General features: G+C 33.2%; 50 protein-coding genes and 1 pseudogene (1 of these 51 running past the window's edge). 14 read left to right on the top strand and 37 right to left on the bottom strand.

The window, feature by feature from the left end:
• Nucleotides 1-205, top strand: partial view of a YfcC family protein gene (locus HMPREF2576_RS01245; RefSeq protein ID WP_002456769.1) — the final stretch only. 1,361 nt of this gene lie to the left of the window's left edge; the window shows 205 of its 1,566 coding nt (coding positions 1,362-1,566); its start codon lies off the left edge, out of view; the stop codon is at nucleotides 203-205.
• Between the two features lie 269 nt (nucleotides 206-474).
• Here HMPREF2576_RS01245 and HMPREF2576_RS01240 read toward each other — a convergent pair whose 3' ends face one another.
• From HMPREF2576_RS01240 to brnQ, 10 genes are all read right to left on the bottom strand, one after another.
• Nucleotides 475-1,242, bottom strand: coding sequence for an alpha/beta hydrolase (locus HMPREF2576_RS01240; RefSeq protein WP_002470523.1), 768 nt, complete (start codon nucleotides 1,240-1,242; stop codon nucleotides 475-477).
• A 40-nt stretch (nucleotides 1,243-1,282) separates the two neighbouring features.
• A complete protein-coding gene (locus tag HMPREF2576_RS01235; protein ID WP_001830555.1) occupies nucleotides 1,283-1,930 on the bottom strand; it encodes an ABC transporter permease in 648 nt (215 codons plus the stop codon).
• Nucleotides 1,931-1,932: 2 nt separating this feature from the next.
• Entirely contained in the window at nucleotides 1,933-2,892 is a 960-nt protein-coding gene (locus tag HMPREF2576_RS01230) for an osmoprotectant ABC transporter substrate-binding protein (RefSeq protein WP_001830497.1), read from the bottom strand.
• Between the two features lie 18 nt (nucleotides 2,893-2,910).
• Nucleotides 2,911-3,546 (bottom strand): ABC transporter permease, encoded by a 636-nt coding sequence (locus HMPREF2576_RS01225; RefSeq protein ID WP_001830452.1) that lies wholly within the window; start codon nucleotides 3,544-3,546, stop codon nucleotides 2,911-2,913.
• On the bottom strand, nucleotides 3,543-4,730 hold the full coding sequence (locus HMPREF2576_RS01220) for a betaine/proline/choline family ABC transporter ATP-binding protein (RefSeq protein WP_002446867.1): 1,188 nt from the start codon (nucleotides 4,728-4,730) through the stop codon (nucleotides 3,543-3,545). Before HMPREF2576_RS01220 ends, HMPREF2576_RS01225 begins: the two co-directional genes overlap by 4 nt.
• Nucleotides 4,731-4,864: 134 nt before the next feature.
• The gene (locus HMPREF2576_RS01215; RefSeq protein ID WP_002500343.1) at nucleotides 4,865-5,353 is read right to left on the bottom strand and encodes a thioesterase family protein; all 489 of its coding nucleotides are present in this window, start codon (nucleotides 5,351-5,353) and stop codon (nucleotides 4,865-4,867) included.
• Entirely contained in the window at nucleotides 5,350-6,315 is a 966-nt protein-coding gene (locus HMPREF2576_RS01210; RefSeq protein ID WP_001830516.1) for a 3-hydroxyacyl-CoA dehydrogenase NAD-binding domain-containing protein, read from the bottom strand. The genes HMPREF2576_RS01215 and HMPREF2576_RS01210 overlap by 4 nt, the downstream gene beginning before the upstream one ends.
• Nucleotides 6,315-7,208 carry a beta-keto acid cleavage family enzyme gene (locus HMPREF2576_RS01205; protein ID WP_002494032.1) on the bottom strand — a complete coding sequence of 298 codons (894 nt, stop codon included), beginning with the start codon at nucleotides 7,206-7,208 and terminating at the stop codon, nucleotides 6,315-6,317. The genes HMPREF2576_RS01210 and HMPREF2576_RS01205 overlap by 1 nt, the downstream gene beginning before the upstream one ends.
• Before the next feature lie 138 nt (nucleotides 7,209-7,346).
• Nucleotides 7,347-7,886 (bottom strand): TetR/AcrR family transcriptional regulator, encoded by a 540-nt coding sequence (locus tag HMPREF2576_RS01200; RefSeq protein WP_002437759.1) that lies wholly within the window; start codon nucleotides 7,884-7,886, stop codon nucleotides 7,347-7,349.
• Nucleotides 7,887-8,351: 465 nt separating this feature from the next.
• Nucleotides 8,352-9,713, bottom strand: a complete 1,362-nt coding sequence (gene brnQ, locus HMPREF2576_RS01195; protein WP_002437758.1) for a branched-chain amino acid transport system II carrier protein — start codon at nucleotides 9,711-9,713, stop codon at nucleotides 8,352-8,354.
• Nucleotides 9,714-10,063: 350 nt separating this feature from the next.
• On the opposite strand from brnQ, the gene HMPREF2576_RS01190 reads away from it, so the two are divergent.
• Nucleotides 10,064-11,281, top strand: a complete 1,218-nt coding sequence (locus HMPREF2576_RS01190; RefSeq protein WP_002485521.1) for an ArgE/DapE family deacylase — start codon at nucleotides 10,064-10,066, stop codon at nucleotides 11,279-11,281.
• Nucleotides 11,282-11,419: 138 nt separating this feature from the next.
• Here the strand turns inward: HMPREF2576_RS01190 and pflA are convergent, their stop codons facing one another.
• The 11 genes from pflA to cntK all read right to left on the bottom strand — a co-directional run bounded on the left by pflA (nucleotide 11,420) and on the right by cntK (nucleotide 24,338).
• The gene (pflA, locus tag HMPREF2576_RS01185; protein ID WP_001830511.1) at nucleotides 11,420-12,175 is read right to left on the bottom strand and encodes a pyruvate formate-lyase-activating protein; all 756 of its coding nucleotides are present in this window, start codon (nucleotides 12,173-12,175) and stop codon (nucleotides 11,420-11,422) included.
• Between the two features lie 21 nt (nucleotides 12,176-12,196).
• On the bottom strand, nucleotides 12,197-14,443 hold the full coding sequence (pflB, locus tag HMPREF2576_RS01180) for a formate C-acetyltransferase (protein WP_001830559.1): 2,247 nt from the start codon (nucleotides 14,441-14,443) through the stop codon (nucleotides 12,197-12,199).
• Nucleotides 14,444-15,183: 740 nt separating this feature from the next.
• Nucleotides 15,184-16,374, bottom strand: coding sequence for a staphylopine family metallophore export MFS transporter CntE (locus tag HMPREF2576_RS01175; RefSeq protein WP_001830562.1), 1,191 nt, complete (start codon nucleotides 16,372-16,374; stop codon nucleotides 15,184-15,186).
• Nucleotides 16,375-16,385: 11 nt separating this feature from the next.
• Nucleotides 16,386-17,135, bottom strand: a complete 750-nt coding sequence (locus HMPREF2576_RS01170; RefSeq protein ID WP_070856364.1) for an ABC transporter ATP-binding protein — start codon at nucleotides 17,133-17,135, stop codon at nucleotides 16,386-16,388.
• Entirely contained in the window at nucleotides 17,128-17,943 is an 816-nt protein-coding gene (locus HMPREF2576_RS01165) for a staphylopine uptake ABC transporter ATP-binding protein CntD (protein WP_001830532.1), read from the bottom strand. The genes HMPREF2576_RS01170 and HMPREF2576_RS01165 overlap by 8 nt, the downstream gene beginning before the upstream one ends.
• Nucleotides 17,930-18,808 (bottom strand): staphylopine uptake ABC transporter permease subunit CntC, encoded by an 879-nt coding sequence (opp1C, locus tag HMPREF2576_RS01160; protein WP_002437750.1) that lies wholly within the window; start codon nucleotides 18,806-18,808, stop codon nucleotides 17,930-17,932. The genes HMPREF2576_RS01165 and opp1C overlap by 14 nt, the downstream gene beginning before the upstream one ends.
• On the bottom strand, nucleotides 18,805-19,740 hold the full coding sequence (opp1B, locus tag HMPREF2576_RS01155) for a nickel/cobalt ABC transporter permease (RefSeq protein WP_002487807.1): 936 nt from the start codon (nucleotides 19,738-19,740) through the stop codon (nucleotides 18,805-18,807). The genes opp1C and opp1B overlap by 4 nt, the downstream gene beginning before the upstream one ends.
• A 12-nt stretch (nucleotides 19,741-19,752) precedes the next feature.
• Nucleotides 19,753-21,351, bottom strand: coding sequence for a staphylopine-dependent metal ABC transporter substrate-binding lipoprotein CntA (gene cntA, locus HMPREF2576_RS01150; RefSeq protein WP_002487799.1), 1,599 nt, complete (start codon nucleotides 21,349-21,351; stop codon nucleotides 19,753-19,755).
• A gap of 50 nt (nucleotides 21,352-21,401) precedes the next feature.
• On the bottom strand, nucleotides 21,402-22,694 hold the full coding sequence (gene cntM, locus HMPREF2576_RS01145) for a staphylopine biosynthesis dehydrogenase (protein ID WP_002501888.1): 1,293 nt from the start codon (nucleotides 22,692-22,694) through the stop codon (nucleotides 21,402-21,404).
• Complete coding sequence (cntL, locus tag HMPREF2576_RS01140; RefSeq protein ID WP_001830574.1) at nucleotides 22,687-23,502, bottom strand: staphylopine biosynthesis enzyme CntL; 816 nt, start codon at nucleotides 23,500-23,502, stop codon at nucleotides 22,687-22,689. The genes cntM and cntL overlap by 8 nt, the downstream gene beginning before the upstream one ends.
• The gene (cntK, locus tag HMPREF2576_RS01135) at nucleotides 23,499-24,338 is read right to left on the bottom strand and encodes a histidine racemase CntK (protein WP_002469282.1); all 840 of its coding nucleotides are present in this window, start codon (nucleotides 24,336-24,338) and stop codon (nucleotides 23,499-23,501) included. Before cntK ends, cntL begins: the two co-directional genes overlap by 4 nt.
• 187 nt (nucleotides 24,339-24,525) lie before the next feature.
• On the opposite strand from cntK, the gene HMPREF2576_RS01130 reads away from it, so the two are divergent.
• Both HMPREF2576_RS01130 and HMPREF2576_RS01125 read left to right on the top strand, forming a co-directional pair.
• A complete protein-coding gene (locus HMPREF2576_RS01130) occupies nucleotides 24,526-24,972 on the top strand; it encodes a hypothetical protein (protein WP_001832584.1) in 447 nt (148 codons plus the stop codon).
• Nucleotides 24,973-24,986: 14 nt separating this feature from the next.
• Entirely contained in the window at nucleotides 24,987-25,676 is a 690-nt protein-coding gene (locus HMPREF2576_RS01125; RefSeq protein ID WP_002469275.1) for an ABC transporter ATP-binding protein, read from the top strand.
• A 127-nt stretch (nucleotides 25,677-25,803) separates the two neighbouring features.
• On the opposite strand, the gene HMPREF2576_RS01120 is transcribed toward HMPREF2576_RS01125, so the two are convergent.
• The 5 genes from HMPREF2576_RS01120 to HMPREF2576_RS01100 all read right to left on the bottom strand — a co-directional run bounded on the left by HMPREF2576_RS01120 (nucleotide 25,804) and on the right by HMPREF2576_RS01100 (nucleotide 33,565).
• Nucleotides 25,804-26,577, bottom strand: coding sequence for an acetoin reductase (locus HMPREF2576_RS01120; RefSeq protein WP_002469273.1), 774 nt, complete (start codon nucleotides 26,575-26,577; stop codon nucleotides 25,804-25,806).
• 168 nt (nucleotides 26,578-26,745) lie between these two features.
• On the bottom strand, nucleotides 26,746-28,122 hold the full coding sequence (locus tag HMPREF2576_RS01115; RefSeq protein ID WP_070856367.1) for an MFS transporter: 1,377 nt from the start codon (nucleotides 28,120-28,122) through the stop codon (nucleotides 26,746-26,748).
• 28 nt (nucleotides 28,123-28,150) lie between these two features.
• Complete coding sequence (locus tag HMPREF2576_RS01110; protein WP_002470547.1) at nucleotides 28,151-31,168, bottom strand: NADH-dependent flavin oxidoreductase; 3,018 nt, start codon at nucleotides 31,166-31,168, stop codon at nucleotides 28,151-28,153.
• Between the two features lie 82 nt (nucleotides 31,169-31,250).
• Complete coding sequence (locus HMPREF2576_RS01105) at nucleotides 31,251-32,156, bottom strand: FAD:protein FMN transferase (RefSeq protein ID WP_002456311.1); 906 nt, start codon at nucleotides 32,154-32,156, stop codon at nucleotides 31,251-31,253.
• Nucleotides 32,157-32,569: 413 nt separating this feature from the next.
• Entirely contained in the window at nucleotides 32,570-33,565 is a 996-nt protein-coding gene (locus HMPREF2576_RS01100) for a metal ABC transporter solute-binding protein, Zn/Mn family (protein WP_002437720.1), read from the bottom strand.
• A gap of 256 nt (nucleotides 33,566-33,821) precedes the next feature.
• Here HMPREF2576_RS01100 and HMPREF2576_RS01095 point away from each other — a divergent pair, with 256 nt between their 5' ends.
• From HMPREF2576_RS01095 to HMPREF2576_RS01085, 3 genes are read left to right on the top strand one after another with little or no spacing between them, the layout of a single operon-like run.
• Nucleotides 33,822-34,928 (top strand): NAD(P)/FAD-dependent oxidoreductase, encoded by a 1,107-nt coding sequence (locus HMPREF2576_RS01095; RefSeq protein ID WP_038398934.1) that lies wholly within the window; start codon nucleotides 33,822-33,824, stop codon nucleotides 34,926-34,928.
• Complete coding sequence (locus tag HMPREF2576_RS01090; protein ID WP_002500541.1) at nucleotides 34,922-36,304, top strand: nucleoside recognition domain-containing protein; 1,383 nt, start codon at nucleotides 34,922-34,924, stop codon at nucleotides 36,302-36,304. Before HMPREF2576_RS01095 ends, HMPREF2576_RS01090 begins: the two co-directional genes overlap by 7 nt.
• The gene (locus tag HMPREF2576_RS01085; RefSeq protein WP_002437714.1) at nucleotides 36,274-37,155 is read left to right on the top strand and encodes a CobW family GTP-binding protein; all 882 of its coding nucleotides are present in this window, start codon (nucleotides 36,274-36,276) and stop codon (nucleotides 37,153-37,155) included. The genes HMPREF2576_RS01090 and HMPREF2576_RS01085 overlap by 31 nt, the downstream gene beginning before the upstream one ends.
• Nucleotides 37,156-37,299: 144 nt before the next feature.
• Here the strand turns inward: HMPREF2576_RS01085 and HMPREF2576_RS01080 are convergent, their stop codons facing one another.
• Both HMPREF2576_RS01080 and gehD read right to left on the bottom strand, forming a co-directional pair.
• Nucleotides 37,300-38,085, bottom strand: a complete 786-nt coding sequence (locus HMPREF2576_RS01080; RefSeq protein WP_049371655.1) for a tandem-type lipoprotein — start codon at nucleotides 38,083-38,085, stop codon at nucleotides 37,300-37,302.
• Between the two features lie 213 nt (nucleotides 38,086-38,298).
• A complete protein-coding gene (gehD, locus tag HMPREF2576_RS01075) occupies nucleotides 38,299-40,230 on the bottom strand; it encodes a YSIRK domain-containing triacylglycerol lipase GehD (protein WP_070856369.1) in 1,932 nt (643 codons plus the stop codon).
• Between the two features lie 491 nt (nucleotides 40,231-40,721).
• Between gehD and HMPREF2576_RS01070 the strand changes: the two genes are divergently transcribed.
• The gene (locus HMPREF2576_RS01070; protein ID WP_002437704.1) at nucleotides 40,722-41,909 is read left to right on the top strand and encodes a cysteine protease staphopain; all 1,188 of its coding nucleotides are present in this window, start codon (nucleotides 40,722-40,724) and stop codon (nucleotides 41,907-41,909) included.
• Between the two features lie 17 nt (nucleotides 41,910-41,926).
• A complete protein-coding gene (locus tag HMPREF2576_RS01065; protein WP_002469284.1) occupies nucleotides 41,927-42,244 on the top strand; it encodes a staphostatin A in 318 nt (105 codons plus the stop codon).
• Between the two features lie 107 nt (nucleotides 42,245-42,351).
• Here the strand turns inward: HMPREF2576_RS01065 and HMPREF2576_RS01060 are convergent, their stop codons facing one another.
• The 5 genes from HMPREF2576_RS01060 to HMPREF2576_RS01040 form a co-directional block, all read right to left on the bottom strand.
• Entirely contained in the window at nucleotides 42,352-43,038 is a 687-nt protein-coding gene (locus HMPREF2576_RS01060; RefSeq protein WP_002469256.1) for a 6-carboxyhexanoate--CoA ligase, read from the bottom strand.
• Nucleotides 43,031-44,164 carry an aminotransferase class I/II-fold pyridoxal phosphate-dependent enzyme gene (locus tag HMPREF2576_RS01055; protein ID WP_070856371.1) on the bottom strand — a complete coding sequence of 378 codons (1,134 nt, stop codon included), beginning with the start codon at nucleotides 44,162-44,164 and terminating at the stop codon, nucleotides 43,031-43,033. The genes HMPREF2576_RS01060 and HMPREF2576_RS01055 overlap by 8 nt, the downstream gene beginning before the upstream one ends.
• Nucleotides 44,165-44,174: 10 nt before the next feature.
• Nucleotides 44,175-45,530 carry an adenosylmethionine--8-amino-7-oxononanoate transaminase gene (gene bioA, locus HMPREF2576_RS01050; RefSeq protein WP_070856373.1) on the bottom strand — a complete coding sequence of 452 codons (1,356 nt, stop codon included), beginning with the start codon at nucleotides 45,528-45,530 and terminating at the stop codon, nucleotides 44,175-44,177.
• Nucleotides 45,523-46,194, bottom strand: coding sequence for a dethiobiotin synthase (gene bioD, locus HMPREF2576_RS01045; RefSeq protein ID WP_070856375.1), 672 nt, complete (start codon nucleotides 46,192-46,194; stop codon nucleotides 45,523-45,525). The genes bioA and bioD overlap by 8 nt, the downstream gene beginning before the upstream one ends.
• Before the next feature lie 377 nt (nucleotides 46,195-46,571).
• Entirely contained in the window at nucleotides 46,572-47,423 is an 852-nt protein-coding gene (locus HMPREF2576_RS01040; RefSeq protein WP_002469224.1) for a trypsin-like serine peptidase, read from the bottom strand.
• Between the two features lie 562 nt (nucleotides 47,424-47,985).
• Between HMPREF2576_RS01040 and HMPREF2576_RS01035 the strand changes: the two genes are divergently transcribed.
• The 4 genes and pseudogenes from HMPREF2576_RS01035 to HMPREF2576_RS01020 all read left to right on the top strand — a co-directional run bounded on the left by HMPREF2576_RS01035 (nucleotide 47,986) and on the right by HMPREF2576_RS01020 (nucleotide 51,786).
• Nucleotides 47,986-48,327 carry a hypothetical protein gene (locus HMPREF2576_RS01035; protein ID WP_070856381.1) on the top strand — a complete coding sequence of 114 codons (342 nt, stop codon included), beginning with the start codon at nucleotides 47,986-47,988 and terminating at the stop codon, nucleotides 48,325-48,327.
• A gap of 192 nt (nucleotides 48,328-48,519) precedes the next feature.
• Nucleotides 48,520-49,494 (top strand): extracellular solute-binding protein, encoded by a 975-nt coding sequence (locus HMPREF2576_RS01030; RefSeq protein WP_070856383.1) that lies wholly within the window; start codon nucleotides 48,520-48,522, stop codon nucleotides 49,492-49,494.
• Nucleotides 49,491-51,038: pseudogene (locus HMPREF2576_RS01025) on the top strand (sensor histidine kinase). Before HMPREF2576_RS01030 ends, HMPREF2576_RS01025 begins: the two are co-directional and overlap by 4 nt.
• Complete coding sequence (locus HMPREF2576_RS01020) at nucleotides 51,031-51,786, top strand: response regulator transcription factor (RefSeq protein ID WP_070856384.1); 756 nt, start codon at nucleotides 51,031-51,033, stop codon at nucleotides 51,784-51,786. The pseudogene HMPREF2576_RS01025 and the gene HMPREF2576_RS01020 overlap by 8 nt, the downstream one beginning before the upstream one ends.
• 79 nt (nucleotides 51,787-51,865) lie before the next feature.
• On the opposite strand, the gene uhpT is transcribed toward HMPREF2576_RS01020, so the two are convergent.
• Complete coding sequence (gene uhpT / locus HMPREF2576_RS01015) at nucleotides 51,866-53,245, bottom strand: hexose-6-phosphate:phosphate antiporter (RefSeq protein ID WP_070856387.1); 1,380 nt, start codon at nucleotides 53,243-53,245, stop codon at nucleotides 51,866-51,868.
• A 237-nt stretch (nucleotides 53,246-53,482) separates the two neighbouring features.
• Here uhpT and HMPREF2576_RS01010 point away from each other — a divergent pair, with 237 nt between their 5' ends.
• Complete coding sequence (locus HMPREF2576_RS01010) at nucleotides 53,483-53,977, top strand: isoprenylcysteine carboxyl methyltransferase family protein (RefSeq protein WP_070856389.1); 495 nt, start codon at nucleotides 53,483-53,485, stop codon at nucleotides 53,975-53,977.
• A gap of 639 nt (nucleotides 53,978-54,616) precedes the next feature.
• Here HMPREF2576_RS01010 and gtfB read toward each other — a convergent pair.
• From gtfB to HMPREF2576_RS11355, 3 genes are all read right to left on the bottom strand, one after another.
• A complete protein-coding gene (gene gtfB / locus HMPREF2576_RS01005; RefSeq protein ID WP_070856391.1) occupies nucleotides 54,617-55,936 on the bottom strand; it encodes an accessory Sec system glycosylation chaperone GtfB in 1,320 nt (439 codons plus the stop codon).
• Entirely contained in the window at nucleotides 55,929-57,437 is a 1,509-nt protein-coding gene (gene gtfA, locus HMPREF2576_RS01000; protein ID WP_070856393.1) for an accessory Sec system glycosyltransferase GtfA, read from the bottom strand. Before gtfA ends, gtfB begins: the two co-directional genes overlap by 8 nt.
• 88 nt (nucleotides 57,438-57,525) lie before the next feature.
• The coding region (locus tag HMPREF2576_RS11355; protein WP_141758099.1) for an LPXTG cell wall anchor domain-containing protein at nucleotides 57,526-57,671 on the bottom strand (146 nt) is incomplete at its 5' end.

Raw genomic sequence — 57,671 nt, 5'->3', positions numbered from 1 at the left:
TATACCAAGATTTGTTATTGTTACAACATATCAATTCGGTCAGTATGCAATGTTGTTCTTAGCGCCTACTGGACTTGTAATGGCAACACTTCAAATGTTAAACATGCGTTACTCACACTGGTTACGTTTCGTATGGCCTGTTGTCGCGTTTGTTTTAATATTTGGTGGAGGCTTACTAATTACACAAGTTTTAATATACTCATAATCTTTTAAAAGTGGAAAAAGATTTACCTATTCATAGTTATATCTTTTAGAAATGACGAAAAAAGAACGCCTAGGACATTAATAGTCGTCCTAGGCGTTCTTAGCATATTAGCAGTCGATGCTTAAATAAAAAAGTTCTATATTCAAATTTTACATGCATGGGACGCTTCATTGTTGAAATAATCTAACTCATTCAATACGTACGCTCTCCCACTTCTTTATTAATCTTAACAAAAGCCGTACGAGTTTAACTATATTCTAACATTCTTTTTAAATATGTGATGATGTAAAACGGTCAATGACATCTTCTATTGCTTTATCCCAAAATGCATAATCGTGATTACCTGGCGCTTTTTTAAATTGATATGGAATACCTTTTTCATCTAAATAGTTCACAAAATCAATATTACCTTGATACAGTTCATCTTCAGTTCCACAAGTAATATATAGTTGTGGTAACGCTTGTCCATTGTCTATTGCTTGTTCAACTAAATAGTATGGATCAAAAGATGTCCCCGCGACATGTTGCGTATTACCTACAATCGCTTCTGGAGTAAAATCATACCATTGATATTGACCAAACATAGAAACATCATATGGCGCTGAAAGCATGGCGGCTTTTGAGAAACGATAACTTTGCGTTAATGCAAATTTGATTGCACCATAACCTCCCATAGAGTGACCTGCTATAAAATTATCTTCTCTCTTTTTAGACAATGGAAATATTTGATGAACATAATCATAAACTTCTAGTATATAGTCATAATAACTATGTCCATAAGCCATATTTGAATAGAAACTATGATCAGCATTAGGCATCACCACTGCTAGTTGATGGGTATTCGCATAGCGTTCTATACTCGTATATCTCATATAAGAGGAAGTATCACTTGATAAACCATGTAGCAATAACATAGTTTTTAATGGTTTCGCATTTTCATTTGTATCAAAGTAACTTTTATCTTCTGGAAGAATGACATTAATCATTTGATGCATTCCTAAAGTTTTAGATAAATAATTTAATGTAATATGAGCCATAATCTTGGCTCACTCCTCCCTGTATAAAAAATTAAATCACTTACGTAGCTGGATCTAGCTTTTTCTCTAATAAACGTAATAAAACATCTATAAGTATGACAATGATAACGATAGGTATTGCACCTGCTAGAATGAATAGTGTTCCATCAGTTGCATTTGTACCTCTAATCACAATATCACCTAATGTTGGCGCACCAATAAATGAACCTACAGCTACGACACCAATAGCTACAACAAGGGCAATCCGAATACCACCTATAATAACTGAAAGTGACAGAGGTAACTCAATCATAGTTAATACTTGGTTACGCGTCATACCCATCCCTTTTCCAGCATCTTTAATATTTGGGTCAACTTCATTAATTCCTGTATACGTATTTTTAATAATAGGAAGCAAGGCATATAAGAACACAGTAAAAATGACTGTATTCATACCGAGTCCCATACTAAGCATTAATATCGCTAACATAGCAATAACCGGAACAGTTTGAATAATATTCGCGATAGTAATAATCACACCTGATAATTTACCAAATCTTGCAATGATGATACCAAGAGGTATGCCCACTAAACATGCTAGTAAAACACCGTAAACAGACATTAACAAATGATTAACAAACAATTCCCATAGGTAGCCAAAGTTCATTTGGTAGTAGTGAACGAGTTGTTGTATTAAATTCCCTTCCATGTTTATTGACCACCTTTCTGTTTATCTTTTTTATTGTCATCGTCTTCAAAATAATGATGTTTTTTCAAGAAGTCCTCTGCAACTGTTGCAGGCTCTTTTCCTTTACCATCAGCTTGATAATTTAATTCTTGCATTTGTTCTGTTGATATCTTACCTTCTAATTTTTTAACAATCGGTTTGAGCTCTGGCTTCTCTTTTAACAATTGATCTGATGCAAGTGGACTGGCATCGTATGGTGGGAAGAATCGACGATCATCTTCCAACACTTTTAAATCGTATGCTGAAATACGCCCATCTGTAGAATAACCTACTGCTACGTCTAATTTGCCAGAACTAAGTGCATCGTAAACCAGGCCAATTTGCATGGGTCTCACAGTACCAAAGCTATAACCATATTCTTTTTTAAATGCTGGATAACCGTCACCTTTGCGGTCCATCCATGAACTATCCATACCTACTCTTAAATCTTTCGCATGTTTTTCCAAGTCTGAAACAGTTTCTAAATGATATTTTTTAGCTGTTTCTTTTGTCACTATCAATGCATACGTGTTTTCGAAACCATACGAATTGAAGAAGGTTTGATTGTATTTCTTTTTAAATCCTTCTTGTGTCGCTTTCATGGCCTTTTTAGGATCTTTAATCGGATCTTCTTTCAACGCCCCTGTTAAGTCAGTGCCTGTATAACGCGTACCTGACATATTAGCTTGGCCACTTGTGACAGCATTATGTTGAATCGTACTTGAACCTAAATTATTAATTAAGGTAGGTTTAATTTCACCTTTTGTATCATGTTCAATAAGTAATCTCAGCATGTGCGATATAATTTGTGATTCACTTGTTCCTAAACTTGTGATTCTAACATCGTCATCTGAATGACTATTTTTTAAACCGGGTAAGTTACATCCAGATAACACTGTTAGACATAATACTAAAACAATCAGATATTTTTTATAATTTTTCATATTATCCTCCTTCAATGATTATCTGGAAACTTTTAATCCTTTAGGTACAACCCATTTTTCAATCAGTGATAAAACATAATCTACAATAAGTGCAATAGCAGTGACAAGAATAGTTGCAGTAATAATCATACTCGGTTCAAATAGCGCTAATCCGTTAAAGATAAAATCACCTAAACCACCAGCACCAACATAACTTGCCAATGTTGCCCAACTAATGACATAGACCGAAGACAGTCTAATTCCACTAAGTATTAATGGTAATGCGAGTGGCAACTCAACATCTTTCATCAATTGAAAGTTAGTCATTCCCATACTACGTCCTGCTTCTCTAAGGTTGGAATCTATATTTTGAATGCCTATAATCGTATTATTTAAAATTGGTAATAATACATATAAAAATAACGCTATAATTGCAGGTGTTTTTCCTACGCCAAATAATGGAATCATTAAAGCTAATACCGCTAATGTAGGTATCGTTTGTAAAACGCCAGCTATCGTCAATGACACTTTCGAAAGCTTTTCTTTTTTAGATAATAAAATGCCTAAAGGAACCGCTACGATCATTGCAATAACCAATGCCACTATCGATATGTACAAATGTTCGAATGTCTTTGCAAATAACATACCACTATGTTCCGAAATAAACTTTATCATGGTGTCTCAACTCCTGTGGATTCGGGTTCAACAATCCCAGAATGATTATCATTGTTATCCGATTCTAACTCTCCCCAAATACTGTCATAAACAATGTCTACAAGGTTAGCTCGAGTGACAAGGCCTAATAATGTTTTATTATCACTGTCAACAACGGGTACATTACGTACATTACGTTTAAGAATTGTACGAACAGAATCTTGTAACTTACTATCAATACGTACTCTATAAATATCTCGTTGCATCGTATCTATAAGTTCTTTATGATGTCTTAATCCTTCGTTAATATCTTCAATATCTAAATAACCCAATAAATGCTCATCATTGCCGACAACAAATATCGTATCGACTCTTTTCTCTCTCATAATATTCACCGCATCATTAAGAGAACGGTCAACATGTACTGTCACGGGTTTAATCATCGCATCTTTAACTGTACGGATATTAGGTCTATCTTGAATTAAGCGATTCTGACCAATAAAGTCTCTAACGAAATCATTCGCTGGACTACGTAAAATATTATCTGGCGTGTCATATTGAACCACCTGTCCATTTGTCATAATACATATTTTATCTGCAAGTTTGATTGCTTCATCCATATCATGTGTAACAAAAATGAATGTCTTTCCTAATTGTTGTTGTAATTTTTTGACTAAGTCTTGTAATGTATCTCTTGTTATTGGATCGAGTGCACCAAACGGTTCATCCATTAAAATAATATCTTGTTCAGCTGCGAGTGCTCTTACAACACCAATACGTTGTTGTTGACCACCTGATAATTCTGAAGGATATCGATCTAAATATTCTTCTGGTAAATCTACTAAGCGTATAAGTTCTTTCGCTTTCTCATCCTTTTTCTCTTGTGACCATTTTAATAACTTTGGTACGAGAACAATATTCTCTTTCACTGTCATATGTGGCATTAAGCCGATTTGTTGTATGACATAACCGATACTGCGACGAAGCTCAACCGGATTAAGCTCTTTGATATTTTTACCGTCAATGGTAATTTCTCCCTCTGTAGATTCAATCATACGATTAATCATTCTAAGGGCAGTTGTTTTACCGCTACCACTTGTCCCAATAAATGCAATAAAGTCTCCTGATTCAATGTCTATGGTCATATTATCTACAGCTTTTTTACCACCTGCATAGACCTTTGATAAGTTTTTAATACTTAACATATGTCCATTCCTTTCTATAGGTAATTCAATTTGTTAAAAAATAAGGACTCATTGTGATGTTATACAAAGTAATCTAAGTAAGAACAAGGCACAAAAGAGTCCTTAAATCATATTCATCTAAATTCTAAGTTGTATTACTCTTTGCTTTTTGGCTTTTTCTTGATGCCAATACGATGACCTATATATTGAGATGTCATCTCCACATTCTCAATATTATAATAGTGTTCAATGTTATTCAAAATGTCGTTCGGAAAGGCTGAAGGTCTTCCTGAAGTCGTATCAATGCCCATCAGCATCACTTCATATGTTGCACATAAATCATCATCTGCATTAAACATTTCCATTAGGACATGTAATCGTTTGCTATCATAATCGTGAAGATGTACTTTAACAATGACATCTTCATTTTCTTTCATTTCATTAAGAAACATGACATGATTTTCTAAGGTGAATACGGTATATTGATAAGATTGAATGGCATTAATAGTTAAGCCTAAATGACCTAACCAATCATCTGTTGTATCACTGAAAATTCGGTTATACATTGCATCATTTAGGTGCCCGTTATGATCTACCCAATCACGAGGCACTTTTGTGTGAAACACATACTGTTGATTCATCATTGTAATTCCGCTCCGTTAGACTTTTTCATCGCTTTACTATCACTTGGCCAATATTGTTCTGCTAATTCTTTCACTTTAATTAGAAATTCGTTTCTTTTTTGATCAAGTTCAGACATTGTATATCCTTGAGAAGATGCTTCACTACCACTTACTACTTTATGATATAAGTCATCTGTCAGTTCAGGCGCGATGAGTTTTGTCCAAGGTTTTTTTAAAGCTGGCCCAAATTGTTTTAACATATGACGCATACCACCTTCACCACCTGCCAAGTGGAACGTCATAAATGGACCATATTGTGCATAACGTAAACCTGCTGCATGGGTAAACGCCTTATCAACTTCCTCTGTTGTTGCAATACCATCATTAACTATGTGCAATGATTCACGCCATAATGCTTCCATAAGACGATCTGCAATATGTCCTTCTATTTCATGACGCACATGTAAAACATCCATACCAATACTTTCATAAATCTGTTCGGCTTTAACTGTTGTTTCTTCAGATGTTTGCTTACCTGGCACAATTTCGACTAATGGCAAAATATATACCGGGTGAAATGGATGGGCAACAACTAATCGTTCAGGATGTGATAAGTTAGCTTGTAATTCTGAAGGCATAATTCCTGATGTACTTGAACCAATTGTTGCTTCAGGTTTCGCATAAAAATCAATCTCTTTTAATACAGCATCTTTAATTTCTTCTACTTCTGGTACATTTTCTTGAATATGATCCGCATCTTTGACCGCTTCTTCTAAATGTGGTGTAAATGTTAGGTTTTGAATTGATGCATTTTCAGCAAGGCCCATTTGCTCTGCGTAAGGCCAATTTTGTTTAACTTGTGTCAACATGCGTTCATATGCACCTTCACTTGGATCAGTAGCAATCACTTCATGACCATGCGCAAGCATTCTAGTAATCCATCCACTACCAATTACACCTGTTCCAACAACTGCGAATTTCATTATTTGTCTCCTTTACCATGAGGATTTCTAAGATTAAATTTTTCTCTTGCTTCAGCAGGTGTAAGTGGCTCAATATCTAGTTCTGCTAAAATTCTTTTTGCCTCTTCTACCAATGCTTCATTCGTTGCTTTTACACCTTTTCTTAAATAAATATTATCTTCCAATCCAACACGAACATTTCCTCCACGTTGCGCAACTTCTCTTACAGTTGGCAGTTGCATCTTACCAATGCCAAATGCTGACCAATGTGCATTTTCTGGTATACGTGATTTAAGATATTCTATTGTTTCAGGATCATTCTCTGCACCCCAAGGAATACCTAAACAAAATTGGAACATAGGGTCTCCATCAATTAATCCTTCTTCTATCATTTGTTTGGCAAAACTCACATGACCTGTATCAAAACATTCAAGCTCAGGTTTGACTCCTGCATCTTTAACCATTTGTGCTTGTTTACGTAACCACGATGCAGGGCTTAAGTATATTGCATCTCCCATGTTGACACTGCCACAATCTAATGTACACATTTCTGGTAATAAGTCACCAATAGGTTTAAAACGTTCTTCTGGTGTTTGAATCCAAGTTCCTTCTCCACCTGTCTCTGGATGTTCTAGACTTGGAATGAAATCTCCACCGCCACCAGATGTCACATTAATGACGATATCTTCATCAGCTTCTCTAATTAATCTAACTGTTTCAGCATACAGTTCTGGATCATGACTTACTCCTCCAGTTTCAGGATCTCTTACATGAATATGTGCGACAGTTGCTCCTGCTCGTGCACATTTAATTGCTGAATCTGCAAGTTCTTGTGGTGTAACTGGTACGTTCTCATTTTTTTGTATTGTATCTCCAGCGCCAGTAATAGCTGCTGTTAAAACAACTTTTTGCATCATTAACACCTCTAAAAGTTTTATTTTTTTATGACATTGATTACTATACCAACTAGTCGGTTTAGTTTCAACTGACTTTACACAAAAAAGAACAGAGCGATGTACGATACATCACCCTGCTCTATGGATATAGCTTATTTAATTTTTTTCTATTTGCATCTTTAAACGTTCAATAACTTTCTCTCTCATTTCTTCATCTATAGCACTAATTCCGAATATTTCCGACAACCATAAACCATCGACAGCTAAACGAATAATGGTTGCATCTACCTCATCTAACCCGTCGTGGGTAATTTGATATTGCCATTCTTGATATGAGGTCTTTAATGGTGATAATAAACTTCTATTAGTCCCTTGCGCCGCTAACATTCCAGAAGTAATAGGCGCATTATCCGTACGATGTGCTCTTGTCGCTTCTATAAATGCGTTGAGCCATTGCCCTTTTTTGTTCTTTTCATTACCGATGTGTTGGTTCACGTTATCTCTGTACAAATTATTGGCATAGTTAACCAGCTCTTTGATGAGTTCATCTTTACTTTTAAAATGATAAAATAAACCACCTTTACTTATTCCAGCCCTTTGAGCTACAGCATCCAACGTGAGATAATCAGCACCTTTTTCATTAATAATAGCTGCGGCCGATTCTAATATTAATTGTCTTTTGGAAATTCTAGGCATTTCGTCACCTTCTTTATCGAATTCTAAATAATATATAATTGTAATTATTTAACACTTTTTCAACACCCATACTTATCGAGTGTATTTATTTTATAAACAACTTTTCTTAAATTCAACTTTATTAACATGAATTGTATTTATTAATAACGATTTACTTATTACTATATGTCACAAACATATAAAAAGTAAACTTATCATATAATATATGTTCCTCTGTCAACGTCGGTTAACTATGAAAAAATATTAAGTAGCTCTATTCCGTGCTTAATAATTTTTTATTCACTTTTAAAAATCCAAGAAAAGAGAGAGCGAATTCGCCCTCTCTTTTTTGTGGAGTAGTACTATTAAATATTATCTCACTAACAATTAATATACTTATTAATAAAATGATGTATTTAAAAACTATAATAATCTTGAAATATAATAATTAAGAAATTCGCAGTTATATCATTTATTACCTCAACCTTATTGTACGTGGGACGATTTTTTAGCAGTCATAAAGTATACAATAATACCAATAATGAAACCAAAAAATGCTGGAACAATCCATCCCATACCAATGTTAAAGAATGGGAGATAATTTTCTCCAAATCCAATGATTGTTTGTGCAAATTTTGTATTAACAAAGAACTCTGGACTTGCTTTCACACCATCTACAAATGCCGCCACCATTGTAAATAATGTTGTAAATCGATAGACAATCTTAGAATGTTTAAATAATGGACTAAGTAACGCTAATAAAATTAAAGTAATCGCTAAAGGATAAATGAACATCAATACTGGTGTTGAATACATAATAATTTTTGTTAAACCTACATTAGCAAATATACAAGCTAATATACTCACCCCAGTAGCTAACCAAAGATAGTTAGATTTAGGGAATAACTCTGTAAATGTTTCCGAAAAGGCTGTGATCAATCCTATTGCTGTTTTCAGACATGCCACAATGATGATTAGTGACAAAATAATAATTCCATAATCCCCTAAATAATGTTGTGCAATCTGAGCAAGCGCAATACCACCATTTTCACTTACTTTAAAACGACCTAAACTCATCGTACCCATTAAAGCTAATAAAGTATAAATAACGCCCATAGCTATAATACTAATCGTACCTGATTTTAAAGTTTCTTTAGCGATTGTATTCGGATTAGTAATCCCCAACTTTTTAATTGTAGTAACAATGATAATACCAAATGCTAATGATGCCAAAGCGTCTAATGTATTATATCCATCGATAAACCCTTTGAGTAACACGCTATTGCTATAATCAGCACTTACTGGCGCATGACTAATTCCACCCATAGGACGGATAAATGCAAGCACAACAACAATTCCAAGCAAGATGAGAAAGACCGGATTTAGGAATTTTCCAATATAGTCTAATATTTTAGAAGGTTTACGCGAAAATAACCACGCTACTCCGAAGAATAAAATACTAAAAATAGGCAACAACGCTTGGGCCGTACCAGATGAAATAAATGGTGAAAATGCTATTTCAAATGACGTCGTCGCAAGTCTTGGCAACGCAAAAAACGGACCTATAACAAGATATAAGCCAATTGTGAACAAATAACCATATATTTTACTTATCCTTGAGGAAATTTCAAAGACCCCGTTTGTTTTAGATACACCTATCGCTATAATTCCTAAGAAAGGTAGTCCGATAGCCGTGATAAGAAATCCTAAATTGGCGGTCCATACATTTGACCCCGCAGTTTGACCTAAGTGAATTGGAAAAATGAGATTTCCAGCACCAAAAAATAGACCAAACAGCATTGAGCCGATAAATAGATTCTCTTTTAATGTTAGTTTATTTTTCATCATTAATTATGTATCTCCTAATAATATGTATTATTAGCTATTATACATGATTTTAACCGTCTGCGTGGCACGAAGTTATATTTATATATATGTTGTATTATTACATCTTAATCTCATCGCTTTTCATTTTATAACACGATTCAAACTATAAATAATGAAAAATTTTTAATATTGCTATACATTGTTGTTTTTTATAAGAAATGTTAAGTCAATATTTATTTTTTATTAAAAATTCATTTATTTTGGAATATAATTTTTAATAAATAAAAGTTTTTGATAATATTAAGTGTACAAGGATTTTTATTTTTTATTAAAAAGTGAAAATCATTACTAAAAATGAGGAGGACTGTGAAATGACTGTATTGAGTGAGCAAGACAAAATAAGATTATTAGCTGATATCGTCAAGATTCAAACTGAGAATGATCATGAAATTGAAGTATGTGAGTACTTAAAAGACCTGTTAAGTCAATATGATATTGATTCTAAGATTGTTAAAGTTAATGATTCACGCGCTAATTTAGTTGCTGAAATTGGTAGTGGCGCTCCAGTCTTAGCAATCAGTGGACACATGGATGTTGTAGATGCTGGTGACCATGATGATTGGACTTTTCCTCCATTTGAACTCACAGATAAGGATGGCAAGTTATTCGGCAGAGGTACCACTGACATGAAAGGTGGTCTTATGGCGATGGTCATCGCGATGATTGAATTGAAACAATCAAACGCATTAAAGCAAGGTACGATACGTTTATTAGCTACTACAGGAGAAGAGACGGAACAATATGGTGCACAATTACTTGCTGATGAAGGTTACTTAGATGATGTGAGTGGTTTAATTATTGGCGAACCAACTAGTAATATCGCTTACTATGCTCATAAAGGTTCTATGAGCTGTGTAGTCACAGCGAAAGGTAAGGCTGCACATAGTTCTATGCCACACCTAGGTACAAATGCTGTTGATATTTTAGTTGATTTTGTAAATGAAATGAAACAAGAATATAAAAATATTAAAGAGCATGATAAAGTACATGAGCTAGACGCTGTTCCAATGATTGAGAAGCATCTCCATAGAAAAATTGGTGAAGAAGAATCACATATCTACTCTGGATTTGTAATGTTAAACTCTGTTTTCAATGGTGGTAAACAAGTTAATTCTGTTCCTCATAAAGCGACAGCTAAATATAATGTAAGAACTGTTCCAGAGTATGACAGTACTTTCGTGAAGGATTTATTTGAAAAAGTCATTCGTCATGTGGGTGAAAATTATTTAACTGTAGATATACCTAGCAGTCATGATCCAGTGGCAAGTGATCGTGATAATCCTCTTATTCAAAATATTACACGTATTGCACCGAATTATGTACATGAAGACATTGTTGTGAGTGCATTGATTGGTACAACTGATGCATCTAGTTTCCTAGGAACAAATGAAAATAACGTAGATTTTGCTGTCTTTGGACCTGGTGAATCTATTATGGCGCATCAAGTTGATGAATTTATTAGAAAAGATATGTATTTAAGTTACATTGATGTTTATAAAGATGTATTTAAAGCATATCTAGAAAAATAAACTATTTAAACTTATGAATCATATTTTTATTAAATAAAGTTAATTGAGATATATTTTAAACTCAGTTTATCGACTGATTAAACGTAAAGAAGCCTGAGACAACGATTGATGTCTCAGGCTATTACTATATTTATCTTTCTATAATGTTACAGGTATTTTGCCATTAAAATTAACATAGCGATAAGCTTCTTTAACCGCTTCATCGTCAGGCGGTTCAACATTTTCGAGTTGATAAGGAATGCCTAAATTTTTCCACTTATGCACACCGAGTTGATGATATGGTAAGATTTCAAACTTTTCAACGTTATCTAAAGAATTAATAAATTCTCCTAGTTTTATCAAATCTTCTTTATCATCCGAAATACCAGGTACTAAAACATGTCTAATCCAAACAGGTTGTTTCATATCAGATAATTTACGTGCAAACTTTAAAATATGTGTGTTAGGTTTGCCTGTTAATTTGATGTGCTTATCATTATCAATATGTTTAATATCTAATAAGATTAAATCTGTATGCTTTTGCAACTCATCAAAATGACGATTAAATGCTGGTGTATCATTTACACAGCCCGCAGAAGTATCAATGCATGTGTGAACACCATTTGCTTTTAATTCTTTGAATAATTGCTCCAAGAAAGGCATTTGTAGTAATGGTTCGCCACCACTGACTGTTACCCCACCGCCTGAAGCTTCAAAGTAAGGTTGGTACGGCAAGATTTCATTTACCATTTCATCAACCGTCACTTCTCTTGATGGTTCGTTAATCTTCCAAGTGTCTGGATTATGACAATATAAACATCTTAACAAACAACCTTGAGTAAATAATATATATCTAAGTCCTGGCCCGTCGACAGTGCCCATACTTTCAACGGAGTGTAAGTGTCCTTTAAGCATTTTGCTCCCACCTTAAATTTATTACATAGATTCGTGGAATGTACGTGAAATAACATCTAATTGTTGTTCACGTGTTAATTTAATGAAGTTTACAGCGTATCCAGATACACGAATCGTTAATTGTGGATACTCTTCTGGGTGTTCCATTGCATCAATTAATGTTTCTCTATTAAACACGTTAATATTGAGGTGATGACCATGTTGCATTGCATAACCATCTAACATACTAGTTAAGTTTTTATTTTGATCTGCTTCTTCTTTACCTAGTGATTTCGGTACGATACTAAATGTATTTGAGATACCATCTTTACAGCAATCATAAGGTATTTTAGCTACAGAACTTAGTGAAGATAATGCACCTTTTTGGTCACGACCATGCATTGGGTTTGCACCAGGCGCAAATGGTTCGCCAGCTTTACGTCCATCTGGTGTGTTACCAGTTTTCTTACCATAAACAACGTTTGAAGTAATTGTTAATACACTCATTGTGTGTTCAGAATTACGGTATGTTTTATGGCTACGTAATTTAGTCATGAAACGTTCAACTAAATCTACTGCAATTTCATCAACACGACTGTCATTATTACCATATTTAGGGAAGTCGCCTTCGATTTCAAAGTCAGTTACAAGACCTTCTTCGTTACGGATAGGTTTAACTTGTGCATATTTAATCGCTGATAAAGAGTCAGCTGCCACAGACAATCCAGCGATACCAGTTGCCATTGTGCGAATAATTTCTGTATCATGTAAAGCCATTTCAAGACGTTCATAGCTGTATTTATCATGCATATAGTGAATGATATTTAATGAGTTGATGTATACGCCAGCTAACCAGTCCATCATTTTTTCATATCTTTCGAAAACTTCATCATAATCTAGTACGTCTGATTTAATACCTTCATAACTTGGTCCAACTTGTTTGCCAGATTTTTCATCTTTACCACCATTGATAGCGTAAAGTAATGCTTTAGCTAAGTTAGCACGTGCACCGAAGAATTGCATTTGTTTACCAATCTTCATGGCAGATACACAGCAAGCGATACCATAATCATCGCCATAGCTTTCACGCATTAAGTCATCATTTTCATATTGGATTGAGCTCGTTTTAATACTCATTTTAGCACAATAGATTTTGAAGTTTTCAGGTAAGCGTGTAGACCATAATACTGTTAAGTTTGGTTCTGGTGCTGGACCTAAATTATCTAATGAGTGTAAGAAACGGAATGAGTTTTTAGTTACCATTGGACGGCCGTCAATACCTACACCACCGATAGATTCAGTTACCCAAGTTGGATCTCCAGAGAATAATTCATTATATTCAGGCGTACGTGCGAATTTAACGATACGTAATTTCATAATGAAGTGGTCAATGATTTCTTGAACTTCTTGTTCAGTGATGTCACCATTTTGTAAATCACGTTCAGCATAAATATCTAAGAATGTTGAAGTACGTCCTAAACTCATTGCTGCACCATTTTGTTCTTTAATAGCAGCTAAATATGCTAAGTATAACCATTGCACAGCTTCTTTGAAGTTAGTAGCAGGACGGCTAATATCAAATCCATATTTTTGTCCTAATTCTTTTAAATCTTGAAGTGAGCGATATTGTTCTGATAATTCTTCACGTAAACGAATCACATCTTCAGACATTTCAGTGGACATTGTGTTAAAGTCTTTAAGTTTTTGTTCCATTAAGAAGTCTACACCGTATAAAGCAACACGACGATAGTCTCCGATAATACGTCCACGTCCGTAAGCATCTGGTAAACCAGTAATAATACCAGCTTTACGACAATTTAACATTTCTCTTGAATATGCATCGAATACACCTTGGTTATGTGTTTTACGATATTCAGTGAAGATTTTTTCTGTTTCTGGGTCTAATTCGTAACCATACGCTTCACATGCTGCTTTTGCCATACGAATACCACCGAATGGTTGCATAGAACGTTTGAATGGTTTTTCAGTTTGAACACCAACAACTTTTTCTAAATCTTTGTCTAAGTAACCAGCGTCATGAGAAGTGATTGTCGATGCCACTTTAGTATCCATATCCCACATGCCACCGCGCTCACGTTCTTCTTTTGATAATTGCATTACTTGATCCCATAAAGTTTCAGTTGCTTTTGTAGGACCTTCTAAAAATTCATCGTCACCTTCATATAATGAATAGTTCAATTGTATGAATTCTCTCACGTCTATATTTTTATTCCAACGACCTGTTTTAAATCCTTGCCAAGCATTAGTATGATTATTTGTTTCTAACATACTCTCCGCCTCCATTTCGTATTGTTAACGTTTTCAACGGTAGTATACCACGAAACATGTGATTAATTTCACATAATTTATGGCATATTTTCTACTAAAGTTTGTATAAATTACGAACCTGTGACAGAAGTTATAACAGTTTGTGAATAAATTATCCTGTTACATAACAGTTTTCTGAAAAATTTCTTCTATTATTAAACCTGATAGTATGAAAAATTCACTATATAATAATGACAAGTAAAACAAAACCTGAGACAACAATTGTCTCAGGCATAGTTTGTCTATCATTAAATTAGAAACTGGCTTAGTCTTTTTATCTCTGTTACTAATAAGGCTAAATTGAGAAACATATCCATATCATAGATATTATAAATGTGCGTTTGGGAGTCCTAACACATAAATTTTATAGACATTTCAACTTAGAGCTCATAAGCCATATGGGGATTATATTCAAAATAAATTCTACTCTATCTCATTTTCCACGCTCTTAATTTACCTCTTTATTATTAACTTCTTTCTTTTTAAAAAGCCATAAAACTAGAATTAAAAAGATATGAATGTAAAAGTTTCTTCTATTGTAATCAAAAAGCGTGAATATTCAATTGCAATAAAAGTTTGATACAATTTCATTTCTTTCGTTTTAACAAAGTAAATAAATCGATTTTTTACATGTGTGGGAGTGTAACCTCAGACAAACTGGAGGCTCCCTTAAAATTTATCATTATTTTTATGTAGTTTTGCTATGAGGCTTTTGAAACACTTTGTCTTTGTCTAATTTTACTTAGTGTCATTGCAATAGTAACCAATAAAGCGCATAAAATATACATCCATTTAAATCCTACCGTATCTGATATTGGCCCCATTAGCACACCTCCTAGTGAAATCCCTAAATCTGCACATGCTATAAACAATCCTAATAACATATTACGTCCTATCTTTGGTAAGACAAAACTTAAATACGTTGTCAATGTAGGATAAACGAGCGCTTGTGTTATTCCGATAAAGATTGCACTTATATATACAAATATACTCACTATATGTGGTCCAAAAGCTACAATGACTGAAGCAACCATCAGTAACGTTAAGACAATCATCATAAAACGGTGATGCCATAAACCATCAGATGGTACATACTTACGTAAATAAAATCTAGCTATCACTACTGTAATGGCTTGAATTGTGAGGAAAATACCTGCATTCGCGAAACCTTCCCTAACCGTATATAATGGTATAAAAGTACTCATCGCACCAAACACGATAGATGACAAGATCATAATCATACCACTGCAGAAGAGTGCTTTATTTTTAAAAAATTGGACATATACAGTCATTGCATTAAAAGGCAAGACTTCGTCTTTTGGTGATACCTCTTTTTGTGTATTTGCAAAAGTAGTTCTATAACCAAATAAGGTTGTTGTTACTGCAATAAAAATCATAACAATAGCAAATATGGACATATTTTCCACGTGCCAAATCCCAACTGCAATTAATGGTCCTAATAAATTGGGAATCGTTGAAAATAATGAATAGAGAGATACACCTTCTGAACGATATTTCTCAGGTAAAGCATCTATAATACCCAATTGTAAAGACATTGAGAAGAATGCCGTACACACACCTTGCATGATACGTGCAATCAAATAACCTTCAAGTCCTGTAAACCCATATAATACCAGTGCCATAGCATTAATCAATAATATAATACGCAATACTTTAATCGGACCAATACGTGCAATAATTTGACCAGCCCAGGGGCGAAATAGCATTGCCGTTAGCATATAAGCTCCCATTACAATTCCAATTACAGTATTCGTCGCCCCCAAGTCATGTCCTCTTAGAGGTATGAAAACATTGAGTATGGCATTCGCACTAAAAAACATCAATGTTAAAATATATAATCTTAAAAAAGGCCAAGACATGGCACCTTTCATATTGTCACTCCTTAGATTGATAGTTGTTTATCAATCAGTTCTCTTGTATAACCATTTTGTTGCCTATGCAATTCACTTATAGATGTCCTAGCTTCGATACAACCATTTTTAAAAATAAGCAAGTCATCACATATATATGTCGCAGCTTGTATATCATGAGTAATAAAGATATAACTCAGCTGGTGTGAGTGACGTAACCTTTTCAATAAATCTAATATTTGTGTTTGCATAGACATATCTAATGAACTAATCGCCTCATCAAATAATATATAATCTGGTTGCATACATATCGCACGTGCAATAGCTACACGCTGTGCTTCTCCACCTGAAAGCATATGTGGATAACAATACAAACAATCAGATTTTAACCCTACTTCACGTAGTAACACTGTTACATACTCTTCCATATTCTCCTTCGATGTACATCGACATTGATTCATTACTTCAAACAAAATATCTTTGACAGTATGAAAAGGATGCAAAGAAGAAGTATAGTCTTGAAAAACCGCAGCAATTCGATGACGTCTCACTTTTTTTAAATGAACAGGCTGACCGTCCAAAGTCACTTGTCCTTGATCTGGTTTTTCTAGTCCTAAAATCATACGACTCAACGTAGACTTTCCACTTCCACTTTCACCAATAATTGCTACTGATGCACCAGTGGGACAATCAAATGACACGCCTTTAACTACAAGAATACGTTTATCACGAAACATTGATTTTTTTCCATAAAATTTAATAACATTTTGAACCTTAAGCATTGAAATCACCCCTCAGCACAAACTGAAAATAATCATAAATTGTCTTTTTAGTTGATAATAAATAAGCTGTATAGTGATGACGAGGTTGTTGTAATACCATATTTGTTCGACCTTCTTCTATCACACGACCTTCTCTCATAACTACAACACGGTCTGCAATTTTATTAATCACTGTGAGGTCATGAGATATAAAAATCATGGCGCAATCAAAATGATGTTTTATATCTTTAAAAGCATTGATAACTTCATATTGTGTGATGGTATCTAATGCTGTGGTCGGCTCATCAGCAATGATCAATTTAGGTTTCAATGCTAATGCTAGTGCAATCATCATACGTTGAAGCATCCCACCTGACAACATGTAGGGATATGCTTTTAATAATGACTGAGGATCTTTCAACTTCATATACGTCATATAATGAATAAGTTCTTGTTTTATTTGTTGCTTTGATAATGTCGTATGTGCACGCAAAGTTTCAATCATTTGCTTTCCCACTTTAGTTGAAGGATCAAATGCCCGTGTTCCTTGTTGCATAATCATCGCAATATCTTTACCACGAATTTTGCGTAGTTGCTTTTCAGTTATTGTATTTAAATTTTGATGTTCAAAAAAGATATCTCCGCTTACAGATAAACGTTGAGCGTTTAAACCTATTAATGCCTTACAAGTAATCGATTTTCCGCTTCCACTTTCTCCAATAATACCTAATGTTTCTCCACATTGAACTGTGAAATTCACGTTATCAACGAGCGTCTCATCTGACCATGTGTCCTTAATTCCTAAATGTGCTACTTTAAGCAGTGTCACGTGCTTTCACACCTTTCTTCAGAGCCAGTCGTTTTTCTTTAGCGGACATACGAGGATCAATCGCCATTTGTAAAGCATCTGATAAAAAGTTAAACGCCATCACAATTATGACGATAGCCACACCTGTTGTCATCATCATTCCAGGATGTGTGAACATTACTTTTCGTGCTTCATTAAGCATCATCCCCCATTCGGCTGTAGGTGCCTTAACACCTAATCCAAGGAATGAGAATCCTGACATTTGTAATATCATTGAACACATCGAACTACTAGCAATAATCGCTATGTCAGTAAAGGTTAGTGGCAAAATATGTTTGCGAATGATTGTTAAATCATTCATACCAATTACTTTGGCAAATTTTACATGATCAGCTTCAATATATTGCATTACACTGGTTCGAATCACGCGACAAAACCACGCCCATCGAGTCAATATAAATGCAATAATAATATTTTCTACACCCATGCCAAACAACGTAATCAATGCCAATGTGACCACATAGCTTGGAAAAGCTAACATCACATCGCATATACGCATAATTATTGCATCGATATAACCTGGGAAATAACCTGAAATAAACCCAAGTATCGCTCCTATCACAACGGAAATAATCAATGCGACAAATACATATAACAAACTAGGTCTTATGGCGTATATTATCCGTGTTAATACATCTCGACCTAAATGGTCTGTTCCCAACCAGTGAGACCAACTTATACCAGCAAATTTATTTGCTGTATCAATGTGATTCGGTTCATAGAATGTAATTAAAGGAGCTAAAACTCCAAGCACTACGTAGATTGTAATAATAGCTATAGCAAATATGGCACCTCTATCTTGAAATAGACGACGTAACACAATCATTTCATTGCCTCCCTTAAACGCGGATTTAATATTGCATTAATGATGTCTGCAAGTGTATTAAAAAGAATAAACAACACCGCGACAATGAGCACGTATGCTTGAATTACTGGAAAATCATGTTCAGTAATCGCTTTAATACTTAATGGTCCTAAACCCGGCCACGCAAATACATTTTCAATAACGACTAGACCTCCCATAATCATTGGTATCGACATACAAAAAATAGATATGGCTACCTGTAATGCATTACGTAATACATGCAGCAACATTGTCAGACGAGGTACACCACTAGCTTTTAAATACAAAACATAATCTTCATTTAATTGTTCAAGCATAGATCGTCGGACATTTCTAAAATAAATTCCTGCATAGGTAATCGTAATAACAAAGACTGGAAGAATATAACTTTCTGGACCAGTGAGTCCTGAGGTTGGTAATAAATTGAGTTTTACAGATACATAAATAATTAATATTGAAGCTACCCAATATGAGGGTAGAGCTGTTAGTAGAAAAGCTATTGAACGTATAGCACGATCTGGAAATCTACCACTAGTCAAAGCACTCACTATGCCTAGTACAACAGACGTTATCATCACCACAACACTGGAAATCAAAGTGAGTTTTAATGTATTCATAAACGCTGGCCCCATACGCTCAGATACTGGATCCCCTGTGATATAACTCGTTCCAAATTTAAACTGCAAGGCATCAACAAGCCAATTTTTATATTGCGTGAATATCGGTTGATTTAATCCATATTTTTCTTTAGTTTCAGCTATTAAATCTTGCGTTATATTAGGCGTTCCTTGGGCATGTAAAATTGTTACGGCTGGATCTTCGTTCGTGAGATAGGTCATCATGAAAGTCATAAAAGTCACTACAATCAATAATGGAATCATGAGCGTAAGACGTTTCATAATAAATTTAACCATGACGACGCTCCTTTATTTATATTGCATTTCATTAAATGGAAGCTCATATTGTGATTGTGTAAAGGATAATTTTTGTAAATCTTTAGGTGCAACAACAGTCATTCTCCCGTGAGTAATTGGAATAAAGACACCTTCATCGTCAACTTGTTTCAAAATTTGCTGATACGCTTTTGAACGTGCCTTTGCATCTTGAATTTTGAACGCCTCATCAATATCTTTGTACAGTTGTGACTTATTCTTAATACCTAATGTTGCACTTTCATATCCCGTTTTCGTCTTAAATGCTGCTAATGTACTCTGAGGATCATATAATAGCCCCCATGTTTGATTAAACATTAGATCGTAATCACCAGAACTACGACGTTCAGCTACTTTATCTGACGTTTCTCCGTTTATATCTAGTTGTACACCTAACTTCTTAAATTCTGCCTCTAAGAATTCAGCTTGTTCTTTTTGACTGGAAGAGCCTTTGTCATAATACAACTTAAGATTCAAATCTTTGCCCTCTTTTTGACGAACTTGTCGATCTTTTGAAAGCACCCATCCGGCCTTATCTAATAACGCTTGTGCTTTTTTCTTATCATATGTTCTTGTTGGTAAATTAAAGTTTATATCTGTCACATTTTTAGCAAATAGTTGTGTGGCTGGCTTTTCTTGCTTGTTTAAAATATCTTGAGCTATTTTATCTCTATTTACCATGTGACCTAATGCTTGTCTGACTGCTTTATCACTGACTGCACTATCTTTCTTACCAGAATTAACAACAAGCATTTTTGTATTCATGGCTTGGCTACGTTTTACTTGATAGCTTCCGGTTTCTTTTAATTGTTTTAAACTATCTTTATCTAAGCTGTCTGTACCTCTATCATCTGTATAAGCAAAGTTGGTTTCTCCTTTTTTCATTGATAAAAATGCTGTTTCTCCAGCAGGTTTAACTTTTGCTTCTACTTTATTTAACTTTGCCTTTTCTCCCCAATATTGATTATTTTTATTAAATTCTGCAGATATATCTTTTTTGTGTTCACCCATTTTAAATGGTCCTGTACCGTCAAATGATTTCACACCATCTTTGGTTGTACCGTGTTTAAAATCTTTAGGCGATACAAAAACGTATGGTCGTGGCATAGCTAGTTCTGCTAACGCAGGTTGATAAGCTTCCTTCAAATGTAGTTGTACCGTATACTTATCCTTAACTTTGACATCATCAATCAGTGTTGAAAGTTTTAACCATGAATGTAGTTTCTTATTTTGTTGTACTGCATCGATGTTTTTCTTCACTGCGTCTGCATCAAATTTCGTACCATCATGAAAAGATACATCGTCCCTTAAATAAAACGTATATGTTTTACCATCAGGTGAAATGTCCCATTTTTTCGCTAATAATGGCTTAATACCATCCTTGGTATTGCGAACTAACGGCTCATAAATCATACTCTCTGCGGACATTGAACCTCCATAAACATGGGGATTCATATCTCCAATATCTTTGACAGTTGTATATGATAATACTTTATTCTCTTTTTTCTCTGTTAGTTCTTTGTTACTTCCACAACCGGCTAAAATAATCCCAGATACAAAAATGACTGTACTTAGTTTTGTGAGTTTATTCATTGTTTTCCTCTTTCTTTTCGAAAATATGTAAACTTATATTATTACGTTTTTTATTTATAAAAAGTTAAGTAGTTCGTCACTAACGCTAAATCCTGTTTAAAATGATGTAATTCGAATTGCTTTGATAGTTGTTGATGTAAATGTGTATCACAGTATTGTTTAACGGTAGTTTCATAACGTAATAACAATGTGTCAATCATCGGTGTTGCAACGTTTAATGCTCTTCCAATTGCTTGAATCATCAAAGTACGATAATAATCTTCACTCGGCATGCGTGGTATATGTATAACTCCTTGTTCATCAGTATCAACATGTTTGTATGGTACGGCAGAAAAATCAAAATATGCACCTTGATCGTCCGGATTAGAAAATGGATCGATTAAAATTGCTGTATATCGCACATAAAGTAGATACTCTTGATGAATAGCTGATAAATTTTCAAAGCTTTCAATATCAACTTCGCGCATGGTCTCATCACGTATAGGGTAATTTTCTTTCACCATAAACTTCAGGAGATTGACCGAGGGTACCTTTAATTTTTTTAATATCATCATCATTTCTTGCCACATTAATCGCATTTCATGTATTAAGGTCATTGTAATTGGACCCTCTGGAAATAGCTTATATACGTATACTGGCACTTTCGTTCCTTCAAATACCGCCTTTAATGAAAATTGATTCATAAACAATGGTGGGTGTACATAAAGTGAACTATTATGTATCTCCGCATGTAGCGGTGTGTCCATCGTTGTTAATTCTATATTCAAATAGTCGAATAAAGACTTAAGCTTATACAACGTAATAGACTGAGAATGAGTCGAACCTACGAATAATTTTGATTTAACTCGTGTAGTTAGGACACAATGCGGTTGTGCTTTATCAAATATTCGGGTATCGCCTAGATAAGTGGAAAACGAAATCACTTCACCTTCACAATGAACATCTGATAGTATTTGCTTAACAAGCATATGTGATCCTAATGTTGGCGAGACCAAGATAATTTGTTTAATACGTTTTAATGTGGACTTAGATAATTGCTGTAATATCGGTCGATACGCATCAGCAGTACATGCTAAAATCACCATGTCATAATATTGCGTAATATCTTTAACATCTTTAAAAAAATGTCTAACCGTAAACTTACCTGAAAAACACCGATGTGCATCATTTTGAGTCATTACTGAAAAAAAGCCGTCACGATGATACGCATCAAAGACTCTCTTAGATTTGGTTGATGCATGAACGCGACTCACCATATCAACCATATGTTCCCCATGTAAGTTACATAGTCGAGCAAGTTGAATAGCGACCGGTCCACTACCAACCATTAATATTTTAGACATGTTCAACACCAACTTTTGATGCCACTTTACGATAAAGTGCAATATCAAAAATCTGCTTCGGTCGTGTTTGTAGTTCTTCACATCGCCATTGTGTTTCGTCAGTTGCTTGAGATGGATAATTAAACAATGCTTTCATATCATCACCGTATCGCATAGCTACAACAACTTCATCATTCGTCAATGTGTAAAGTTCATTCAAAATGTCATATTTGATAGGTATCGTCGAACTGAAAATAATATGAGTCACAGATTGGATGTCTTCTAATTGATCAACTGTTTGATTACTAATAACGATATCTTCATTTGGAGCTAGTACATTGACGACACGTTGCCCTAAATCAACTGCTTCCGAATCTATATCTATACCAATGACCGCAGCGCCAGTTTCTTTAGCAACTTGAATTAATGTCATAGGATATGCACCCGACCCAATCAGTAACAACTTGTCATTTTGTCCAATTTGCCATCTTCCGAATTCTTCATTAATACAATGCTCTATATTTTCGAAATAACCTGACGTGGAGGCCCTACCATTCAACAAACGTTGTGCGCGAATGACTTCTACCTGTTTCACACACTTTGCTGATACCTCTTGAAGCTTCTTGGTAAAGCTTATTTTTGTTTCTAAATCATTCCATGTTAAATAATGATGCTCTGCCAAAGGTTGAAGTATCCATTGACTGTATTCATCAATCAAATTTTCTAAATCAACAATATGCCGACTATCTTCCAAAACGAGTTGATGTAAGTACGTAAATTGTTCTAAATAATATTGTAATTGGTTCTCTATTTTTGTATGCTCATTCATATTTGCGTCATTGTCTCCTGTTCTATATATGCTTGTCCTGTTGCGACAGTTGAAACTTGACCCTTAATCGTTGTTTGATATTCATTTTGTCCAGACTTTCTGGATGAGACAATAATACTGCCTCCGGGTTGGTTAACTAGGTAATCTTGAATATCATGATCTGTTAGATAATTAACCAACACACCGATAGAAGCCGCTCCTGAACCACAGCTATTTTCCCAGATTAAGCTATCTATTGCAGGTATATGTATCAGTGGATATATGAATTGTTTATCTTGTTGAAAAAGCATGACACCAATTGTTTTAAATTGTCGATGCCATGTTTGCGCACTGACAAAATCTTCCACGCACTGTTTTATTGCCAAATCTACATCATCACACATCATCACATAGTGAATGTATGTATCATAGCTAATTTCAAATGCTTTAAACTGCTGTTCCCCTAATTTCACAAATCTTTCCTTAACTTGATGTACTTTTGGCATAGTCACTTCATAATGTTGCGAATGAACTTTACACTCTACAGGATGAGAACATCCCGAAACTCTTAATTGAAATTGTTGATGCTGTATCAATAAACGTTCTTTTAAATAGTGAATGTAAGACATAGTCGCATTACCACAAAATTCATTTCCACTCATTACCAAGTGATAGTTATCCCCATTTTCATAGTTTACTGATTCAATAAACCCTACTTGTTCACAACACACGTGTGTTGTCGCCATCAACTGATGTGCAATCGCAGCATATTCGCTCGGTTGATGCTTTGAATGAACAAGAATTGTCATATTCCCAGATGGATTATATTTTGAAAATTCGACCACTTGACGTTGCATAAAACACTCCTTTTTAATGTGAATTTTTAAATTAAATTGTTAATAAAAATGATTAACCTCATAAAAATCAATAACTTAAAACAATTGTATAAAACAAATCGTAATTGTTACGATTTGAAAATTATATTAAACGAGGCACATGCAGTTGTCAATATAAATGATAATTATTTTCAATTAATAGAATAAAGTGAAACAATCTTATTATTCGCATACACCTCAATCTAAAATAAAAAGTGTAGCTATCAATAAACATGCTCATCAATCCATTTCAATTGGCATTGTATTTGTTGTCGTCATCTTTGTAAGTGTTATCCAAATCCTATTACATCAACGTCTTAAACAGAACGCACCTCTCGAAAGATTATATTTGGTACCTTATAGTCAACTTAAACTATACTTGACTTATATCAGTGTACATGTGGTCATACTGATGCTCATGCTATTGATGATTAGCCTTTTAATGCATCAACCATTAAGCATTCTTTTCTACTTAAAAACACTGATTATAGTTTTATTTTATGAGGCAGGTATTGCTTTATTACTTTTTAAAATTAATGTTCTTAGTCACCGTATATTCATGGCTATTATTTATACGGTAGCGATAGGTATTATATATTTATGGATTCAATTATAAAGGAGTCATATTCAATGATAGATATTCAAAATGTTTCCAAAAGCTATAAAAAGAAGCATATTTTCGATTCCCTAGATATGCAATTTCAAAATCATAAAATTACTATTTTATTAGGTGAAAATGGTGCTGGAAAATCTACATTATTGCGTTTAATTGCAGGTATTGAGAATGCAGACGAAGGACGTATTCAATACTTCAATCAATATTTGTCAAGACGTCGAATACGTCATATTGTAGGCTATGTCCCTCAAGACATCGCACTATTCGAGCATATGACTGTCATGGAGAACATTGAGTTTTTCAAGTCACTTTGTGAAAATCCTATTTCAGATGAAACACTTCATTCTTATTTATCACAATTAAACTTTACTGATACAAAAGTGAAAGTATCTAACCTTTCTGGGGGAAATAAACGTAAAGTCAATATTATGATAGGTCTACTTAGTCGGCCTAAAATACTTATTCTAGATGAGCCAACAGAAGGCATTGATTTAGAATCAAGATATGATATTCACAACTTATTACAACAAATGACCGATCAATGTTTAATCATCATGACGACACATCATTTAGACGAAGTTGAAGCACTAGCAGATGATATTAAAGTTATAGGTCAAAATCCTTTTTATCATGATATTTTAGAAAATAAAGGTTGGTCTTTTAAAAAATATGCAAATGCCTTAGCTGATAATACGAAATCTTAAGCTGTACTTTCACTCCATCACTTCATCAATATTTAACATCAAAAAGGCTTGCCCTTTCGTCGTATATTTCTCGATTGAAAAGGCAAGCCTTAATAAATTTTATACACATTTATTTATCGTGTCTAACTTATCTGTACACTAATCCACCATCAGTTAAAATGGATTGGCCTGTAATATAATCAGAATCATTTGAAGCTAAGAATGATACTAAGTTCGCAACATCTGATGGCTCTTGATATCTTCCAAGTTTGATTTCTGAAGAAAATGCTTCAAACGCGTCTCCTATTTCTAGACTATCATCAAGTTTCACCATTTCTTCATCAATACGATCCCACATTTCAGTTTTGGCAACTCCTGGGCAATAAGCGTTTACGGTAATGCCTTTGTCTGCTAATTCTTTAGCAGCTGTTTGAGTGAAGGAACGTACAGAGTGTTTTGTAGCTGAGTAAGTGCCGAGTACTTCATAAGATTCATGTCCTGCAATACTACATGCGTTGATAATTTTACCTTTACTTTTTTGTTTAATAAATTGGTTAGCAGCTGCTTGAATTCCAAACAATGTACCAAATACGTTAATATTAAATAACTTAGATAATTCCTCTTCACCAATTTCTAAAATTGGCGTCACTGCATCAACACCTGCGTTATTCACCATGACATCTAATTGACCAAATTCTGTAACTGCGAACTGAACTAATTCTTCCTGTTCTTTCTTTTTAGATACATCACTCTTGTATGCGACAGCTTGATAACCTTTTTCTTTGAATTCTTTCTCAGTTTCTAATAGAAGTGCTTCATTAATATCTTGTAGTACTATATTAAACCCATCGTTAGCAAGACGTTCTGCAATACCTTTACCTAATCCACCTGCTGCACCTGTTATAATTGCTGTTTTACTCATATCTATCTTCCTCCTTATTTATCATCTACCCTTTAAACATGGTGGTAGTAATAAGATTGGGAAATGTCAAATGTTGTTTATATATTTGTCGAAAAGTTGTTGTTTTTATGCATTATTAAATACAACTTCAAATTACTAACACTGCTTTTTACTGCAACAATATACCTTTTAAATATCTACATTCTTTTTAGGAATTAAACAATACGCCGCAATAAATGCGATAAACACTAAACCTGCACCCACGATAAATGCGATGGTAGCTGCTAAATATGGCGGGTGATTTACAAATAATGCCGTATATATTGTTGTCACAACAGCGATACCAAATGCTGCACCTAGTGTAGAAGTCATTTTGATAATTCCTGATGCAGTACCTGCTTTTTCAGCTGGAACATTAGATACAGCAGTAGATAGCGCGGGAGTAGCAAAAAATCCTAATCCTAGACCTATAAAGATAAAGCCAATACATGCCACAATATAATAAATCATATTAGGCAAAGAAGTGAATGCTAAAAGTATAATACCAACAGTAATTGATACCGGACCTAACATCAATGGCAATTGCGGTCCTCTTTTTTGCATAAAACGTTCACCAACACGAATCATTAACAAACTACACAGCATATATGGAATTGTAATTAAACCGGCTTGTGCAGCTGATAGATGTTTATCGTCTTGAACATAAATATTAAATAATGCTAATGAACCAATATCCATGTTCACCATCAAGTTGGCTAATGTTGTTCCAATATAAACATTATTTGAAAATAAACTTAAATCTATAAAAGGTTCATCTTGACGTTTTTCAAATATATAAAATGCAATTAATGTCACAATGAATATAGCAATTAATATCAATATAAGAGGATTTAACCATCCAATTCTATCTCCTTGCGTAATCACTACGTTAATGCTTAACATCATGACAACAAAAATAATGATTCCAACGATATCAAATTTTTTATTATATGCAGACTCATCTTTAGATTCTGGTATACCTCTAAGCAATATTAAGGCGATAATTGAAAAGATGATTGACAACACGAAAATCCATCGCCATCCAATAAATGTAGCTATAATTCCAGCAAATAGGGATGCTAACCCTGTTCCACCATAGGATCCGAATGACCAATAACTAAGCACCTTTTGTCTTTCTTCACCTTGGAAGAAAGAATTAATTAACGCGATGGTTGCTGGAAGTAAGCATGCAGCAGATAAGCCCTGTAAAACACGCCCTAATAATAATAAAATTGGTGCATGCGAGATAATCAATGCAATAGAGCCAAGTATACTTAATATTAGACCTGCATTTGTGATTTTAACTCGACCTATTTTATCAGATAATCCCCCTGCTACGACTATAAATACACCTGTTAAGAGTGATGTCAGACTGACCGCAATATTAACAATACTCATATCTACATGATAAAAACGTTGAACATGTGGTGCGATATTCAAAAAAGACTGTGCAAATAACCAGTATGTGAGAATCCCTAATATAATCGCTACAATTAGTTGTTTCCCTTTATTAAACTGTTCGCTCATCGTAAGTGGCCTCCTACTCTTCCGTCATTTATTTCGTTACAGCACTTTGACCGGCAATGCGACCAAAAGTAAAAATATCTGCCAGTGCATTTCCGCCTAAACGGTTACCAGCATGAATACCACCGGCAACTTCACCAGCCGCATATAAACCTTCAATGATATGACCTTCAACATCTATAACTTGTGCATGCGTGTTTATTTTTAAACCACCCATAGTATGATGTATTGCAGGTTTACGTGGTGTCGCATAGAATGGTGCTTTTTCAATTTTTAAATCAAATGCATTTTTATTGAAATCCTCATCTTGTCCTTGTTCTACGAAGGTATTATATCTTTCAATCGTGTTCACAAAAGTAGTTGTATCAATGTTTAATTTTTGGGCTAATGCTTCTAAGGTATCTGCTTTTACTAAAGTGCCGTCTTCTAATTCTTGATTAATTTTGTCCTCAGTTGTATTCATAGCTAGTGCTTTAATATTTGCATCTGCAATAATATAGAAGATACCGTCTTTTTGTTCTAATGCTGCCTTAGATAATACATCTCTACTTTCAAATTCGTTAACAAAACGTTGTCCTTCCTTATTAACGAAGACAAAGTTTGAAGGTGTTACAATTAATCCAGTAAATAATGCACCTGTCTTCGGATCAGAAATCGGCATCATTTGAGAGAATCCCATACCTACGATGTCAGCGCCTGCCTGCACACCTAAACGGATACCATCACCTGTAATTGCAGGAGAATTCGTTGTCTTAATGTCATCAGGAATATTATCCCAATACGTATTATATTGTTGTAGCATTTTTGTATTCGCTCCAAAGCCACCAGTAGCCAACACTACACCATGACGTGTATGAATCTTCACTTTAGCACCATTTGCTTTACGTGCTTCAATACCAACAACTTGATTACCTTCTTTGATTAACTTTTCTGCAGTAGTTTCTGTAAAAATACGACCATGATTATGTTTAACGTAGTCTCCTAAATTTTCAATGTACTCTAAACCTTGTGCTTTCATTGGTTTATGACCACGACGCCATAAAGCACCCACAGGCATATCTACAAACGAACGATCAAAATGTACACCTTTGTCTTTCAACCAGTATACAGATTCCAAAACGTTATCTGTGAGTGTTTTAACTAAATCATAATCACCTGATATTTCGACATTATTACGATCTTTACGTTTACCACCTAAATATGTTTGAATACGATGTAATTCGACAGAATCAAAAAGATATTCATCTTCATTACTGCTATTTTCAAGATAGTCTTTAATTTGACGTTTTAAAGTATTGAAATCTTCAATGTAAGCTTCATCTATATCATTTTCATCATGATTTAATAACTGTATGAGTGTCTCTTTTTCACCAGCAAGTGCCGGGAATGCATTTTGCCATTTAGGCTCAGCAGCGTTGACTTGACCACCTGTACGGATAGTATTGCCACCTATAGCCGCAAATTTCTCAAGCATGATGACTTCTTTTCCTTCATCTAATACCGTAGCAGCTGCACTGAGTCCGGCACCTCCTGTACCGATCACAACGACGTCAGTCGTCTCTTCAACGACCTCATCAGACCACTGAACAACTGGTTTAGGACGCGCCCGTAAAATATCTGGGTCTTCTCCTGCTTGTTCAATTGCATCTGCAATACCTTGCACGATGCCTTCACTTGTTACTGTCGCACCTGAAATGACATCTACATTCAGTGTTTGCCCATTGATAATATCTTGAGGTAAACGTTCAAACACTGGGTTCGCTATGCCTTCAGACTCTCCGCTATCATCTACCTCGATACTTACAATCTTATCTTCTGATAATTGGACTTTCATAGGTAAGTTGCCATTATGACCTTTTGCATAGACATGATACGTACCTTTGTTAAATTTAACTTTTTTATTTTGAAGTGCTTTTAATTTTTCATATTTACGATGCTCTTCTTCTTTATCTAAAATCATAAAGTCCATTACTTTCCATAAAGGGGATGGTATGTGAAGTACTTTCTGATCATGTATATCGACAAATTGTTCTACTTCTTCGTTTTGTGAAATTTTATCTGTCCATTGTGGTTCCACTAAATAGGCTTTCCCAACACTTAAAAGATCATATCCTAGTTCAAGGGCATGTTCTGCATCTTGTCGTTGGGCAATACTACCTACACCAATTAATGGAATTTTTGCCAACTGTGCACTTTGCATTTTGATGTACTTATTAATTAAAGGTTCTGTATCTTCTTGATTCACAATAGATGTACGTTGATAACTGTTTGCTGATATATGGAAGTAATCAGGTTCATATTCTGCTAATGTATTTAGTAAAAACATAGTATCTTCAAAACGTATGCCTGGTTCTTCAATTTCTTCAGGTGAGAATCGATATCCTATAATAAAATGAGAAGCCTCTTTTTCAGCAACGACGTGTTGAACCTTTGTTAAAACTTCGATTGGAAATCGTGTACGTTTTTCACGACTGCCTCCCCATGAATCTTGTCTCCGATTAGAATGTGGAGAGAAAAATTGTTGTAATAAGTATGTGTTGGCGCCATGAATTTCGACACCATCAAACCCCGCTTCTATAGCGCGACGTGTAGCCTCTCCAAAGTCATCAATCATCTGATTGATTTGAGCATGTGTCATTTCTCTAGGTGGTACAGCATCAGGTCTTAATGCTGCAATGGGGCTCGCAGATATCGGCTGCTCTCCTTCATTAAATTTAGGATTTGCCATTCTTCCGGCATGATAAAGTTGCAAAATCGCTTTTGATCCCTTAGCTTGAATCGCTTCTGCTAAACGTTTGAGTCCAGGTATTTTGTCATCATTATCAATACCTATAGCTCCCGGAAATCCTCGTCCGTGATTTTCAACAAAACAACTTTCAACAATGATTGCTGAAGCATCACCAGCTCTAAATTGATAATAATCAATCATTTCTGATGTAACACTTCCATCAAAATACCCAGCTTGGATAGTCATGGGTGCCATTAATACTCTATTTTTTAATTCGGCACCACATTTAAATTTAAAAGTATCGAATATTTCCTTACTCATAGCAAATCCTCCTAGTTTTTTGTGAATATTTTCACATTATTACTTAAAAATAAAATACTCTTCATGAGTATTCTTTAAATTTTTATAAATACTTTTGCATTTTCGAAGTCATTAAAACGCTTCCATCTCTTGTCACAATAATGCCTTCAATACCGTCAATGAGATTTAATAATTCAATATTTTTTTGTGACTGACCAAAACTACAAATTGTACTCCATACCTCGCCATCAATCCCATGATCAGATATGATTGTCACGCTAGCGATATCATTATCTACAGGATAACCTGTTGTTGAATCCAATATATGATGAAATAATTGATTTTCCTGTATGAAGTAGCGTTCGTAGATACCTGATGTGACAACTGATTGATGCGCTACGCTTAATGTAACGAGTGGTAGTGCATCCTTATGAAATGGATTACGTACACCTACATGCCATTTTTCTAATGTTTCGGGTTGTCTACCAATTGTTAAAACATTACCACCTAAATCGATAATGGCAGAAGATACACCATGAGATAAAAAGTATTGCTGTAATTGATCAGCAAAATAACCTTTAACTATGGCTCCTAAATCAATCTCCATTCCTGATTGTGTAAGAAATACTTCATGTGTTTTTGAATTTAGAACAAGATTTTCAGGATTCATACACAATAAAGCACGTTGTATATCCACTTCTTTAGGTTTCAATGCATCTTTAAAACCAATTTTCCATAATTTGACTAGTGGCCCTATCAAAATGTTCATCTTAAAATTAGAAGATAATGTAGTTTCATAACCATAACGTATCATGTTAAAGATTTCAGAACTAACCTTGACTGGTGCGATACCTGCATGTTGATTCACATTCATCAAATCTGATTTCGGATCATTAGCACTAAATTGTGATTCCCAAGCACGAATTTTTATTTCAGCTTCTTGAAGTAATGTATCCGGATGTTGATGTTCAATCGATAAACGTATCACCGTCCCCATTGCTTTAATCATTAGCGTTTTCACCTTTTGACTCCCCCTTTCCACCTATTCCACAACGCTAATATGTATATAAAAATTAAAATCTACTTTTAAATAAAAATGATTACTTTAATATCTACATTTACATTAACATAATTTCAAATATTTGGTTTTTGCTTATTTAAATGTTCACAATTATATCAAATATTAATCAAAGAATAAATTTTACTCTTTTAAATTATGCTTCTTTGAATCTTTTTAATAAAAAAAGAGTGGAACAGAATCCATACAGAATTCTTTATTCCACTCTCACAAAACTAACTAGAGTTGACAGCCTTTAACATTCCCAAGTAATCAACTCAGTCAAACGAAAATACTTCCACATCTGAACATATCATTTCTGTCAATGTTTCTTTGATGTCGTCTTTTTTATATTTTAAATAGATTTATTCATTTTGTAGGGCTTTTTCAATAGCTTTAATATTTTCTTTCATAAATGATTGGTAAGTATTGTTGTCATCATCTTGTTGTTTTGTATGTGATCCCATATTGTAAAATTTAATTGTTTTAGCATTTGTCTCTTTTCTTACCGTATCTGCTACTTTATGAGATACATTTTCTTCTATTAAAATATTTTTCACTTTATCTTCTTTAATTTGCTTAACAATATTTGTTAAATCTTTTTGGCTTGGTTCTTCCGCATTCATATTTTCAATGCCTTCTTGTTCAAAATGATAGCGTTCAGCTAGATAACCTATAGAGTCGTGTGAAATATAAACAGTTTTATCTTCATTACCTTTCACAGCATGTTTCATATCTTTATCTAAGTCTTTTAACTCTTTAACTAGTTGGTTGTAATTCTTTTCATAATAAGATTTATGTTTGCTATCTTTCTCAATCAATTCATCTTTAATCGCTTTAGCAAATTTTTGACTTACTACAGGATCCAACCAAATGTGTGGGTCGTATTTTCCATGGTGATGATGTTCATGTTCGTGTTCATCTTCATGTGATTCACCATGTTCGTGACCTTCTCCGTGCTCATGTTCATGTTCTTCGCCTTTTAATAAATCTTTATTTTTATCTAAAGTCGATTCTAGTGATAGTGTTTTATCTTTATCATTTATAGCTTTAGCGATTTTCTTAGCTACGGGATCTAAGTTATCACCAGTATATAAGAATAAGTCTGATTTCCCAATATCTACCATTTGTTTTTGACTTGGATCATATGTATGTGGATCAACGCCTTTAGGGTAAACCGATTCAACATTTACATATTTACCACCAATTTGCTGTGCAAATGATTTAAGTGGATAGACTGTTGTCTTCACATCTAATTTTCCTTTATGATCAGATGACTGATTATGACTATCTTTACCGCAAGCAGCAAGTGCCAATGTTAGTACTGCTACAAAAAATAAAATTAAACCTTTTTTATACATGTGTACATCTCCTAAATCGAAATTGTTACGCTTTAATATTTACATTATTTTTTATTATTGTCAACGGTAATATTTAATCTCTAAAAAGTCTGAAAAAAGCAAAAGTTTTCTATTTGATACATTTATGCACAATATAATCACGCAGTTGCATAAACTACTGTTACTTTTTCATTTGAAAAGTAATAGCATTATCGCTATACTTTTAAATCGTAATAATTACGTTTTTCAGAAATAAATTCAGAAAGGATGTACTATCATGTCTCATCATCGCATCATCATCATCGGCGCAGGAGCCGCTGGTGTGGGTATGGCAATCACTTTACAAGAATTCAATATTAAAGATGTTCTAATTGTTGAAAAGGGAACCATCGGTCATTCATTTAAACATTGGCCTCTATCAACAAAGACCATCACACCATCATTTACAACTAATGGTTTTGGCATGCCAGATATGAATGCAATAGCTAAAGATACATCACCTGCCTTCACTTTCAATGAAGAACATTTATCTGGAAAACGTTATGCTGAATACCTCTCACTAGTAGCTACGCATTACAATCTAAATGTCAAAACAAATACCAATGTTTCACGTGTAACATACATAGATGGTATATATCATGTATCAACGGACTATGGCGTGTATACAGCAGATTATATATTTATAGCAACTGGAGACTATTCATTCCCATATCATCCTTTTTCATATGGACTTCATTACAGTGAAATTCAAACATTCACTCAATTAAAAGGTGATGCTTTTACAATCATTGGTGGTAATGAGAGTGCTTTTGATGCAGCCATAAACCTTAGTCAAACAGGCGCAAGAATATCAATATATACATCTAAAACTGGACTTAAAAAGGAAGATGCAGACCCAAGTATAAGATTATCACCGTATACTCAACAGCGATTGCGTAACGCTATACAAGAGGGTGCATTAATCGAAATGCATGTTGGCTACCAGGCACGCAAAATAACATATCAAAACCATTCCTATAAGATACATTTTGATAATGGACATATTGTTCACTCTCATACTGAACCGATTATCGCAACTGGATTTGATGTTACCCAAAACCCTTTAATAGAACAACTATTTCAAGTACGACAATCAGAAGTTCAATTAACAGAATTAGACGAATCTACAAAGTTTCCTAATGTATTTTTAATTGGGGCGACTGTACGTCATCAAAATGCCATTCTTTGTTATATATATAAATTCAGAGCACGTTTTGCAGTATTAGCACGCATAGTAAGCCTACGCGAAGGCTTACCTGAAGATACGTCTTTAATTCAGTCATATCGTCAAAAAAATATGTTTCTAGACGATTATAGTTGTTGTGATGTGAATTGCACATGTTAAAAGTAACCTTTAATTTACGTGATGGGACGTTTACTGACATTCCAGATGATGCACATTACTTTTTAATTGAAGACTATGACAAATTAACTCCCAGTCAGCAAACTTTATTAAAACGTTACATTATCAAACATCAATTAGATATTTCATTACAACATGCTATTCTTTCATCTCCACTCCATAGTTTAAATATGATTAAAAAGTTAGAGACTTTTGTTAAGGAGAGCAAAGCATACCATCCTCAATTTCACAATATTATTTGTGGATGGTGCTTTATTGTACTTATGTTTGCTTTACCCATCTACTTGTCTTATCACGTTTCAGACGGATTACAATACTACGTGTCACACTGGTTAACTAAACTATCCCAAATATCATTATTTCAAGAAAATAAGCTACAACATATTTTATTCGGTCATTATGGTGTCATTTCTTTAGGTACATATTCATTCGTCTGGGCGTTACCAGTTGTTTTCATGATTAGTTTATCTACAGCTCTTATAGATATAACTCATTTAAAGCATTATATCGTTTGGTCTATCGAACCTACGATGATGAGACTTGGTCTTCATGGATCAGATATCATACCCTTGTTAGAAGGATTTGGTTGTAATGCTGCTGCCATTACTCAAGCTACACATCAATGTCATCGTTGTACAAAAGTACAATGTATGAGCTTGGTAAGTTTCGGAACTGCATGTAGTTATCAAATTGGTGCGACATTATCGATATTCAACGCAAGCCACCGCTCTTGGTTGTTTTTGCCATACATAGGCATGGTTTTCTTAGGAGGAATCATACATAACAAGCTGTGGTATAGTCACCGAACATCTATAACAACACCATCAGTTTTTCAACGACAACTCGTACGTTGGCCTAAACCAAACCTACTCTTAAAAGCAGCGTGGAAAAGTATTCAAATGTTTATTGTACAAGCCTTACCTATTTTTATAGGAATTTGCCTTATTGTAAGTCTATTGTCTCTTACGCCTATTTTGACTTTTATATCAAATGCATTCATACCTTTATTATGGCTACTAGATGTACCTACACAGCTTGCACCAGGTATTCTGTTTTCAATGATACGTAAGGATGGGATGTTGTTGTTTAATATGAATGGCGGTACTTTAATTCAAAGACTTTCCGCATTCCAATTATTGTTGCTAGTCTTTTTTAGTTCAACATTTACAGCATGTTCAGTAACAATGACTATGCTCATGCGTCGACTCGGTTCAATTCTAGGAATTAAAATGATAATGAAACAAATGGTATCGTCCACAATTTGCGTCACCATACTAGTCATAGCAATGTTAAGCATAACTAAAATTTCAGACTTAGGAGTGATGTTATGGAAATCATTATTATCGGTGGTTTTTTAGGAAGTGGCAAGACCTCAGCAATAAATCATTTAATCGCTGATGCACTTGAAAACAACTTAAATCCTGCTGTTATTATGAATGAATTTGGAAAAAGAAGTGTTGATGGCCAACTTATAGAACGTCCTGAAGTACCTATGAGTGAAATCACTGAAGGATGCATTTGTTGTGTGATGAAATCAGACGTATCACAACAACTACATGAACTATACTTAAAATATCAACCAGATATCATCTTTATTGAATGCAGTGGTGTAGCTGAACCACTAGCTGTCGTCGATGCATGCTTCACACCCGTACTTGCACCTTTTATCACTTTAAGGAGTATGGTGGGAATTATTGATGCAAGCATGTATTCACGAATTAAATCTTATCCACAAGACATTGCAGCTCTATTTTATGAACAACTTCGTCATTGTTCGACTTTATTTGTTAATAAAATAGATAAGATAGAGGTGGAAGAAACCGCCCGCTTGCTACGTCAACTCGAGCGTCTCAATAGCGATGCCAATATTCAAGTTGGTCAATTTGGAGAATTAAATTTAAAATCACTGCTAGAGCCCACACATATAAATTCAAATGCATGTGGCACTTTGCATAGTAATATAAATCATCAATTCATTGAAAATCCTAGGCTACAAACAAAAGAAGAAATGATTAGTGCGTTAGATAACTTGCCTCAAGATGTTTACCGTGTCAAAGGGTTTGTTCGTTTTTCAGATCAGCAACACGTTTATTTAGTACAGTATGCACAAGGAAATATAGAATTATCTCCCATTCAACTTAAAGCTGATGTACCATTGTATCTCATTGTTATAGGAAAACATTTAAAACAAATACAACTTGATTTATAAAAGCACATCTCTCAATCATCAGTTTAACTTTATACATAAACAAACCTCTAAATGCCTTTTGTTCATTTAGAGGTTTTTGGTACTTATTTCTATTGTTCGTCTTTTATTAACGTTTGCGCTTTTGAACTGATTCCATGCTTACTTTTACTCATTATTTACATCACTTGGATTAAATTCCAAACTATCCGCAAAGTAGATGCTTTGTTCTTTGTTGTCGACAAAAGAAAACTCGATTTCTTTATAACCTATAGATGAACCTTTAAGATCACCATCCCCTTTTAATATTAGTTTAGGAGCTCTCTTAATCGGAATATCATACCTCTTTCTGAGTTGCTTCACATTGTCATCTTCATTACTTAATTGGTACTCTGCCGAATAGCTTGGTACGTTTGGGTTATAAGACACATTTCCATTCTTGTAGTCTTTTAAATTTTTAAAATTTCCATATTGAGAGAAAAACTGAAAGTTTTTAATTTCATTTTTTAATTTTTCATCGGCGATAGGTTTAGTCGGTTCAATTTTATTGTTTTTAAGGCGAACCGGATATTCTTTATCTTTACTGTGCACTCTCCCTTTTTTATCTTCTGTAATTATATTTGTATAAAAATGACCAGTCGTCTTTCTAGTATTTCTATTCATATACAAAACCATACCTCTAGATTTCATCGCTTGACCTTTTTTCTGAATATTCATTTCTGAATTAATAATCCATGTCCCTTTGTCCTCTTTTTCAAATTCTTCATCACGATAGCCTTCTTTATCGTATAAATCTTCTAAATTTTTAATTGGATACATACTTAATGTTTTATTAAAATTTTCTTTAATTTCCGCTTCTTTATTATTTTCTTTATTCATAAATCCACATCCGCCAATAAAAAACGTTAATATTAAAATGCTTATGTAAGAAATGCACTTCCCATAATATTTCATCTTTTCACATCTCTCTATTATTGTATACATTTATTAAATATACATTTTATTGATATAAATATAAGGTTATAAAAAATCAATTTTATATTATCAAATCATTCATACACATTCAATTTAATTTATTTATATATTTTTTCGGCGAAACAATCAAAAAACCTCATTAAATGTACCGCAATCATACATCTAATGAGGCTATTATCGTTCTTTTAATCGCTACTTATGTGTAATACCATCTAACTCTTCGACTTTCAACATATTATTTATCATACTCATATAGAATTGACCTAATTCTTCTCCAGTTCGCTTATAATCAGTAGTATCTAAGCCGACTAAATCTAGATGATCCCAATCATATTGTACGGGTCTCACTTGCCAAATACCCTTGTCAGTTGCTAGGTTCATCATACCTACCTTCTTAAATGCTTCATCACTTGGATGTAGTGAAGAAGACACAGGTACTATGCCATCATTTACTCTGACATTTTTATTATCATCTCCACCTATCACACGACTTGTTAAATCGAATAGTGGGAATTGTCTAATATTCGGCACTTCATTGCCTAATGGTCCAGTATGTGTTGCAGCACCTGTATATGATGTATAGACGATATTAGGATTCAATGTCGTCATTTGGTTTAACTTTTCTGCTCCAGCAGTTGTTAAATCATTTACAGCCTGATCTTCAGTCTCCCAAACTTTACTATTCGCTATACGTTTTGCATATTCAGCATATGATTCATTAGGTTGCTGTTTGAAGCCCCATTGAGAAAAACCTAGTTCTAAATCGAGCGCTTTAGTTCCACCAATTTTTCCAATTCTATTAATTGTATCTTTAATAAATTTAGTCGACCCTAGTTTATCTGCAGCAGGTGTGCCATTATGAGGCGTTCCTAATGTAGTAATCGTAGACACCATATTATCTTGTCCACCTTTAAACAAATCGGATACCGTACCACCATATTGACGTTGATAGTCTATTTCTTCTTGATTTCCATTTCTTAAAAAATGTTCCATCAAGCGTATCGTTTGGCCACCCATACTATGTCCAACAAGATGTATCTTTTTACCTGGTTCCCAATCAGGCATGATGCCTTCATATGTTCTGCCATAACGCTTGTGACCATATTTTGCAGCATGTGCAGCACCATAATCTACTCGTCCACCTTTAATATAATAATACAATTCAACAGCACGGTCATAATTGCTGCTAAATGCCCCTACATTGGCTTCGTGAACTCGGTAACCTAATTTTGTAAGTTCTTGTTTCACGTTATATTTAGTACCACCCCAATAATTTGGGTACATGCTGAATGCATCTTCACCGACTAAACCTACAAATCCATGTACAAACACGACTGGATATTGATTTTTATATTGAGCTTGCGCAGTAAGTTGATTGATATGTTTAGTTTGTTTTGATTTCACAACGCGTGGTGAAGTTAATGATGTTTGCTTTTTTTGATTTGTTTTAACTGTTTTATCAGTTTTTGTGTTACCTATTTTGTGTACTTTAGAAGATGGTTGTTTTACTGTTTTATCTCTATCTTCTATAGACTGTGATTGTTTAGGTTGTGTTCCTTTTGAAGATGAGTCTTGAGTTTGATCAGATGGGTGTTGCTTTTTATCTGATGAATCTTGATCATTATTTTGGTTTTGAGTATTAGGTTGATGTCCTGTTTGTGAGTGTTGATTATCTTTAAACTGTTGTTTGCCTTTATCATCTTGATTTTGGCCTTTTGGATATGTATCCTGACGTGAATTTGGGGTAACATGATTGTCTTTTGATTGTTGTTCCATTGAAGTTTGTTTTTGGTCATTTAATGGTGACGTTTGTGTTGAATCTTGTTGTATTTGATTACTCTTTTTTTGTACATTGCCATCAGATTGATTCTCTTGACTAGTCTTTGATTGGCTCGCTGTCTCACCCTCTTGATTCAATTCGTAAGATAAATGAGTTGTATCTTCTTTGTGTTCAACTTGTTCTGTTTGTTGTGACTGTTCGTTAGAATCTGATGATGATTGTGTCATTTCAGCAGCTTGAGCATGCTGACCACTGACAAATATTGTAATCCCAGTAATGATTGACACGACTCCCACCGTGTACTTCCTAATGCTAAATCTTCTTGTTTCATTATTATTTTTCAAAAAAATTACCTCTATAAGTTTTTTCCCCTATAAAAGATGAAAATATAACTGTTATGTATATATTAACATAAAAATATAAATTACTTTAGTTTATTTATTAAAACTTTGTAAACTTTACATTTTGAATTATTAAAAATAATCAATACTTACATATAATTATTATGTGTAAACACAACATTAAAATTGATTGATAACATATATTGAAAATGTTTTTCATTACACATGATGAAGAAGCATGAACACTTGATAATAATTAGAAGTGATAATTATAAACATTTGCTTCATAGTCGTGTTAATAGTATAGACATCATGTCACTATATCCATCCATTACTCCATTATAATTTATATCAATTTAATTTTGTTCAATTTATATATTTAACGTATAAGTATTATAACTTAACGTTTAGGAAATAAATTAATTATATTTTAAAATAAATGTTATATTCAGTTTGAAAGAGTTGCAAAAAACTTTAGTAAAGGAGTACTTTTTATGAAGAAAAAATTAAGTTATATGATTACCATTATGCTTGCTTTTACGCTAAGTTTAGCACTTGGCCTATTTTTCAATAGTGCTCACGCCGACTCGTTACCACAAAAGAATGGTGCAAACCAAAAAACAACTAAAGTCACTGTCAGTAATAAAGACGTTCCAGATGCAGTTCGCAAACTTGCTGAAGAACAATATTTATCTCGTGTAGCTTTATTAGATAAAGCTTCCAACCACAAAGCAACATCGTATACACTTGGTGAACCTTTTAAAATTTATAAATTTAATAAGGAAAGCGACGGCAATTATTATTATCCAGTGCTCAATAAAAAAGGAGATGTCGTTTATGTAGTAACAATTTCTCCTAATCCTTCAAATTCTAAAGCTTCAAAACAGCAAAACAATTATTCCATTAATGTTTCTCCATTTCTTTCTAAAATATTAAACCAATATAAAAATCAAAAGATAACAATTTTGACTAATACAAAAGGATATTTTGCACTTACTGAAGATGGTAAAGTGACACTTGTGCTTAAAACGCCACGTAATAATGAAAAAACATATGAAAATGCCACTGAATCCACTAAACCTAAAGATTTAAATGATTTTAAACAAACTGCATCAGTAACAAAACCAACTTTAGAATATCAAAGTACACGAAATGAAATGTACGCAGAATATGTAAATCAATTAAAGAATTTCAGAATACGAGAAACACAAGGGTATAATAGTTGGTGTGCCGGCTATACCATGTCAGCACTACTCAATGCCACATATAATACAAATCGATATAATGCAGAATCAGTAATGAGATATTTACATCCTAATTTAAGAGGTCACGACTTCCAATTTACAGGACTAACATCTAACGAGATGCTTCGTTTTGGTAGATCACAAGGCAGAAATACTCAATATCTTAATAGAATGACTTCATATAATGAAGTAGACCAATTAACAACTAATAATCAAGGTATAGCTGTATTAGGTAAGCGTGTTGAATCAAGCGATGGTATTCACGCTGGACATGCCATGGCTGTGGCTGGTAATGCTAAAGTTAACAACGGACAAAAAGTCATTTTAATTTGGAACCCATGGGACAATGGTCTCATGACTCAAGATGCACATAGTAATATCATTCCAGTATCAAATGGCGATCACTATGAATGGTATGCATCAATTTATGGTTATTAATATAGAAAGGTGTGCTTATGCATAATTACAACAACATAAACATCGTAAGTGACGATTCAAAATATCAAGAAATTTGTTGGTTCCATACATTAGAAGGTATTTGGCATCCTGTAGAAGTAGAAACTTCACCATTAAATATTACATTTAATAAAGATATAACACCTAATTACGTTTGTACGTTAATAAATGAAGATTCCAGAAAAATAATTTTAAGTAATGTAGACAATCCGAATATCATTATTGAAATGATTCTTATTAATTCAAAAAAATTGGTTTTTAATGCTATAAGTAAAGAAGGCTTAGGTACTTCGCCTAAAATCACGTTTACAAAATAATTTATACCCTGTAACTCTTTCATTAAAAAACAATATGATATAACTAAAAAGCTCCCAGTAAAGGTCACATTTTAAATGATTTCTTTACTGGGAGTGTTTATTATTACTTATTTTTCTATAATTTCTTTAGGTACTGTTTCTAAAAAGGAAACATATTCATTTAAATTTATTCCTTCGTCTACGAAGATAATTCTTCCTCCGTGACGCGTACCTTTTTCTTTAATATTAAAGATTCTACGATATCCTAACTTAGGCGACGCAAAATATCCAGTCGTGTAATGCAAATCGTCTGATACACATAGTTCTGCTTTTACACCTTCAAATGCATTGATACAAGTTGCAAGTGCACGTGCATCTTTTACTCTTTCTGATATTTCTCCATTACATTTGCATGTTTTAAATGCTAATTGTGTTACCCTGATACCTCGTTGTTCAGTGCTATCAAGTCGTTGTCCGGTTTGTGCAGATAGAATAATGGCTCCAGTATAAGTAATATCATTTTTTATAAATTCTAACCCTTTGTTTAGCGCATATTCAGAAACACCTGTTTGTTTTGCTAATTGTGTTAAAGTATCGTTTAGATTTTCAACCACTGGTAATGCTACTAACGTTTGAATCGGTGCCTTAACCTTTTCAATTTTCAAATTTAAGAAATCTATATTTCCATTTTCATGATTAAAGGCTTTATTAAAATATTTTTTTAAATAATTTTCTAAATCCTCAAATTCACACATTGTTTCAGCACCACTAATATGAACATCTTCGTGGCTTGCACGCATTTTTATACTATACATAGCTATCACCTTCATCGTATTGTTTCATTACATTGAAAAGTCGATCAATATCATCTGTGTCATGAAAATAGGATAATGAAATTCTTAATGTTGGCTGTGACACTGTTGGATACCTTAAATAACTGACAAATATACCATGTTCAAATAACATGTCGTATTGTGCTTGTGCTGAAGCCAAACTATCACAAACGATATTTTTGATAGGTGTATTAGATAATGGTTGATTGGGAAATAATTCCATAAATTGGTGGTTAAAATATTCACTAAGTGCATTCAACTTCTCTCGTCTGTATGTATCTTCAATCACATGTTGTAAGCTCACTTGAATAAAATACAAATGATAGCTAGGTAAACTACTCGAGTAGATAAGCGAACGACCTTTATTAATAATTAAATCTTTTATATCTTTTGAACTTAGTATTAAGCCACCATGGGCTCCCCACGCTTTAGATAAACTTGAAGTAACTATGTCAATGTCTGCATGATACTCAAAGAGATTTAATCCTAAACTATGAGATGCGTCAATAATTAAAATCGCATTGTAACGTTGCTTGAGATGTACTAGCCTATTAATATCTGCTTTAGTGCCATTAGTAGAAAACACACTATCAGAGACAATTACTTTTTGAACATCTGGATTGGTGTGCCGTGCTAAATGACTTTCCAGGTCATCATAGTTTAAATGTTGATAAATCACTTTTGATAAACCACTTAATTTAATACCGTCTATTATACTGGCGTGATTCTGTTGATCCGAAAAGATAACTACATTATTATTTTTAAAAATATTAAATACCGCCAAATTCGCATCGTAACCACTATTAAAAATTAAGGCGTCTTCAAAATTAAAATGCTCGCTAATTGCCTGTTCTAATTGCTGATAAACGACTGAGTTGCCACTCACTAATCTAGAACTTGATAGATGGATACTATATGTCTTTATAAAATCTAAGAAATTTTGAGGTTGATATTCAAGTTGTCCTATACCGAGATAATCGTTCGAAGTAAAATTAATATAAGATTGGTCATTGATATAAATATATTGTTTTTCTACGGACTGAATCGGCTGAAGCTCTCTATATAAACCTTTATCTTGAATCTGTTTTAACTGTGCTTTAATGTCCATAAATCCCCTCTTACTTCTTACCCAATGTTTGATGTAAGGCTTTGTTGAAAATTTTAACCATTTTTTTAATTTCTTTATTAGACATACTTAAAATAGGTACGAAAGTGATGACATTTTCCAAATTACGAATCATCAATCCATTCTCTTTACATCGACGTATAATCAGTTCTACAGTTGGAATATCGAGTGGTGTCTGCGTTGATTTGTTTTCAACTAATTCCACACCATACATTAATCCCCGCCCTCTAATATCTCCAATATTTTTATGAGGTTGAAGTGCCTCTAAGCGTTGTTTTAATGTTTGAGATGTCTTTTGAATGTGCCCAATCAGATGCTTCTTTTTAAAAAGATTAATATTCTCAAGTGCTACGGAACAAACTAACTGATTACCTGTATATGTATGACCGTGGAAAAACGTATTCTTACCGTGACTCTGACTTAAAAAAGCATCATATATCTTTTGAGATGTTAAAGTTGCCGCTAACGGTAAATAACCGCCTGTAATTGCCTTACCCAGACACATAATATCTGGTTGTACATCTTCATGGTTACAGGCAAACATTTCTCCCGTACGCCCGAAACCAACAGCTACTTCATCACAAATTAGTAACACATCATATGTTCTACATAACTGTTCTACAGCTTTCAAAAAACCATGCGGATGAACGAATAAACCTGTTGCACCTTGTATAAGTGGCTCTAGAATAAATCCTACTATTTCATCATTTCTCTCGGATAATATATTTTCAATTTGATTCAGTATTGAATTAAGCATTTCCGCTTCATTGCGATACTTACTTTTATATAAACACGGTGTTTCTATTTGTATATTTTCAAAAATAAGGTCTTTAAAAATCTTGTGGAAACTATCGATACCACCAACGCTAACAGAACCTATTGTATCTCCATGATATCCATGATGTAATGTAAGAAATTTATTCTTCTTCGCATATCGTTCAGCATCGATATTCTTCCAATATTGATAAGCCATCTTAATAGCAATCTCTACCGACGCACTCCCTGTATCGGAGTAAAACACTTTTTGTAATCTATCTGGTGTTAATTTGACTAACTGTTCGGCTAGCTCAATCGATGGAATATTAGACGAACCTAATAGCGTAGAATGGGCAATCTTATCAAGTTGTTTATGAATAGCTTTATTTAACTTTTTATGCTGATGTCCATGCACATTGACCCATAATGACGCATAACCATCTAAATATTTATTACCTTCAGTATCGTATAAATAACTTCCGCGACCTTTTTCAATAATAATATTGTCATTTTTAGCATAGACTCCCATCTGTGTGAATGGGTGCCATACATACTGTGCATCTTTATGATTTAACTCTCGTGTATTAGCCATTGGATCCTCCTATAATTCGTTGTATAAATGCTTCGGAAAAGCTTTCTTGAGTCGCTTGATGACCTAACGTATAAACAGACTTGTGTATTAATTTTTCAATGGTATGTAAATTATCCTGTTCAATAGCACTATCAGTATAGTTATTCATGATTACCACGTTCGGGGGAAGTTCTTGATGATCAATATACTTCTGGTGAACGATGGCATCATTAATCGCACCTATCTTTGAAGGTAAGACACTCACAATGAAATCCGATGTGTCTTTAATTAAATCTGTTGTCATATAAAAATGGTCACTGTATTCATAGATAGGCACTGCAATACCACCCGCACCTTCAATGAGAATCATATCGAATTGTGCTTCTAGTGATTCGAGTTTGTCTATCACTGTTTGATGGTTCAATTGCTGATGCCTTTCAATTTTGAATGCTAAATGTGGTGAAACTGGATCTTTGAATGTGTAAAGAGACGTAACGTCATAGTCTAAATCGCATTCGTTTTTATAAATTTCTAAATCTGGGTATCTACCTCCACCAATTTCTTCAGTTTGAAAAGGTTTGAAAATACATACCCGATATCCCCTCGTTCTTAATGCCTTATAGAGATATTTAGTGACATACGTTTTACCGATGTCAGTATTCGTTCCAGTTACAAATATATTCATGTTAGTCACGTCACCCACTTTTAAAATGTAAACTAATTACATTTTAAAGTTTACATTTAGAATATGAAGGTTGCAAGTGATAACAATAAGTAGGTAAAGTGTGTGATTAAATGAGGAAAGTAAAAGAATTTCGAGAAATGGTACGTGCTGCATATTTTAGATGTGAAGATAAACAAAATTTTTGAATTCATTATTACAAAATAAGGATAGAAATAATTTGTATAAGAGGACAATTAGAAGATTCATTTTAGCAATGGCGATTATTGCAAAAAAATACACCTGAGACTATCATTGATGTCCCAGATGATTATAAATAAAATCATTCATATGCGTATCAATATTAATAACCAAATGCGTGAGCAATATCTTGAGTGGTATTACTTATTATGCTTAAGAATAAAATCTCTTGGATTACCATATAATGATTCTGCACCTGCCACTTCTTGTTGGGCATAAGGATGATTAGAACTACCTCTTAAATTATATCCATACGTACGAACCCCATAAACAACGTACTGGCTATCTACCATAGGAGATCCTGAATCACCAGCTCTAAATTTATCTTTTGTCATGAGTTCTGATTTATTCGATGCTTCTTGTAAAAAACGTAACTTATTCCAGTATGCATATGTATTGTTTCCGTTCATCACTGGATATCCTAAAGAATATAATTTCTTGTTAAATTTTAAACTCTTAATTTTTTGATTGGTTGCAAGTTTAAGTGGTTGCACGTTAGCTTTTTGAGCCATATTTTCTTTAGTTTCAACGACAACCATATCGTATGAAGGGATTTTATATATCTTTTTAGCATGAAATTGATAGGGTATCTTTTTACCGTCTCTGTTTAATTGAAATTTTATTTTACTCGGACTCGTTCTTTGACCATTTTTCTTATCTACAACATGTGCATTGGTTACAAACGTATGATTGCCTACCATAAATCCTGTTCCCATACTATCTTTGCCTGGACCTTTCCAGCCATCCATGTTCGATACTCTTCCTACTGCTTTATATTTATTTTTATGCGCATAGTTATAACGTTTTATGACTATTTGACTATTATCAACTTTCTTCGCTTTATGATATGCAGCACTCGCATTATGATCTTCCATGCCATTGTAATAATAATTTCCTACTGCTTTTGCCTCATGCTGTGTATCTAAAATCATCAATGATGGTATCAAAGTTATGGTTGCTAAAGCTGTTATGAGTGATTTTTTACATTTCATTTTATTCATCCTTTTTATTTTTAAATTAAAGTACATACTAATTATGAAAAAATTTTTTTTCTGTATCAGTTCAAAAAGATAGTAACCTTAATATATTATATTTTCCACAACATTTATTATAATGATATATTTGAATTTTTGATAGTGTGCCTTTTTCAAAAAACTGTGTCGTAAAATTCTTGTATATAAGCATACTATCACAGTAATTAAGGGTTTCTTTCTCCACACTTCACACAATTTTTTTAATACCCCTTTACTATCAATAGTTATCGAGTTTAACTACATACCTTTTGATATTGGTAAGCTTAATAAAACTTTTCAAACATACAAACAATTGAATATACCATTATTATTCAAAAGAATCCTTTCTAACGAACTATATACTATAATTAAAGTTTTACAAAAATTTGAAAGTCTAAATTTTACATATTTTATATATATAGCGCACTTCATTATTATGCTATAATCTTATTTTAGGTTGGTTTCTATAGATAAACCAACAATTGCATGATTAGTTTATATTATAAATATATTAATATTTAAGATTTTAGGAGATGCACAAATGCTTAAAATTAATTTTTTTAATAAGGAATATAGAGTTTTAAAATCACAAAATTACGAAAGAATTTCACTAGAATTATTGAACAAACATTACCATATAACTGAAAATGATTTTAAAAACAAAGATTATTGTTTGGATAAATTTAATAGTAAAGATACATTTATTGGCGATATAGCACATACAGAGAAAGAGTTAATTTCTTTAATTGAAGATAATATTAAAAATCCTAAAAATATGGAGCATCAAAATCTATCAAGCATATTCGATTATACAGATCATCATAATAACCAACGTGTCTATCACAGTATTTTAGATCTTATACAAGACAATACGTCTTCTTAAGTTCATACTTGTCTCAATTCCAAACATAAGTCTAGGACGATGAATTCATGAGAATTTGTCATCCTAGACTTTTAATACATATTGATGAGTCTTGCATCTCCCTTACAAATATTGCAAAATATTTAACATTACTTATGTCGTATTTATTGGTAAAATTGTTGTAATAAAAATACATAGAATTGATGGGATATTATGAAAGTTAAACTTTATACGTTGTTATTATTACTCATTTTTCTGATAGCATGCGCTCCAACATCGACTTCACAATTACCTCATTCTTTACGTACATTGACTGTTTATTCTCCTTATCCATCACATTTAATTCGTCCGATTTTAAATGATTTTGAAAAGCGAGAACATGTGAAAGTTGAAATCAAACATGGCTCAACTCAAGTATTACTATCTAATATTCACAAAGAAGCACTTTCTAAACGTGGGGATGTCTTTGTGGGTGGCGTGTTATCAGAGATGATAGATCATCAAGAAGATTTTGTTCCTTACCATGATCATTCTACACTGAAACAAATAGAGGATTATCGCTCTAACAACCCATTAGTCACGAGCTTTCTATTGATGCCAACAGTAATTGTAGTGAATACAGATTTACAAGGTGATATGACTATTCATGGATATAAAGACTTACTTCAGTCTTCACTAAAGGGGCGTGTCGTTTATTCTAATCCTCATTCTACGACGACAGGATACCAACATATGCGTGCGATGTATCATATGCGTCACCAAGTAAGCGATGTGCATCAATTTCAACACCATGCTGTACAGTTATCTAAAAGTTCTCAAGTGATCGAAAAGGTGGCTAAAGGTGCTTATTACGCTGGATTGAGTTATGAACAAGATGCTAGAACGTGGAAACAAAAAGGATACCCTATCTCAATCATTTACCCTACTGAGGGGACGATGTTAAATGTAGATGGTATTGCTTTAGTTAACAATGCACAACCTCATCCCAAACGTAAAAAGTTAGTACAATATTTAACAAGCCGTTCTGTACAACAACGTTTGGCAGAAGAATTTGATGCTAAATCAATACGTAAAGACGTGACTGAAACAAATCACTCATCTATTGAAAACTTGGATCATATTCCACTAATCACACAATCACGTATATCCAATATTCCACATCATCAATTTTTGGAGATGATTCAATGAAGACCTATAAGCCGTACCGACATCAATTAAGGCGTTCGCTATTTGCCTCAACGATTTTCCCAGTATTTATGGTGATGATTATTGGTTTAATAAGCTTTTATGCTATTTATATATGGGTTGAACATCGCACCATTCATCAGCATACCTATCAAACTCAAACCGAATTACAACGTATCGACAAACATTTTCATACGTTTGTTACGCAGCAACAAAAACAATGGCGTTATGTTGATTTATCACATCCAGCTGATATCACAAAGATGAAACGCCAACTATTAAAACAAGTCCATCAACAACCTGCGACATTGTATTACGATGTAAAAGGTTCTTCACAATCTTTCACAAACAATTAGACACAACAAAGATGTATTTAATATCAAAATATCGAATTGATTTTAAAGACGATACTTATATCCTTAAAATATATATGTCAAGCACACCACTACTTAAAAACATTAAGCAAAATAGTGGACAATCTGCACTCATTGTTGATTCATATGATACTGTTTTATATACAAATGACGACCGATTCTCTATCGGTCAAAAATATCAACCACCACAGTTTGGGTTTATGAACGAGTCTTTAAAACTCAATTCTCATCATGCGCATCTTATTATATATAAAGATATTCATGAAACCATTGAAGATGGAATTGCATTACTAGTTGTCATGGGTGTTGTTCTTATTCTGCTTGTTATTTTTGGATATATAAGCGCTGATAGAATGGCAAAGCGCCAATCTGAAGATATTGAAGCGATTGTCCGAAAAATTGATGATGCTAAAAATCGACATCTTGGTAGTTACGAACCGTTAAAAAAACATAGTGAGTTAGAGGAAATAAATAATTATATCTATGACTTGTTTGAATCAAATGAGCAATTAATACAATCTATTGAACAGACCGAACGTCGTTTACGTGATATACAATTAAAAGAAATTGAGCGACAATTTCAACCCCATTTCTTATTCAATACGATGCAAACGATACAATATTTAATTCCTCTTTCACCCAAAGTAGCACAAACAGTCATACAACAACTATCACAAATGCTACGTTATTCTCTACGCACAGCATCGCACACAGTCAAATTAGCAGAAGAATTAAGCTACATTGAGCAGTATGTTGCCATACAAAATATCCGCTTCGATGATATGATACAGCTTTACATCGATGCTACTGAAGGTGTACAACATCAAACAATTGGTAAGATGATGCTTCAACCACTCGTAGAAAATGCCATCAAGCATGGTCGTGATAGTGAACCTTTAAAGATAACAATTCGTATCAGACTTACGAAGCGCAAATTACATATTCTGGTTCATGATAATGGCATCGGTATGTCTCCATCACATTTAGAACACGTGCGCCAATCCCTTCATCACGATGTTTTTGATACGACACACCTAGGTTTAAATCATTTACATAATAGAGCCATGATTCAATATGGAACATATGCACGTCTGCACATTTTCTCAAGAAGCCAGCAAGGGACATTAATGTGTTACCAAATACCACTTGTCTAGGAGGAATAAAGATGTTTAGAGTAGTTATTTGTGATGATGAACGGATTATACGACAAGGTTTAAAACAAATGATTCCATGGAAGGAGTATTATTTTACAACTATTTACACTGCCACAGACGGCGTGGAAGCATTGTCTTTAATTCGCCAACATCAACCTGAACTCGTCATTACTGATATACGAATGCCTCGAAAAAATGGTGTTGACCTACTAAATGACATCAAAGACCTTGATTGCCAAGTTATCATTTTATCTAGTTATGACGACTTCGAATATATGAAAGCCGGCATTCAACACCATGTTCTTGATTATTTACTAAAGCCAGTAGACCACACTCAATTAGAGCATATTCTAGACATATTAGTTCAAAGGTTATTAGAACGTCCACATTCTACCAATGATGACGCGGCATATCATACTGCCTTTCAACCATTATTAAAAATTGATTACGATGACTATTATGTCAATCAAATTTTGTCTCAAATCAAGCAACATTATCACAAGAAAGTGACTGTTCTTGACTTAATTAATCCTATTGATGTAAGTGAGTCATACGCCATGAGGACGTTTAAAGAACATGTAGGCATTACGATAGTTGATTATTTAAATCGTTATCGTATTTTAAAATCATTACATCTTTTAGACCAGCACTACAAGCATTATGAAATTGCTGAAAAAGTAGGTTTTTCTGAGTATAAGATGTTTTGCTATCATTTTAAAAAATATTTACATATGTCACCAAGTGATTATAATAAGCAATCAAAATAGTGCAAATCAATCACGAAAAAGCTCCCTACCATAATGACAAAATTTATAGTAGGGAGTATATATTTAAATTCACTTAATCTTAAATTTTTAATTTTCTAATTTTCTTTTCTTCGTAATAAGCAACAATGGCTAATAATATCATTCCTAAGAATAAAGCTACATAGAATACAATAAATACATCTGTCCAACCACTCAACGTAAACCCAAAAATATTTAGACCATTACGTGTTGGGTCAGCGATTGCTGCCAGACCCACTTTAGCCATTGAATCTCCGAATAGATATGCAAATGAACCTGTCATACCGTTAGCGACACTAATTGCATTTTTAGGAACAAATCCAGTCAAAGATACACCAATGAGTAACTGTGGACCGAAGATTAAAGCACCTAATGCAAATAGAGAAATATTGACCATTGTCACGCTTGTTGCATTGGTATAGAAGAGTACAACAAAGGTGATCATAAACATACATCCAATCGCTACAATCGCACGACGACCTTTTAATAAATCTGAGATATAGCCCCATAATAAACTAGCTACTAATGCACCTATTTCAAAGTAAAAAATAGTATTCACCGCGTCACCTTTATTAAAGTGTAAATGCTCTGATACGTATAGCGGTGCCCAGTTATCAATACCAATACGCACGATATATACAAAAACATTAGAGATACACAAAATCCAAATCACTGGATTTCCCAGGATATATTTTTTAAAGATATCCCATTTAGTCATACCTTGAGAATCAATATTTTCTTGATCGATAGGCTCTTCCCAAATTTCTTCAGCACGATTCCAACCTAATTCTTCTGGATCATCTTTCCCAATAAATAATGTCACGATTCCAATGATTAAAGCGATGACGGAAGGAAAAATAAACATTCCAACCACATTACCGTGGAAAAATGTATTCGCACCCCAAAGTGCGACACCACCAGCAATAGCACCACCAATGTTATGTGATGTATTCCAAAAGCCTAAATAACGACCGCGCTTTGTTCGAGGCGCCCACCTTGAAATCGTTGAGTAACTTGCAGGCCCACCCACAGATTGAAATATACCGTTAAGCCCCCACAATACAATTAATAGCCCCATCACGGAACCGAAATAACTTAATACAAATCCCATAATAAGTACTGTAATAGCAGATAATATTAATAAGAAAGAAATAATACGCTTCGTATTACGACCATCAACGAAATAACCAAGTATTGTTTTTCCTAAACCGTAAGTAATACTAAACGCTAATCCTATATAACCTAGTTCTAATGTTGTTAATCCGATTTCTTCTTTTAATAACGGTTGTGCTGCTTTAAAATTGTTTCGAATTAAATACATCGCCATGTAAACAAAGAATACGACAAAAAACGCTTGCATAAAGTTTCTAAGCCATAATTTGCGTTGTACAGCTAATGGTATCCCTTTGTTTGGCATTTTATGAATATCAAAAAAGTTCATCCCTAACACCCCTATCATTTTCGTTAAAAAAAATATATCACATTAATGTAAGCGCTTAATATCCTTAAAAGTATTAAATTATCCAAAAAACTGAACTTAATATGTGAGGTGTTAGAGGAGTTGTGAGTTAGTGCTAAAGTTAATAAATAGTTAATGGCATTTGAAACATTTTCTATATAAAATACTTTGTATTGTACGAGCAAAAGAACATTTATATAACAAACAATGGAGGACATCATGATTTTAACTATCTTATTTATCTTTTTCTGTATTCGACTAATCAGCTTAAAGATATCAATGCAACATGCAAAACAGCTAAAGGTAGATGGCGCCGTAGAATATGGTATTAAAAATTCAAAATTTCTAGCCATTACTCACGTGTTGATTTACATGAGTGCAGCTATAGAAGCATTCATTCGTAAGGATACATTTAGTCTACTTAACGGCATTGGCTTAATCATATTGATTATCGCTTATATCATGCTATTTATAGTTATTAAGACATTAGGTCGTATTTGGACATTGAAATTATTTATACTGCCCAATCACCCTATTATCAAGTCAGGATTATATAAAGTAACGAAGCATCCAAACTATTTTTTAAATATCATTCCCGAATTAATTGGTGTATTGCTACTAACACATGCTACATACACAACAATCTTATTAGTTCCATATGCTTATTTTTTAATTGTACGTATCCGTCAAGAAGAGAAATTAATGAATATATAAAATAAAAAGCCTACAATCACGCGGTTCAGAATACACATCTTTAAAGCAACATTTTGAAGAATGCGCTATTTAAACATACGTGTTTGTAGGTTTTTTAATACAAAGACGTAGATATGCCAGTGATAAGTTTCAGACATACCATTTGCATATTGTTGTATTACTGGTAGAAATTGGGGAGCTATTCTTTTTAGAGTGCTGTATGTCTTACGTCAGACAACCCTCACACTTACCTTTACTTCAATTTATTACATCTATCTTTGGCATGTAAAAAGATTTAATAATATTAGATTTGTCTTTTTTACTAAACTAAAAAATCCCAATGTACATCATTGAGATTTATCAAAATTTTTATTAGGTGATATTAAAACTCACTTACTAGATACATAACTTTTATAGGTTAATTCTGTTTTTCTTACCGAACAATTTGTTAAATAGCTCATATGTTTTTCAAATTAAGTTAAAGATGAGAATCTAAAAAACATACTATGTTTCAATGTAAATATAGATTAGTTTAGGTGCTTATTTCATAAATAATCCCTTTAATTTAACTGTTAATTAGGACTAAAGATGAATGCATACATTTTATTAACTAGTATATCCAAATAATAATTATTATACTAAGTTTAATAAAAAATAAATTCACTTCACTTTTTGTTGAAATTGTCTTTTTGAAATTGAATTAGAATATTCCAATTGCAGGTTTAATTTATTAGAAAATAAAGTTTTATCATTACTTATCTGATTTATTGCAATGCTTAAATCATAGTAATTATCTAATTTATATATATTACTACTATGGACAAATTGTCTATTGTGAATAGTTTCTTCAAATGCAATTATAATCATTTCATGTGCAAATGCTAAGTACATACTTTCAAATATCTCTTTCCCCTTATTTATATCTAAATAGATATCGCATTTACGACATAAATTTAAGATAGTTTTCTCAGTACTTTTTGGGTATAAATTTATATTTTGTATTCCATCTAATTGTAATAATCTTGAAGACATTTCAGTTTTAGATGCAATATGAAATGTGACGTTCTGATTCTCTCTCGCAATATATTCTACATATGGAATATTATCAGAATTAGTTATTATAAGTGCTTCATTACTATATTTGTTTACTTTCAAGAATTCGTACACATAACCACTATTTTCAATTTTATGTCGATATGAAGTTTCTACAGAATCCATTACACGATAATATTCTTTTTTATCAGGAATTAAAATTTTCAAGTTATCTATATTTTTTAAAGCAATTTTCATGTTTTCAGGTAAATCATCTTTAATTTTTTCTTGCCAAAATATTCTACACTTCATGTTAAAATCCCGTTGTCTATACAAAAACAGAAATGATGTTGCAAATGAATTAAGCACAATATCTTTTATAGATAAATTTGCTTTTTCAAAAAAGTACGATAAAAACGAGATACGATTATCAAAGAATATCTCTTTATTATTCCATCTTAATATTAAATCCTTAGTAACAAGATTCTCCACTAAAAATTCATTATTATTTTGGTCAAAATAACGTTTCATTATTTGATTTTGATTGTCATCCATGACTAATTGAGCATATCGAAAACCATATTGGTTATAATAATCTATGAATTGAACATGTTCCTTTTTATTAAACCATTCTACTGAAGCCACCACTCTATTACGATATCCCTTTTGATATAAAATTTTGCCTCTTATTTTATCCTTATCCTTAATCACAGCTGATTGATTGGAACCTTCAATTTCCCAATATTTCGGGACTGGAACATCGTTGAAGTAAAGAGGGCTTTCATTTTCGATTGAGTTTCCAGAAAAAAAATTATAAGGCGACAATACATCACTGGGTAAGAATCCATTATCATTAACAACGACAGTTGTAGACTTAATATTCGCATTTATAAATGTTTTATATAATTGAAGCGTTTTACTATTTAAGTTATCGTATAAATTAATCATTTAGCACCTCATCAATTAAGTTTTTCCACTTTTCTTTAATATTTCCTATCAAATAGTTATTTGCAATTTTATATGACTCCGCTCTAGTTTTTTCATTATCTTGAGTAAAGAATAGTAATAGCTTATTTGTGAGTTCAGTTATTAAAGTATCTTCATCCAAATTAGTTATATCTATAGGTACTCTATAACCATTAACATTATTTTTGATAAAAGTGGTATTACCATAATATACATCCAAACCTATTATTCCAAGACCAGAACCAACGGCTTCCATTAGTGTTAATCCGAATCCTTCACTTGTAGAACCTGAAAGATATAGTTCATAAGATTTATATATATCAGTAAGATCCATGTGTCCTTTGAGGTGGATATAATTATTAGCTTGATAGTTATCTATAATTTGTTGCAGTTTTTGTCTTTCCGAACCCTCACCGTATATATCAAAGCTAATATCTTCATTTATTTTGTGTGCTTTAATGACAGCCTTAATAAGCCAATCAACATGTTTCTCAATTGCTAAGCGAGAAGCTGTAATCATAGAAAATGGCTTTCTTTGTTGTTCAAATTTCAAATATTTAATATTTCCCACTGGAATAGTATATATTTTAGGTTTAAGATTCTTATATTTTTCAAATTGTAGTTGCAAAACATCCCTTTGATCTTCTGTAGCAACAATAAAAAAGTCAATATACTGAGCATTATTAAACACATATTCATAATTATTATTCCATAAAACATATTGGTCATTCGTATTTGAATGATTGTAGTGTTCAGCGTGAATTACTACTCCTATGTGACCTTCTCTTTTATTCTCCAAAATAACTTGCCCAATATTTTTAGAACGGTCTACCAATAAAATATCATTATCTTTTAAATTAAGTTGACTAATAAAATACCCTATAAATTCTTTCTTTGAATATAAAATCTTATTCGGAAAGATATACATATTATCGTCGTCTTTTACTATTTCCTCATAAGCTACGCTCCCATTTTCATTAAAAAATTTTCGCAAATAAACTTTAGCTTTTTTATTATATGGTGCATAATACTCTGTAAAAACTTTAGTATAGGTATAAAATTCTTTTCGAATCAGTTTACCACTGGAAACAAATTCAGCACGATCAACAAAATCTTCATTTTTATACTTCAAATAACAATTGACATAACAACTTTTATTATTAAAATAAATTCTTTTTACTTTAGGCTTTATACTTATAACTTTTATATCGTTTGATTCAAGTTTTTCGATAATATTGTCAATTGTATACGAAGTAGGTTTAATCTTAATATCTGTAAAATATTGATATATCCATATTACTTCCTCATTTGCTATACCTAGATTACTAGTAAGTGTTTGTATATTTTCTTTATTTATAAAATCCAAAAATATAAACTTAAAATCTTCATTCAAGTCATCCAATATATTTCTTCGATAAAGTTGTGCATACTCAACACCACTACTCGCCCAACCAATACCAAAATTCAGATTATAAATTGTCATATTATCCCTACTTCTGTTAAATATGTATGTGCAACAAGGCAAGCTAAATTTATTAGCTTGCCCTGTTAATATAATAATCATTTTCAAATTATTTTTCTTCTTTTTTACGACGTCTACCTAATAACGTGATTCCTCCAAATGCTGCTAGCATACTACCAATTAAACCAGCACGATGATCTTCTTGACCAGTGTCAGGTAATTCTGAATCCGATTCGCTTGTTGATTCGCTGTCTG

Origin of the sequence: Staphylococcus sp. HMSC063F05, from assembly GCF_001837075.1 — a bacterium.
GTDB classification, from domain to species: Bacteria; Bacillota; Bacilli; order Staphylococcales; family Staphylococcaceae; genus Staphylococcus; species Staphylococcus epidermidis.
This window is presented reverse-complemented; position numbering and strand designations above follow the sequence as displayed.

Bases quoted from the DNA above. Each gene is read 5' to 3' on its own strand.
- HMPREF2576_RS01240 (WP_002470523.1), bottom strand. From the start codon at position 1,242: ATGGCTCATATTACATTAAATTATTTATCTAAAACTTTAGGAATGCAT.
- HMPREF2576_RS01235 (WP_001830555.1), bottom strand. From the start codon at position 1,930: ATGGAAGGGAATTTAATACAACAACTCGTTCACTACTACCAAATGAAC.
- HMPREF2576_RS01230 (WP_001830497.1), bottom strand. From the start codon at position 2,892: ATGAAAAATTATAAAAAATATCTGATTGTTTTAGTATTATGTCTAACA.
- HMPREF2576_RS01225 (WP_001830452.1), bottom strand. From the start codon at position 3,546: ATGATAAAGTTTATTTCGGAACATAGTGGTATGTTATTTGCAAAGACA.
- HMPREF2576_RS01220 (WP_002446867.1), bottom strand. From the start codon at position 4,730: ATGTTAAGTATTAAAAACTTATCAAAGGTCTATGCAGGTGGTAAAAAA.
- HMPREF2576_RS01215 (WP_002500343.1), bottom strand. From the start codon at position 5,353: ATGATGAATCAACAGTATGTGTTTCACACAAAAGTGCCTCGTGATTGG.
- HMPREF2576_RS01210 (WP_001830516.1), bottom strand. From the start codon at position 6,315: ATGAAATTCGCAGTTGTTGGAACAGGTGTAATTGGTAGTGGATGGATT.
- HMPREF2576_RS01205 (WP_002494032.1), bottom strand. From the start codon at position 7,208: ATGCAAAAAGTTGTTTTAACAGCAGCTATTACTGGCGCTGGAGATACA.
- HMPREF2576_RS01200 (WP_002437759.1), bottom strand. From the start codon at position 7,886: ATGCCTAGAATTTCCAAAAGACAATTAATATTAGAATCGGCCGCAGCT.
- brnQ (WP_002437758.1), bottom strand. From the start codon at position 9,713: ATGATGAAAAATAAACTAACATTAAAAGAGAATCTATTTATCGGCTCA.
- HMPREF2576_RS01190 (WP_002485521.1), top strand. From the start codon at position 10,064: ATGACTGTATTGAGTGAGCAAGACAAAATAAGATTATTAGCTGATATC.
- pflA (WP_001830511.1), bottom strand. From the start codon at position 12,175: ATGCTTAAAGGACACTTACACTCCGTTGAAAGTATGGGCACTGTCGAC.
- pflB (WP_001830559.1), bottom strand. From the start codon at position 14,443: ATGTTAGAAACAAATAATCATACTAATGCTTGGCAAGGATTTAAAACA.
- HMPREF2576_RS01175 (WP_001830562.1), bottom strand. From the start codon at position 16,374: ATGAAAGGTGCCATGTCTTGGCCTTTTTTAAGATTATATATTTTAACA.
- HMPREF2576_RS01170 (WP_070856364.1), bottom strand. From the start codon at position 17,135: ATGCTTAAGGTTCAAAATGTTATTAAATTTTATGGAAAAAAATCAATG.
- opp1C (WP_002437750.1), bottom strand. From the start codon at position 18,808: ATGATTGTGTTACGTCGTCTATTTCAAGATAGAGGTGCCATATTTGCT.
- opp1B (WP_002487807.1), bottom strand. From the start codon at position 19,740: ATGGTTAAATTTATTATGAAACGTCTTACGCTCATGATTCCATTATTG.
- cntA (WP_002487799.1), bottom strand. From the start codon at position 21,351: ATGAATAAACTCACAAAACTAAGTACAGTCATTTTTGTATCTGGGATT.
- cntM (WP_002501888.1), bottom strand. From the start codon at position 22,694: ATGTCTAAAATATTAATGGTTGGTAGTGGACCGGTCGCTATTCAACTT.
- cntL (WP_001830574.1), bottom strand. From the start codon at position 23,502: ATGAATGAGCATACAAAAATAGAGAACCAATTACAATATTATTTAGAA.
- cntK (WP_002469282.1), bottom strand. From the start codon at position 24,338: ATGCAACGTCAAGTGGTCGAATTTTCAAAATATAATCCATCTGGGAAT.
- HMPREF2576_RS01125 (WP_002469275.1), top strand. From the start codon at position 24,987: ATGATAGATATTCAAAATGTTTCCAAAAGCTATAAAAAGAAGCATATT.
- HMPREF2576_RS01120 (WP_002469273.1), bottom strand. From the start codon at position 26,577: ATGAGTAAAACAGCAATTATAACAGGTGCAGCAGGTGGATTAGGTAAA.
- HMPREF2576_RS01115 (WP_070856367.1), bottom strand. From the start codon at position 28,122: ATGAGCGAACAGTTTAATAAAGGGAAACAACTAATTGTAGCGATTATA.
- HMPREF2576_RS01110 (WP_002470547.1), bottom strand. From the start codon at position 31,168: ATGAGTAAGGAAATATTCGATACTTTTAAATTTAAATGTGGTGCCGAA.
- HMPREF2576_RS01105 (WP_002456311.1), bottom strand. From the start codon at position 32,156: ATGATTAAAGCAATGGGGACGGTGATACGTTTATCGATTGAACATCAA.
- HMPREF2576_RS01100 (WP_002437720.1), bottom strand. From the start codon at position 33,565: ATGTATAAAAAAGGTTTAATTTTATTTTTTGTAGCAGTACTAACATTG.
- HMPREF2576_RS01095 (WP_038398934.1), top strand. From the start codon at position 33,822: ATGTCTCATCATCGCATCATCATCATCGGCGCAGGAGCCGCTGGTGTG.
- HMPREF2576_RS01090 (WP_002500541.1), top strand. From the start codon at position 34,922: ATGTTAAAAGTAACCTTTAATTTACGTGATGGGACGTTTACTGACATT.
- HMPREF2576_RS01085 (WP_002437714.1), top strand. From the start codon at position 36,274: ATGGAAATCATTATTATCGGTGGTTTTTTAGGAAGTGGCAAGACCTCA.
- HMPREF2576_RS01080 (WP_049371655.1), bottom strand. From the start codon at position 38,085: ATGAAATATTATGGGAAGTGCATTTCTTACATAAGCATTTTAATATTA.
- HMPREF2576_RS01070 (WP_002437704.1), top strand. From the start codon at position 40,722: ATGAAGAAAAAATTAAGTTATATGATTACCATTATGCTTGCTTTTACG.
- HMPREF2576_RS01065 (WP_002469284.1), top strand. From the start codon at position 41,927: ATGCATAATTACAACAACATAAACATCGTAAGTGACGATTCAAAATAT.
- HMPREF2576_RS01060 (WP_002469256.1), bottom strand. From the start codon at position 43,038: ATGTATAGTATAAAAATGCGTGCAAGCCACGAAGATGTTCATATTAGT.
- HMPREF2576_RS01055 (WP_070856371.1), bottom strand. From the start codon at position 44,164: ATGGACATTAAAGCACAGTTAAAACAGATTCAAGATAAAGGTTTATAT.
- bioA (WP_070856373.1), bottom strand. From the start codon at position 45,530: ATGGCTAATACACGAGAGTTAAATCATAAAGATGCACAGTATGTATGG.
- bioD (WP_070856375.1), bottom strand. From the start codon at position 46,194: ATGAATATATTTGTAACTGGAACGAATACTGACATCGGTAAAACGTAT.
- HMPREF2576_RS01040 (WP_002469224.1), bottom strand. From the start codon at position 47,423: ATGAAATGTAAAAAATCACTCATAACAGCTTTAGCAACCATAACTTTG.
- HMPREF2576_RS01035 (WP_070856381.1), top strand. From the start codon at position 47,986: ATGCTTAAAATTAATTTTTTTAATAAGGAATATAGAGTTTTAAAATCA.
- HMPREF2576_RS01030 (WP_070856383.1), top strand. From the start codon at position 48,520: ATGAAAGTTAAACTTTATACGTTGTTATTATTACTCATTTTTCTGATA.
- HMPREF2576_RS01020 (WP_070856384.1), top strand. From the start codon at position 51,031: ATGTTTAGAGTAGTTATTTGTGATGATGAACGGATTATACGACAAGGT.
- uhpT (WP_070856387.1), bottom strand. From the start codon at position 53,245: ATGAACTTTTTTGATATTCATAAAATGCCAAACAAAGGGATACCATTA.
- HMPREF2576_RS01010 (WP_070856389.1), top strand. From the start codon at position 53,483: ATGATTTTAACTATCTTATTTATCTTTTTCTGTATTCGACTAATCAGC.
- gtfB (WP_070856391.1), bottom strand. From the start codon at position 55,936: ATGATTAATTTATACGATAACTTAAATAGTAAAACGCTTCAATTATAT.
- gtfA (WP_070856393.1), bottom strand. From the start codon at position 57,437: ATGACAATTTATAATCTGAATTTTGGTATTGGTTGGGCGAGTAGTGGT.